This is a genomic window from Novosphingobium profundi, from assembly GCF_020524485.1.
GTDB lineage: Bacteria > Pseudomonadota > Alphaproteobacteria > Sphingomonadales > Sphingomonadaceae > Novosphingobium > Novosphingobium profundi_A.
The window spans coordinates 801,089-858,759 of record NZ_JAIVLF010000001.1 but is presented as its reverse complement, the minus strand read 5'-3'; the positions used below and the strand labels follow the sequence as shown (position 1 = coordinate 858,759).

Genomic DNA, 57,671 nt, shown 5'->3' with positions numbered 1-57,671 from the left:
CCTTCACCGCACCGATAGGGCAAGCCAGGACGAACTGGCCCAGGGCGTCCTGGTGCCCGGCGAGCTGGAGATCCTGCAACTGAGCGATGATCCCAGCTTCCCCGAAGAGGGACACATACGCATCGACATGGGAGGCGGCGATGTCTGAAACCCGCGACTGCATCTGCGCGGCCTGCACCGGCGATACCCCATCGGGTGAACCACCGCGCCCGGCCGTTGCCGACCCGCTCCATTTCGCGCACGGCTCCATCCGGGCGCGTCTTCTTGCTCGCATCGCATCGACCCAGCTGACCGGGACGCGCCCGCTGGCTGGCCTCACCACGCGCGATCCCGCAGACCCCACCATCGCTCTCATCGACAGTTGGGCGGGCGCGCTCCATGTGCTCGCCTGGAACACCCGCCGCCTGCACGAGGACGGCAATTTCCACCAGTCCCGCGATCCCGACGCGATGGCCGCGCACGCCGCGATGCTGGGCTACGAACCCCGCCCGGTCCTTGCCGCGCAGACCGTCCAGAGCTTCACCGTCGACGAGTTCTCCGGCCTCGAAGGCCCCTTCCAGGTTCCGGCCGGAACCAGCGTCGCGTCTGTGCCCGAGGGGGAAGAGGCCCCACAGATCTTCACCACCGACGAGGCTCTCGAAGCCCGGCGCGCCTGGAACCGCATCCAGCCGATGCGCCGGGCGGCGCCTCCCCGCTTCGACCTCTCCAGCCGGGTAGCGCTTGTCGAAGGCAATGCTGCGGGCGTGCAGGTGGGCGACAGCCTGCTGCTGGCCGACGGCACCGGGGAGCGGAGCAGCGTCCTCCTGGCCCGCGTCACGCAGATCGAGCCCGTCGCAGGCGGCGAGGTGCCGTCCCTGCGCACGCGCCTTACCCTCACCGCGCCGCGCCGCCTCCATTCGGTGCCCGCCGAAGCCAGCCCCGGCGAGGCCCAGGTCATTGTCCTTGGCCGCCGTGCAGGTATCTTCGGAGCTGCCGCCCCGGACTATGCCCTCCTCCATCCGCAGGACGAACCGACGCTGAAGGCACGGCGCATGAACGCGCCTGCCGCACCGGCCGGGCAGGAGTGGCCGAACTTCGTCATCGCCGCTCCGCCCGAGCGCGACACGGAGGCCGGGCGCATCGATCTCGACGCGGCCTATCCCGATGCGCTGCCCGGGCGCGTCGTGCTGTTCGATGCAGGCAGCACGCGCGCCCGCGACAGCCGTAAAGGCACAGCCCCGCAGATGCAGCTTGGCGCGATCACGGCCAGCGAGGAGCTGGCGCGCAGCGACTACGCACTCGCGCAAAGGGTCACGCGCATCACTCTGGATGGGCTCGACCTTTCGGGCGTCCTGCCCGGCGGCGCCAGCCTCAACGGCCGGGTTCGCCAAAGCAGCGTGCTGATGGAAACGCAAAGGCTCCCTCTTGTCGTCCCCTGGCGCGAGGAGCCGCTTCCCCGCCCCGGTGAGGATGACCGCCTGCTCCTTCAGGGCGAGCATCCCCTGCCCCCCGGCCGCCTGGTGATCGTTACCGGAGACGATGCCCAGACAGGAGAACCCCGCGCGCAGGTGGCCCGCGTGAAGTCCGCCGAGATCATCGCGCCGGGACAGACCCGGGTGATCTTCGAGGCTCCGCTGGGCGGTCGTGTCCAGGCCTCCAGCCTCGGCCTTCACGCCAATTGCGTCACCGCCTCCAACGCGCAGCTTGCCGCAGGCGGGCAGTGGGAGATCCTGGGTTCGGGCACGCGCGGGGTTGATCGGCCCGCCTTCCCCTTGGCGCAGGCGCCGCTTGCCTACCTCTCCGCCGCCAACACGCGCGGCTATGCTCCGGCCATCGAGCTGCGCGTCGACGGGCGGCGCTACAGCTGGTGCGCAAGCCTCTACGGGGTCGATCCCGCCGAGACGGTCTACACCCTCGAGGCCCTCCCCGGCGGCGGAACGCAGGTGCGCTTCGCCGGGCCCCTGCCAAGCGGGCTCAACAACGTCCTTGCCTTCTACCGCCATGGAGGAGGCGCACGTGGCAACATGGCCGCAGGCCGGATCACCACGATTCTCTCCCCCGTGGTCGGCATCGCGGCCAGTTCCAACCCGGTGCCCGCCGAGGGCGGCATGGAGGCCGAGACCCTCGAGGATATCCGCCGCGCCGCGCCGCGCAGCACCGCCGCGCTCGGCCGGGTGGTCTCGCGCCACGATTACGAGGCCTTCGCAAGGGGCTTTCGCGGCGTCGGCAAGGCGCTCGCCACCCAGCTTGTCGACGGGATCACCCCCTTCATCTGGCTGACGCTGGCGACCAGCGAGATGCAGCCCCCCACCCCGGGCGGGGACCTGGAAACCGACCTCGCCCGGGCCCTTACCGACGCCGCGCCGCCCGGACAGATACTGCGGATCGCAGGCTTTGCGCCTGAGCCCGTCACGCTGGTCGCGGCCTTGCGGATCGACACCCGGACCTGGCGGCGCAGCGATATCGAGCAGACCCTGCGCGCGCATCTTGCCAACAGGTTCGGCCCCGCCGCGATGGACTTCGGCCAGCCCTTGCGCGCAAGCGCGATCCTCGCCGCGATCCACGAAGTGACCGGCATCGCCGCGGCCCGCATCGAAACGCTCGACAGCCCGTCGGCCGTCCCAGGCCTTACCGACATCCCCGCGCGCCTGCCGCACCGCGATCCGGCACGCGGCGAGATCGTCACGGCGAGCCTGCTCTTCCTCACCCCCGAAACGATCCGCTTCACGGAGATGGCGTCATGACCCCCCGCTCCAGCGCCAGCGCCATCGAGGCTGCCCTGCAGGACCTCTTCGGCCTGCTGCCCGCCCATCTGCGCAGCACCGATGCCACCAACGGGCGAGCGCTGGAGGCGCTGTTCCAGATCCTGGCCGAAGGCGATGCCGAGATCGATGCCACGATCACCGCGCTCTTCGACAACCAGTTCATCGAGACCGCCGATCCCAAAACCCTGGGCCACTTCGCCGCGCTCACCGACACGCCGCGCCTGACGCCGCTGCCCCACAGGAGCGGGCTGTCCGAACGGGCCTTCATTGCCAACGCGGTGCGCACCAACCGCGGCAAGGGCACCGCGCGCACGCTGGAGCAGCTTGCCGCCGATGTCACCGGGTTCGGGGCCGTCGCGGTCGAGTACTTCCAGCGCCTCGCCAAGCTCCAGCACGCGCTCGATTTCGACCTGCCGCGTCCTGGCACTGCGCGCCTGACGCCCGGCGAGACGGCCGCGCGGGCCGGACGCGCCTTCGATCGCCTCCCCCGCGTGAGCGAGGTGCGCGCCATCGACACCGCGGCAGGCCGCTGGGGCCTTGGCAATGTCGGCGTTCACGTCGTGCGTTTTGCCACGGCCACCTGGCCCGCCCCTGCCGGCCCCCAGATCTCGCCCGAACGCCTGGCCGCCGTACCCGAAGCTGGTGCCTGGGCTCCGGGCGGAACGGCACAGGTCGGTTACTTCCAGCTTGCCGCACAGAACGAGGAACGGCTGTGCCTGTTCAACCCCGACCGGCGCGACATGGGCCGCTTCGCGCGTCCGGACATGACCGACCTGCCCGACCGGCTGCGCCGCCTTCCCCTGCATCTCGAAACCGAGGCGCGGCGCCACGCCGCCCTCGAAGGTCGCCCTTTCACCCCAGCCGAAGAACCCTGGTTCGGAAGCGATGGCGATCCCTTCACGATCTACCTGCGCCGCGAGGGCGAAACCCATTTCACCCCCGTCCCGCCGCCCGAGATCCGGATCGCCAACCTGGAGGCCGCACCCTCCCCTGCCGGGTACCGCCCCCCCGCCACGCGGCCCCACAGCTGGGTCACCCCCGGCGATCCCGCGCCGCTGGCCCACAGCGCGGACCATGCCATCGCCTGCGCCTTCGATCCCGTGACGGGCCGCCTCATCGTCGCCGAGCCCGAGCCAGGCCAGCCCGAAGTCGCCGAAGTGCGCATTGCCCACAGCAGCGGTCGCGGCGCGCTGGCCTGGGGCGGGCCGTACGAGCGCGGCGCTGCCGACGTCCCCTTCGAACTGGTCGATACCGCGCACGAGACACACTTCATCCGCATCGTCGACAGGCTCGCGGTGCCCGCAGGTCCCCCTGCGGCGCGGCGCCGCAGCGTGCCCACGCTGGAACAGGCGCTCGCCGAATGGGCCGCCCACGGCGCGGGCCACACCGGCTGGATCGTCCTCACCCGCTGCGACCGGGAACGGCCAGGCGGCGGCGCAAGCGGCTTCGAGATCGAGCTCCATCCCGAACGCACGCTCAGCATCGTCGCGGCCCAATGGCGCGAGCACGTCGAAGTGCCAGGAGGGCCGCCCTTCGATCCGGCCCGCGCCGGCTTCCTGCTGCGCCGCGAACGCTGCGCGATCCTGGAGGCCCCCGTCGTCCTGTCCGCCGCCTCCGCGCCGCAAGATGGGGAGCGCGCCGGAAGCTGCCTGTTCGACGGGCTGGAGCTGACCGGCGGCCTCGCCCTACGCAAGGACGCCTTCACCCGTCTCGACCTTCGCCACTGCACCGTGCGCAATCCGGGCGGAGCCGCCATCAGCACCAGCGCCCCGCTTGTCGGCACACAGATCGCCGTCACCCATTCGCGCCTCGGAGCCTGCCGCCTCGATTTCGGGAGCCAAAGCGCGCAGGGCCAGCTTGCGTTAGCGGACAGCCTGCTCTTTGCCGACGGGGCCTCCGAGCCGGTCCTTGCCGCGCGCAGCTGCGCCGTCGAGATGCACGGCGTCACCGTTCTGGGCGAGGCGCATGTGCGCAGCCTCGAGGCCACCAACGCGCTTTTCACACAGCCCGTTCACTGCACGCGCCGCCAAGCCGGGTGCCTGCGCTACAGCCACGTCCCGCCGGGTTCCACGACACCGCGACGGTTCCGCTGCCAGCCCGATCTCGCGCTCGCCCGGCGCGCCGAGGCGAAGGGCGCTCCCCTCACCGCGACCGAACGCGACGCCGAAATCCTGGGCGCCCGCCCCTTGTTCCTCGACACCGAAGCCGATGCCCCGGGCCTCGCCATGCTTCATGCCCTGTGCCCGGACGCGGTGGCGCTGGGCGGCGAAGGCGAAGCCGAGATGGGCGCCTTTTCGCGCACCGCATCGCGCCTGCGGCTGCGCAACATGGCCGCGCTCTTCGATCGCTCCGTGCCCTTTGCCACCCGCGCCGCCCTTCTCGACGACACCCAGTCCCGCCTCTCAGCCGAACAAGGACACAGGCCATGACCCAGCGCAGCGACAGCACGCGCACCACCATCCCCACTGGCGAGGCCCGCCCCTTGCGCGACGTGCGCCTCAACCAGGGGCAGGTGCTGCTCGACACCGACCTCAACGAGCAGGGCCGGTTGCTGCTGAAGCGGATCGAGACGGAAACCCAGGACACCCTGGGCGCTCCGGGACGTTTGGTGATCGCACAAGGAAGCTCGGCCTTTGCGCTGGCGGCCAGTGGGGCCCCCTCGTCCCCTGCAGACATCACCATCGGAGCGGGCCACGGCTGGCTCGGCGGCTGGCAGCTCGACAATCCGCACGAGGTCACTCTCGCCAGCCAGCCACATCCCGTGGAGGAAGCCGATTTCGGCAGTGGCGGCGCGCTCGCGATCAAGGCTCTGGTGCGCTACCTTGATCCGGTCGAGGAGCCTGCACTTGCCGATACCGCGCTCGGCAATGCGCAGGCCTCGGGCCGCACGCTGGTCGACTGGCAGGTCTTCCCCCTCCCGCTTGACGAGGACAGCGCGACAAGCTGCATGGCCGTTGCAGAAAGCTCGGCATGGCAGGCGATCACCGCCCCCTCCAACGGAACACTCGCCTTCCGGGTCAAGGCAAGCGCGGCCAGTCTCGATCCCTGCTCGCTGACGCCCGAGGGCGGATATGCACGGCTGGAGAACCTGCTCTACCGCATCGAAGTCCACGCAGGCGAAGCCGATGCCGCGGTGCCGGAGGTCGATGGCCCGCGTTTCGGCCTCGAGGGCCTTCGCATCACGTTCTCCCGGCGCAACGCCAGCCTCCTGGCCCGCGTCACCAAAGTTTCGGGAACCGAGATCTCGGTCAGCCCCGCCGCCCGCGATCCGCGCAGCTGGTTTGCGCCGGGCCAGTACGCCGAGATCGTCTCGCGCCACGACGACCTCGACACCCGTACCGCCAGTGTCCCGCAGCGCCTCTTCCGCATCGCCGCGACCAGCGACACGCGCGTGACCCTGGAAGCGACACCCGCCCAGCTCGCGGCGAGTGGCATCACCGCGGATGGCGATTGGTACCTGCGGCTGTGGGACGCCTTCCCCGACGGTTCGGGGACCCGGACCATCGCGCTTGATGCGGGCGGCCTCTCACAAGTGATCGATCTGGGCGATGGCCTGGCCGTGCAACTGGGCGGCGGCAGCGCGGCCCGGCTGCGGCGCGGGGACTTCTGGACCTGTGCAGCCCGCGCCGACGGGACGATCGAATGGCCGACGTCCGCCTCCGGCCAGTTCGAGAGGGTCACGCCGCAAGGCCCGGAAACCCGATACGCGCTTCTGGGCACCTACGCGCTTGCCGATAGCGCGCTCCTTCTCGACGATTGCCGGGTCGCTTTCGCGCCGCTCACCGAACAGATCCAGGTGCTGGCGCTGGGCGGCGACGGGCAGTCGGTGCGCGCCGATACGCACACCAACGCCCGGGTCGCCCTGCCCTCGGACCTGCGCGTTGGCGTCGTGCGCGGTACCACCCCGCTCGCCGGACAGACCATTCGCTTTCGCGTGATCGCTGGCGGCGGCGAACTGGGCGCGGGCAGCCAGATCCTCGACGTGCTGACCGACGCCGAAGGGGTAGCCCACGCCGCCTGGTCCCTTGGCCCCGACGCACCGGCGCAAGAGGTCGAAGCGGTGCGCATCGATGCACAGGGCAATGCCACAAACGCGCCCATCCGCTTCACCGGCTTTCTCGCCCGCGCGGACCAGACCGCCTTCGATCCGGCCAACACGCCCGCGCTTGCCGGGGCCTTCGACGTCCAGCAGGCCATCGAACGGCTCGCAGGCCAGGGCCAGATCGGCTGCAGCACCTACGTGATCCAGGAAGGCAGCGACTGGGTCTCCGTGCTCGAGGCGATCAAGGAGGGGGAAGATGCCAGCATCTGCTTCCAGCGCGGCACGTTCGCAGCCACCAAACCGGTGCGCCTTGCCGGCAAGGGACACCTCACGCTCCATGGCGCAGGTCCGGGAACCCTGATCCGTGTCGAGGGCAGCGAAACCGCGCTGGAATTCGTTGATTGCGCCTCGGTCGAGTTGTCCGGCCTGCACATCGCCGCCCCCACATCCGGTGACAGGATTGCGCAGGACAAACACCGTGGCGGAGCCCTCACCCTGACCGGATGCCCCGACGTGAAGGTCTCCGACGCCGTGCTCACCTGCGGCGCGAGCAGTTCGCCCCAGCGCTGTGGCCTGCGCATTGCGGGCCAGCCCTTGCGCGATTTCTCTGCCCGGATCAGCGGGTGCACCTTTCGCACCGGCTACATGCAGGACGCGCTCCTGGTGAGCGATTGCGAGCGCGTAACCATCCAGGACAACACCTTCGAGCCCCTGGCCCGGCCGCAGCGCTTCGACTTCGCGCACCTCGCAAGAGACCCGCGCTGGAGCGCCATCGCCGCGCGCGCCCTCATCCGTGCGCTGGAGGAATCGATGCCCCAGGCCTCCGGGAACGGACCCGTGGTAAAAGGCCAGCGCTACACCGTGCGCCTCACCAGCACGGTCCCCCAGGCCGAGTGGGACGCCCTGGTCGAAGCCGATCCCCCCAGCGCGCGCGACGAACGCACAGAAACGGCCTTTGCCGGCTATGTCGAACGCCTGCTTGGCAAGGCCCTTGCACAGCCCACGCTGCTCCCCAGCTTCGAGGGGAACCTGCGCACGCTCACCGCCTCACTGGGACCACGCAGCGCCCCGCAACTGGACGAGACGATCCGCCGCAACATGCTGGCAAGCGCGATTGCCGTGGCCCGCCCGCTCGCCCCCCCTCAGGTGCCAGGCCTGCACGCCGTCTGGCTGAGCGCCAACGGCCAGTCCGTCCGCTTCGAATCGCCGCTTGCGCCAAGCGATTGGCAACTCGCCCTGAAGGCCAGCGGCGAGAGCAGCGCGATCAAGGACCATGCGAGCTTTCGCAAGGTCCTCCACCGCATTGCCCGGAGGCTCATCGCCGATGCCGCCTTTGCCGAGCGGATCGCCTCGCTACGACCCTGGCGCGCGGCCTACGCCGCCGCCCTCCCTTCGGTTGCGAACCAGGCGATTGCCTGCGTCGGACAGGCTCTGGGCAAGGTGTCGATCGCAAACAATTCCATCGCCGACTTCCAGACCGGCATCCGCGTGGCGACGAGCCACGGCACCTGGACCCGGCTCTACCGCCGCGGCGGCCGACACGCCCGCCTGGCAGCCCGGATGGTCGATGTTGTCGGCAACGAACTGCGTCTGCGCCCGCCAGGCCCCAGGACCGAGCTTCTGTTCGGCATGTTTTTCGGCAATGCCGATACCCTTCGCATTCACGGCAACGACGTGCACTACGCCGACGACCGGATCGAGGAGGGCAAGCGCGATGTGCTCGACTACAAGGAGGGCATTCGCCTGTTCGGCCATTTCGGGCGCATGGTGAACGTGAAGGACAACCACGTGACCATCGCCCCGCGCGCGATCCGGATGACCTGGGACACGACCCAAGGCGTTCCCGAAACCCATTGGCCCTACAACTGGGTCTTCGCCGACAACATGGGCAGCGTCCTCAACGACCACCCGTGCGTCTACCTGGAAGTCCCCGAGCTACGCCACGTTGAACTGCGCAACAACCTGTACCCGAACAACCAGTCGTGACCCTGGAACGCCGAACCGAGAGGGCATGGGAGAGACGCTGAAGCTGGAAACGAAAAAGGCCCGGAGCAATCCGGGCCTTTTTCGGTTTGGCTTCACCTGCGAAAAGGTGAATGGTGCCCAGAAGAGGACTCGAACCTCCACGCCGTTGCCAGCGCCGCCACCTGAAGACGGTGCGTCTACCAATTCCGCCATCTGGGCACGGAGGCGAGGGGACCAAGTTGCCGTCCTCGCCGGGTAGGAGGGCGCCTCTAAGGGGCGGTGCGATTCGTGTCAACAGGGGTTTGAAAGGAAAATGCATTTTTTGTATCCTCGCGCTTCGAACCTGCCGGATTTGTGCGGCTTTGCAGGACCTTTGCGAGGTGCACTTTCCTGCAAGCCGCGGAAACAACTGGCCGGTTGCCGAGTTCCCGTGCTTGTGGCAGGGGCTTTGGCGATGTGCTGCAAAGCGGGACTCGTCGCTCCGCCCGGCACCAAGGCCTTGAGGATAGAACGCAGATGAGCATGAGCCCCACCGATACGCTTTACGGCAAGATCGTCACCATCCTTGGCGGCAGCGGCTTTGTCGGCAAGCATCTCGCGCAGGAACTGCTGGAGCGCGGCGCACGCGTGCGCATCGCCAGCCGCAACCCTGAAAAGGCCTTCTCGATCAAGGCGCTGGGTGATCTTGGCACAGTCCAGTTCGCACGCTGCGACGTCACCAAGCCCGACTCGCTTGCCGCCGTCCTCACCGGCTCGGATGCCGTGGTGAACCTGGTCGGCGCCTTCAAGGGCAAGCTCGACGACATCCAGGGCGAAGGCGTGGGCGCCATTGCAGCCGCGGCCAAGGCCAGCGGCGCGGCCTCGTTCGTCCATGTCTCGGCGATTGGCGCCGATGCAGGCTCGGACGTTGCCTATGCGCGCACCAAGGCTGAAGGCGAAGCTGCGGCCCTCGCCGCCTTCCCCGAGGCCACCATCGTGCGCCCGGCGGTGATCTTCGCCCCCGACGACCAGTTCGTGATGATGTTCGGCCGCATGATGAGCACACTGCCGGTGCTGCCGATCTTCGCCCCCGAAGCCAAGCTGCAGCCCGTCTTTGTCGACGACGTCGCGGCGGCCATTGCCAACGCGGCGGGCAATCCCTTCGCGTTTGGCGGCAAGACTTTCGAACTCGCTGGCCCCGAAGTCGTCACCATGCGCGGCCTCAACGCCCGCATCGCTCGCGCCGAGAACCGCGAGCCCGGCTTCATCGAGCTTTCGGATGGCCTGGGCGGCCTCATCGCAGCCCTGCCCTTCACCCCGATCAGCTCCGACCAGTACAAGCTGCTCAAGGCAGGCAGCGTGGCCAGCGGCGCAGCGCCGGGCCTTGAGGACCTGGGCGTCACACCGCGCCCGATGGGCCTCTTCCTCGAGCGCTGGATGACCCAGTTCCGCAAGCACGGCCGCTTCGGCGCGAAGCACCCCAGCGCGGCCTGATTAGCCTGATTTAAGAAGGATAGTTCCGAGGGCCATCGCCCTCGGGCTCCCCAAAACGGGCGACCTCACCTTCCACGCGCCACCATGGCTGAGGAGGGTGAGGTCGCCCGTTTTGGGGTCAAGGGGCAATGGCCCCTTGGTAAATTCCCTTCTTCTGCCGCCTTCTTTCGGAACGCGCAGCGCGCGTCAGATATCGACTTCGCCGTAATGGCTGGGCGGCTGAATCACTTCCATGCGCTCGCTCAGCAGGGGCCGGAAACTGGGACGTGATTTCATGACAAGATACCAGCCGCGCGCCTGCTCGTGGCTCGACCAGTCAAGCCCGCCCAGGTAATCCGCGACCGAAATCTGCGCGGCCGCGGCAAGGTCGGCCAGCGTCATCGTCGAACCCGCCAGCCAGGGACGGTTGTCGATCAGGTAATCGATGTAGTCGAGATAGTCGTGCGCCAGGCGCATGGCATCGCGCAGCAAGCGCGCATCGGGTGACTGGCGCAGGACGAGGCGCTTCTTCATCTTCTCGTGCAGCAGGGGCGCTGTCACATCGAGGAAGAAGTTTTCGTCGAACATCGCGATCAGGCGGCGGATCTCGGCGCGCTGCTGGCTGGTGCCGCTGATGAGCGCGCCGCGCTCCACCGTCTCCTCGAAGTATTCACAGATCGCGCGGCTGTCGGCGAGGACGATGTTCTTCGCTGTCTCGTGCACCACCGGGGTGCGCCCGGCCGGGTTCATCTGGAACAGGCGGTCCTCGCCCTCCCAGGGGCGCGTGGTCTGGAGTTCGTAGGCGATGCCCTTCTCGGCCATGAGCAGGCGAACCTTGCGGCTGAAGGGGCAGAGGGGAAACTGGAAGATGTGCCACATGATGGTGCAATCCTTGCCCGTCGCGCCCCAAGGCGTCCAGCCGGAAGGGGACGCAGCGCGCCGGGAATGGAGTGGATAACTCAGGCCGCGCGCGAAAGAAGGAAGATTGCGTGCTCGGCCAGGAAGTTGGCCGCGGCCGTGCGGCAGGAAGTATCGCCCGAGAGGAACCAGTTGCCCTCGATGGTGATGCCCCTGTCCTTCAGCAACCTGCGGAAATCCTGGATGGTGACGTGGTGGATGTTGGGCGTCTGGTACCACACGACCGGCAGCATGCGGGTAATCGGCATGCGTCCACGCAGCAGGAGCGAGAGACGCACCCGCCAGAAGGCGAAATTGGGAAAGCTGACGAAGGCTTTCTCGCCGATGCGCAGCAGTTCGTCGAGCACGAGGTCGGGGCGCATGGTCGTCTGCAGGGTCTGCGAGAGGATCGCGTAGTCGACCGACTTGTCAGGGTAGAACACGGTGTCCCGGTCGGCATCGCCCTGGATCACCGAGAGGCCCCGCGCGACGCAGGCCCCCACGTTGGCGGGCACGAGTTCCATGCCGCGCGTATCGCAGTGCTTTTCGTCGCGCAGCGCGGCCAGCAGCGTGCCATCCCCGCAACCCACGTCGAGCACGCTCGATCCAGCCGCGACGTTCTCGGCGATGACGGCAAGGTCGGGGCGAAGCGCGGTCATGGCGTGTCTTCCAGCATCTGCTTCAGGGTAGGTGAGAGCCGCTCCATCAGGCGATCGGGGCGGCTCGGCGCGGCAAAGCCGAGCGGGGCGTACACCTCGTGCGCGTCCCAGGTGGCGAGCGCGAAGCGGCGCACATCGGCGTAGTCGGGATGGTCGAGAAACCAGCGCACGAGCGAACGGCCGAGGCCCTGCCCGCGCGCATCCTCGTCCACCCAGACATCGGCCAGCCAGGCAAAGCTGGCGCGGTCGCTGATGGCGCGGGCAAAGCCGACCTGCTGCCCGTCCTCGGTGCGGTAGGCCCCGAGGCAATGCGATCCTGCGATCTGACGCTCGACCTTTTCCCGCGCGATGCCCGCAGACCAGTAGCTGGAGGCCAGCCAGCCGTGGATGCGCGCCACGTCGAGGCGCGATGGGTCATCGCTAAGGTCAATCATCCCAGGAACCCGGCCACCACGCGGTCGAGAGCGGGGACATCGAGCAGGAAGGAGTCGTGCCCGTAGGGGGCCGAGAGCTCGACGAAGCTGACAGGTTTTCCGGCCGCGTTCAGGGCCTGGACCACGGTGCGCGAAGCGGACGTGGGATAGAGCCAGTCGGTATCGAAGCTGACAAGGCAGAAGCGCGCCTTGGAGCGCCGGAACGCGTTGGCAAGGCGCCCGCCATGCTCCTCGGCGAGGTCGAAGTAATCCATCGCGCGGGTGATGTAGAGGTAGGAATTCGCATCGAAGCGGTTGGAGAACGAGATCCCCTGGTAGCGCAGGTACGATTCGATCTGGAAATCGGCATCGAAGCCGAAGGTCTTTTCCGAGCGATCCTGAAGGCGGCGGCCGAACTTCTTGGTCAGCCCTTCCTCGGACAGATAGGTGATGTGTGCGGCCATGCGGGCGACGGCAAGGCCCTTCTCCGGGCTATCCTCGAACCCATAGTAGTCGCCCTCGCGCCAGGAATTGTCGGCCATGATGGCCTGGCGCCCCAGCTCGTGGAAGCCGATGTTCTGCGCGGAATGGCGCGCGGTCGAGGCGAGGACGAGGACCGCGCGGGCACGCTCGGGAAAGTTGGCGGCGAGCGAGAGCGTCTGCATGCCCCCCATCGAGCCTCCGACAACCGCGTGGAGCGTGTCGATCCCCAGCGAATCGAGCAGCGCCACGTGGCCGCGCACCATGTCGCGGATGGTAATGACCGGAAAGCGCATGGCCCAGGGATCGCCATCGGGCGCCAGGCTGGCCGGGCCGGTCGAGCCCATGCACGAGCCGATCACGTTGGCGCAGATGATGAAATAGCGGTCGGTATCGATGGGCTTGCCCGGGCCCACCATGCGCACCCACCAGCCCGGCTTACCGGTCAGGGGATGGTCCGAGACAACGTGGTGATCGCCCGTCAGCGCGTGGCAGATCAGGATCGCGTTGTCCTTGGCCGCGTTGAGGCGGCCGTGAGTCTCGTAGGCGATTTCCACGCCGGGCAGCGTCTGGCCGCTGTCGAGCGTGAGTGGCTCATCGAGTGTGAGCACCTGGGTGGGATCGATGGTGTGTGCTGTAGCCATGGAAACTTTGTTTGACAGGGCTACAGCTTCCCGGATTAGACACCCGCTGTCAAACTTTGCGTACCGCACCTGCGAAGCCCCTGCAGGAAGCTGATTTTCTGCGGAAAAATGCGAACATTTGACCCGAAACAGGGTTCGGACTGCGAACAGAGTTGAAACTTCTCTCATCTTTCTCGCACCTGCACCGCGCACAGCGCAGGGCTTGTCGAAATGACAGGTGCAATCGCGCCATGGCTGGGGTAAAGGCGCGCGCACTATGAGCGAAACCACGACGTCCAAGCCCGCCCCTGCCCCCAAGCCGTGGATCAAGGCGATCCATGCCTATGTCCCGGGCAAGTCGGCCGGAGCCGATGGCAAGCCGCTGATCAAGCTCTCGGCGAACGAGAACCCGCTGGGCACGAGCGAGGCCGCCCTCGCCGCCCGCCAGGAGACGGTACCGCCCTCGCTCTACCCCGATCCCGACAGCCGCGCGCTGCGCGAGGCGATTGCCGCGCGCCATGGCCTTGAGGCTGCGCGCGTCGTCATGGGCACCGGCTCGGACGAGATCCTGAACCTTGCAGCCCAAGGCTATGCCGGGCCGGGCGATGAGGTCATCTACGTACGCTATGGCTTTGCGGTCTACGACATCGCGGCACGTCGCTGCGGCGCGGTGCCCGTCGTCGCGCCCGATGCGGACTACGGCACCGACGTCGATGCCCTGCTCGGCCTCGTCACCGAGAAGACCCGCGTGGTCTTCCTTGCCAATCCGAACAACCCGACCGGCTCGTACCTGCCCAAGGGCGAGATCGCGCGCCTGCACGCCGCGCTTCCCTCCGACGTGCTGCTGGTGATCGACCAGGCCTATGGCGAATACGTCCCCGCCGAGGATGAGGACGGCGCTTTTGCGCTTGCCGCCACGCACGAGAACGTCCTTGTCACGCGCACCTTCTCCAAGATCTTCGGTCTTGCCGGGGAGCGCGTGGGCTGGGGCACCGGGGCACCTGCCATCATCGACACGCTGAACCGCATCCGCGGCCCCTTCAACGTCTCGGTCACCGCGCAGGCGAGCGCTCTCGCTGCGCTTGGCGACACCGCGTTCATCGAGCGCAGCTTCACGCACAATCTGGAGGAGCGCGCGCGCTTCGTCGGCAAGCTGGAGGCTCTGGGCAATCACGGCCTGCGTCCGCTGCCGAGCCAGGCCAACTTCGTCCTCGTCCTGTTCGAGGGCTCGCTCAGCGCCGAGGCGGCCTACAACGGCCTTGCCGAGCGCGGCTACATCGTGCGCTGGCTGCCGGGCCAGGGCCTGCCCCAGGCGCTGCGCTTCACCATCGGCAAGCGCGTGGACATGGACGCCATGGCCGAGGCGCTCGCCGAAATAGCGGAGGCGGCCGGATGACCTTTTCGCAGATCGCGATCATCGGGCTGGGCCTGCAGGGGGGCTCGATCGGCCTCGCCATCCAGGAATACCTGCCCGAAGCGCGCGTCACCGGCTACGATCTCGATCCCGTCACGCGCGCCCGGGCGGCCGAGCGCAGCTTGTGCCACACGGTATGCGAGAGCGCCGAGGAAGCGGTGGCCGAGGCCGAACTCGTCATCTTCTGCGTGCCGCCGGGCGCCATCGGCAAGGCGGCCAGGCCCTTGCGCGAGGCGATCCCGCCCGAATGCCTCGTCAGCGATGTAGGCTCGTCCAAGAAGCGTATCGCCGCGGACCTGGCGCAGGCCCTGCCCGATCACATCGTGATCCCCGCGCACCCCGTTGCGGGTACCGAGAATTCCGGCCCCGACGCCGGTTTCGCCTCGCTGTTCCAGGGCCGCTGGTGCATCGTCACCCCGCCCGAACACACCGATCTCCTGAAGCTTACCACGCTGGTCGAATTCTGGGAGACGCTGGGCGCCAACGTGGAACTGATGTCGCCCGAGCACCACGATCTCGTGCTTGCCGTCACCAGCCACCTGCCCCACCTCATCGCCTATACCATCGTGGGCACGGCCTCGGACCTGGAGGACGTGACGCAAAGCGAGGTCATCAAGTACTCGGCGGGTGGCTTCCGCGACTTCACGCGTATCGCCGCCTCGGACCCGACGATGTGGCGCGACGTCTTCCTGTCCAACAAGGAAGCGGTGCTGACCATGCTCCAGCGCTTCACCGAGGACCTGACCGCGCTCCAGCGCGCGATCCGGGTGGGCGATGGCGAGGCCCTGTTCGACCAGTTCACCCGCACCCGCGCCATCCGCCGCTCAATCATCGAGGAAGGCCAGGACGACTCGCGCCCCGACTTCGGACGCAGCGACCACGTGAAGAAGACAAAGAAAAGCTGACCGGCTGCGGAGCCATCGCGCCCCTCGCGCATTGAGCGGTGAGAAATCCGCTGCGGCGCGAGGGGCCCCATGGCAATTGCGATCGAGACCGAGCTTCACTACGCGCTGTCCGGCACGGCCGACATCCTCCTCCAGATCGAGGCGGCGATGATCCCCGAACAGTTGGTGCGCGCGCCGTATATCGAGCTTCCTCCCAGCGACCATTTCGCCCGCGTGCCGGGTCAGGCCAGCATCGGCGAGCGGATCTGGCTGCGCACCGACCAGCCGCTCCACGTGCGCTACACCGCCGAGGTCGAGGTCCACCGCCTCGTCACCGAGATCGAGCCCCTGCCCGCAACGCCGCCGCATATGCTGCCGGGCGAGACGGTCGACTACCTCATGGCCTCGCGCTTTTGCCCGGCCGACACCTTCCAGGATTTTGTCGAGGAGACTTTTCCGGGCACACAGGGCGGCGCGCGCGTCGCCGCCATTCGCGACTGGATTGCCGCGACGCTGTCCTACGAACCGGGCGCGAGCGATGCCCAGACCACGGCTGCCGACACATTCCACGCCGGCAAGGGCGTGTGCCGCGACTATGCGCACCTGATGATCGCGCTCACCCGGGCGAGCGCCATCCCCGCGCGCTTTGCCAGCGTCTACGGACCCGACGTCGATCCGCCCGATTTCCACGCGGTCGCCGAAGTCTTCCTCAACGGGTGCTGGCACCTGGTCGACAGCACGGGAATGGCCAAGGCCAGCGAAATGGCCAAGATCGGCATCGGGCGCGATGCCGCCGATGCCTCGTTTCTCACCAGTTACGGCCAGCTCGAACTTGTCCGCCAGAGCGTGGCCGTGCGCCGGATCACAGACGCGGGAGCGTAACCCCGCGCTGGCCCATGTACTTGCCCGCGCGGTCCGCGTAGCTGGTCTCGCACGGCTCGTTGCCCTTGAGGAACAGGAACTGGCAGGCGCCCTCGTTCGCGTAGATGCGCGCGGGCAGCGGCGTCGTGTTCGAGAATTCGAGCGTGACGTGCCCTTCCCAGCCCGGTTCCAGCGGAGTGACGTTCACGATGATGCCGCAGCGCGCATAGGTGCTCTTGCCAAGGCAGATGACCAGCACGTCCTTGGGCACGCGGAAGTACTCAACCGTACGCGCGAGCGCAAAGGAGTTGGGTGGGATCACGCAGACGTCGGTCTCGCGGTCGACGAAGGAATTACTGGCGAAATCCTTGGGGTCGACGATCGCGGAATCGACGTTGGTGAAGATCTTGAACTCGGGCGCCACGCGCGCGTCGTAGCCATAGGACGAAAGCCCGTAGGAGATGCAGCCATCGCGGCGCTGGGCCTCCACGAACGGCTCGATCATGCCGTTTTCGCGGGCCTGCTGCCGAATCCACTTGTCGCTCAGAATTGCCATGCGCGCGTGCATGCCCAAGGCCGCGGCAAGGAGCAAGCAGAACTGGTGCATGGCTCCCCATCCACAGCCGATTTGTCCTTTGGGCCACCATGTATTGCCATCCTCCCCCGCCTCGCCCATGCCGGAGGGGATCGGGGCCATCATCGTGTAGGCATGTCCCGGCTGAGAGACGCGCCGCGCTCTTGCTTACACGGCAGGACCTCAATTGCGCATGGCCCTTTCCCAATCCACCGCCACGGCTCCCACCGACACCGGCCCCATCGACACCAGCAACGACGTGCTGCTGGGCACCGCCTTCGTGCCCGAGGGCGTGGAGATGCGCCTCGTCCAGCACGGCGATGCCTTCACCATCCTGCTCGAAGACACCGAGCTGATGAGTACCGAGGCCAATGCCTCGGAAGAGGCGCTGGCCGTGATGACCTGCGACATGCTTTCGGGCCGTCCGGGCGTGCAGATGCTGATCGGTGGCTATGGCATGGGCTTCACCCTGCGCGCCGCGCTCTCGGCCCTGCCCGCAGATGCTGGCGTGTGCGTGGCCGAGATCGTGCCCGAGATCATCACTTGGGCGCGCGGGCCCATGCACGAACTCACCGACGGCTGCCTCGACGATCCGCGCGTGATGGTCGTGGAAGATGACGTCGCCATGCTGATCGGCGCCGCGCGCGAGGGTTACGATGCGATCCTGCTCGACGTCGACAACGGCCCCGAAGGCCTCACCCGCTGGCAGAATGACGGGCTCTATTCGCCCGAGGGCCTCGCAGGCTCGCTGCGCGCCCTGCGCCCGGGCGGTATCCTCGCGGTCTGGTCGGCCTGGTTCGATCCTGCCTTCACCACGCGTCTGGAGGAGGCTGGCTTTGCCGTGACCGCCCGCACCGTCGGCTCGCGTCCCAGCGGCACGTCCTACCCACATACCCTGTGGTTCGCCCGCAAGCCTGCGGCGTAAGTCATAAGAGCAAGTCCGAGGGCCACCGCCCTCGGCCTCCCCGAACCGCCCACCTCACCTTCCTTGCGCCACCTCTGGCGAGACTCGTGAGGTATCCCGTTTCGGGGTCAAGGGGCGATGGCCCCTTGGTCCTTCTTCTTCCAACTTCGTCCTTTTGACTTTGAAGCGTCACCAATCCATTCGCCCCCAATCGGCGAATGCTTATTCCCTGCTTAACACTCCGCTGATACAGCCCGTCTCATGACGCAGCCCGCCCGCATTCTCGTCGTCTTCGGCACACGCCCCGAGGCGATCAAGCTGTTCCCCGTCATCCACGCGCTGAAGGCCGACCCGCGCTTCGAATGCGTGGTCTGTGTCTCGGCCCAGCATCGCCAGATGCTCGACCAGGTCCTGGAAATCGCCGGGATCGTGCCCGACCACGATCTTGACGTGATGCAGCCCGACCAGAGCCTCGATGCGCTGACCGCCCGGCTCCTGACCGGGCTCGGTGCGGTCATGGACACGGTGCGGCCTGCCCGGGTCATCGTGCAGGGCGATACGGCGACCGCGATGGCGGGCGGCCTTGCGGCCTACTACCGCCAGATCCCGGTCGACCATGTCGAGGCGGGGCTGCGCTCCTACAACATCTACCACCCCTGGCCCGAAGAGGTGAACCGCAAGATCATCGGGTCGCTGGCCAGCCTGCACTTTGCGCCCACCACCACCGCGCAAGGTGCGCTGGTGAAGGAGAACGTCGATCCCGCGCGCGTCCACGTGACCGGCAACACCGTGATCGATGCGCTGCACTGGGTCACCGCTGAGATCGCCGCACGCCCCGAACTGGCGCAAGGCCTTGCCGAGCTGGAAGAGCGCTTTTCCGGCAAGCGGATCATCGGTGTCACCAGCCACCGGCGCGAGAATTTCGGCGAGGGCATGGAAGGCATCGCCACCGCCATTCGCGAAATCGCCGCCAGGCCCGACACCGCCGTCATTTTTCCGGTCCACCTCAACCCCAACGTGCGCGCGGTGATGAACGCCCGGCTCGCGGGCCTTGCCAACGTCGCGCTGATCGAACCGCTCGACTATCCGCACTTTGCCCGCCTGCTCACCCTGGCCGAAATCATGCTGACGGATTCGGGCGGCGTGCAGGAGGAAGCCCCCGCCCTTGGCAAACCGGTCCTCGTCATGCGCGAGACGACCGAGCGGCCCGAGGGCGTTGCGGCGGGAACGGCCAAACTGGTCGGAACGGCGCCGGCGCGCATCGTTTCCGAAATCTCAACCCTGCTCGACGATAGGGGATCGTACGAGGCCATGGCGCGCGCGCACAATCCGTTCGGGGACGGGACCGCCGCACGCCAAATCCTGGAGCACATTGCACATGAAGTCGGAAACTAAGCCCAGCGTCTGCGTCGTCGGCCTTGGCTACATCGGCCTTCCCACCGCCGCGGTGATCGCGCGCGCGGGCTGCAAGGTGCTGGGCCTCGATGTCTCGCAAAGCGTGGTCGACACGATCAACCGGGGCGAAATCCACATCGAGGAAGTCGATCTCGACGGCCTGGTCCAGGGCGTGGTCGCGCGCGGGCTCCTCTCCGCCTCGACTGAGGTTACGCCCGCCGATGTCTTCGTGATCGCGGTGCCCACCCCCTTCCACAAGGACGGTGCGGACGGGGGCAAGCACGCGCCCGATGTCTCCTATGTCCTGGAAGCCGGACGCACCATCGCGCCTGTCCTCAAGCACGGCGACACGGTCATCCTGGAATCGACCTCTCCTGTGGGGACAACCGAGGAGCTGCGCGATCTCATCGCCAAGGCCCGTCCCGATCTCAAGATCCCGGGCCTCACGCACGAGACACCCGACATTTCCATCGCCTACTGCCCCGAGCGCGTCCTCCCCGGGCGCATCCTGGAGGAACTGACCAACAACGACCGCTCGATCGGCGGCATCACCCCGCGCTGCGCGCGCAAGGCGCTCGCCTTCTACAAGCGCTTCGTACGCGGCGAATGCGTCACCACCGACGCGCGCTCGGCCGAGATGACCAAGCTTGTCGAGAACGCCTACCGCGACGTCAACATCGCCTTTGCCAACGAGCTTTCGATCGTTTCGGACGCGATGGGGCTGGATGTCTGGGAAGTGATCCGTCTTGCCAACCGCCACCCGCGCGTCAACATCCTGACGCCGGGGCCGGGCGTGGGCGGGCACTGCATCGCGGTCGACCCCTGGTTTATCGTCCACGGCGCGCCCGAGGAAACGCCGCTCATCCGCACCGCCCGCGGGGTCAACGACCACAAGATGCACCATGTCATCGCCAAGGCCGAGGGCCTGATCGAGGCACACCCGGATGCGAAGGTCGCGTGCCTGGGCCTTGCCTTCAAGGCGAACATCGACGATTTTCGCGAGAGCCCGGCGCGCTTCATCACCAGCCGCCTTGTCCGCAAGTTCGGCCCGCGCATCCACGTGGTCGAGCCTTATGCGGAGGAACTCCCGATCGAGTTCACCGACACCGGCGTCGCACAGATCGACATCGACGAGGCGCTGGAAACCTGCGACATCTTCGTGGTCCTGGTCGACCACGACGTGTTCAAGGTCGTGCCACTGGCCGAACGGGCCGAAAAGCTCGTCTACGACACGCGTGGCATCTGGCCCGACCAGCCGCGCGCGGTGCGCGAGGAGGCCGCCAGGCTCAAGCTTGCGCTCTAGGATTTCGACTAAATTCTGCGTCCGTTAACTTGTTACTGCCCTATTCATCCAAAATGGGTTAGATTTATATTTGCAGGACTAAGGTAAAAGCCCTAGTCACCGGCAACCTTGCAAAAAATTAATCGGGGCGTTGCATGGACCAGGCACAAGACAAGATCGCTCGCGCACATGGCTTGCTTCGCGAAGCCCTCATCCTGCTCGACGAACGCGAGTTCCTCGTGGAGGCCGCTTTCGTCCAGTCCGCGCTCGACCGCATGAGCGAGACGATTACCGCCCTGCATCCCGATCTTGCCATCTCCCCCGAAGGCTCAGTCGAGCGTCTGCCCGGGCGCTGACACGCCGCACCGACCTTAAGGAAAAGGCGCGCTGCGGAGCTGTCTGCGGCGCGCCTTTTTGTGTGCAAGCGGGGAGGGTGCGGCGCGGATAAGGCCCACGCCGCACGCCTTGGATCAGGACGGATCGATGCCCGAAGGCTTTTCCTTGCCCTTGGCGATGCGGAACACCGTGCCCGAGAGCAACGCCACCGCCAGAAGGTTGGGCAGCGCCATTGAAGCGTTCGAGATGTCGCCCATGCGCCAGACCAGCTCGAGCGGCTGCGCCGCGCCGATCACCACGCCCACGCAGTAGATCACCCGCCAGAGCATGTGCAGGATCTTCTCGCCGCGCGCGCTCGAACCCGGGACCAGATCGTAGAGGAAGGTGATCGTGCGCTCGCCGTAATAGCTGAAGGTCAGCATGGTCGAGAACACGAACATGATCAGCGCAATCGAGGCAACCACCGAGCCCAGCGGGACACCGGCGATGAGGGTCGGGAACGCGGCTGCAAAGGCGCCCGAAGTCATCGCAAAGCCGGTGAGATCCGACTGCCAGGCGTGCGCCACGGCCTGTCCGCCAGCGGTGAAATCGCCCTCCACGGTCAGGATCACCAGCGCGGTCATGGTGCAGATCACGATGGTGTCGAGGAAAGTGCCCATCATCGCCATGCGGCCCTGGACTTCCGGGTCGCGGGTCTGCGCAACGGCGTGCGCCATCGGGGTGGTGCCCTGTCCGGCCTCGTTCGAGAAGAGGCCGCGGGCAACGCCAGCGCGCAGCGCGATGAGGACGCCAGCCCCGGCAAAGCCGCCCATCGCCGACTGCGGCGAGAAGGCGCCGTTGAAGATGCGGGCGAAGGATTCGGGAATGTCCTGCGCATCGAGAATGAGCGCGATCAGCGCCATCACGAAGTAGGCCAGGCCCATGAACGGCACGACCTTTTCGGCCACTGCGCCAATCGACTTGATGCCGCCGACGATGACCACGAAGACCAGCACGGCCGCGATCAGGCCGCCCAGCCACTCCTCGATGCCGAACAGCTCGTTCATCGAATCGGCCAGTGCATTCGACTGGATGACATTGCCGGTGATGATGGTGGAGCACAGCGCCCCGATACAGAAGATCACCGCCAGCCAGGTCCAGCCCGGCCCGAGGCCGCGCACGATGTAGGTCATCGGACCGCCGCGCCAGCTGCCGTCCGGACCACGTTCACGGTAACGGATGGCAAGCGAGCCCTCGGCAAAGGCCAGCGCCATGCCGATGAGCGCGGTCACCCACATCCAGAAGATCGCGCCGGGACCACCCAGCGCCAGTGCCGTCGCGACACCGGCCATGTTGCCCGTGCCAACCTGGCCCGAAAGCGCAGTGGACAGCGCGGCGAACGGGCTGATCTCGCCGGTTTCGCCCTTCTGGCTCTTGGCAAAGAGCCCGGCAAAGGCACTGCCCAGCTTGCGCAGCGGATAGAAGCGCAGGCCAATCATCATGTAGAGGCCAATGCCCAGGAGCACGATCACCATGGGCGGGAACGGGAGCACTTCCTCCCCGTTCCAGGTGCCACCCCAGATGAAATCCGAGATGTTGGTGATGCGGTCGATCAGGCTCGGCTCACCGGGCGCCTGCCCTGCCGCGGCCAGAACGGTCAACGAATCCATTCGTGCTAGTCTCCAGTCTGCAACCCCCTGTGCGCAGCGCCCACGCGCCTGCGCACCCCCGCCGGATATCGAGCGAGAACCGGGCGAATGTGCAAGGACATCTCCGCTTGCGCAACCGTCCAGCAGCGCAAAGCGGCAATTTGCGTGACTTTCGAAAGTTTATGAAGGTTTGAAGACACGCCCGCGCACGATTCCCCATGCGCAGCGCGCATAAACCGAATTTTCCGTCGCAGCCGCGCAGGCAGGATCGCCCGCGCCGCTCAGATTCCGGCGTACCAGGCGTAGTCGCCCACGTCTTCCCAGTACCCACCCTTGCCCCCGTAGATGCCCTGGAGGCTGTCCACAGCAACGATCCGGGTCACGAACTTGGCGTGCTTGTACCCCAGCTGGCGCTCGACCCGCAGGCGCAAGGGCGCTCCGTGCGCCTCTTCAAGCGGGGCGCCGTTCATCTGCCAGGCGAGGATCGTCTGGGGATGGAAGGCATCGGCCAGATCAATCGATTCGTAGTAGGGGCGTCCGTGATAGAGGTCCGCGCAATGGAAGACGATGTAGCGCGCCTTCTCGGACACCCCGGCGAGCCGGAGCAGGCCACCAAGCTGGGGGCCCTGCCACTGGCCGATCGCGCTCCACCCCTCGACACAGTCGTGCCGGGTGATCTGGCTTCGCTGGGGCAGGTCCTGAAGCGCGGCGAGCGAGAGATCGAGCGGGCGAGCCACCAGACCTTCGACGCGCAAGGTCCAGCCCGCAAAGCCCTCGCCCAACTGGCGGCGGTAGGCGGCATCGGCCACGCCCCGACTGCCGTTGGCACGAAAACGCGGCGAGAGGTCGGCGCGGGTGTACTCGCGCGCCAGCGCCTCGCCGCCAAGGGTGCGCTGGCTCCAGCGGTGCAGATCCTCGGCACGGGTGAGGACATCCTTGGCCGCGTCCGCGCGCCACAGGTCATCGCACCCGGACAGGGCAAGGCCGCCTGCCGCCACGACGCCCCCACGAAGAAGGCCCCGGCGCGAGAGGGCAAGACCGCCATGGGGGCGCAGGATCCGGCTCACGAGGCTTCCTCCTCAAGTCGCATCCGTCCGGTCACGATGGCCCGCAGATGCTTGAGAGGGCCTGCCAGCACCACCATGGCCATGTGAACAGCAAAGAAGAGAACAAGGCCGAAAGCGAAGAGAAAGTGCAGCGAGCGCGCGGTCTGGCGCCCGCCCACAAGCTGCGTCAGGAACGGCGCCCAGGCGTCCGTGCCCGGCGACATGGCAAGCCCCGTTGCGATCATCCCCGGCAACAGGATGAAGAGCACACCGGCATAGGCGAGCTTCTGCAGGACCGAGTAATGCCGCGCCGCCTCTCCCTTGGGAAAGCGCAGCCGCGCGTGGGCCTTCACGTCCTGCCAGAGCGTGCGCGGATGCCATTCGCGGCGCGTGATATGAATATCGCGCCTCAGATGGCCGTTCACCAGCGACCAGAGGAGATAGCCGAGCAGCCCCAGCGCGAGCACCCAGGCAAAGGCCAGGTGCCAGATCCGCGCGAGCGCCAGGCTGTAGCGCGAGGGCAGCGTCATCCAGTAGGGAAAGGCGCGGCGTTGCTGGCGCCCGTCCTGATCCTCCCACAATCCCAGCACGCCGGTAGTCTCGACGCGGGAGTTGGCGATCTGCACGAAACCGAACTCGCGGGTGCCCATCCGCGCCGAGGACACCTTGAGCCAGGGCGCGTCGTAGTTCGCACCGTATTCGCCCCAGTAGAGGCGCGGGTGCGCGTTGAAGATCATCAGGCCGCTCATCAGGAGAACGAGCAGGGTCAGCGCGTTGAGCGCGTGCCACAACCGCGTGGAGAGGCGGTGACGCAGGATTACCTCGCCGCCATCTTGCCCGCTCTCCTGTGTCTGGGTGCCTGCCACGCTTGCTCCTTCGTATCCCTGTTATGCGCCGATCAGATGAACGGCGACTTGCCGGTGGTGCGGGCGGCGGCGGTGCTCGGCAAGGTAGATGCCCTGCCAGGTACCCAGCGCGAGACGGCCTTGCACGATAGGGATCTGCAGGTTCACGCCAGTCAGAATGGCGCGCAGGTGCGCGGGCATGTCATCGGGCCCCTCGTCGTCATGGCGGTAGTGGGGGCCTTCGGGTGCGAGGCGCTCCAGCCAGTCGACGATGTCCGGGCGCACTTCGGGCGCCGCGTTTTCCTGGATCAGCAGCGAGGCTGAGGTGTGGCGGCACAGCAGCGTGAGCAAGCCCTGCTCCACCTGCGCGCCGCGCGCCCAGTCCGCCACTTCGCGGGTGATCTCGACAAGACCGCACCCGGCGGTTGCAAAAGTCAGAATGTCGCTTGCCTGTTTCATGATCTGCCCTGTGTGCCTGCGCCCGCCCGCGCCTGCAAGCACCCCGCTTCGTGCATTTTTGACCAGTCGGCGGAACCATTTGCGGTCTCCATGTGTCTAACCCCAAGAGCCGGAGCCGCTGCGTTCCGAAGTTTTCGCGCAAGCTCTGGGGGGCATTCACCTTGATGGAAGGCAATCGGGCCTCACGCCCGGCACGGTCGGTCGAACAGGCCTCGCGCATCGCGGGGTTTTTCCGCATGGGCGATTGCCTTGGAAAGCAATTTCGCTATCGCAGCATCGTGCCCTACGCCTGCAAGTCCCCCTTCCCCCGCCCTTCCCTTGCTCCTGCCGCTCTTGCGCTGACCTGCGCGCTGGCCCTGTCCGCCTGCGCGGGCACCACCGAGCGCACCACGCCCGCCTCCACGCTGGCGCCGATGCCCGCCGCCGCGCGCGAACCGACAGAGCTCTACTGGTGGCGCAGCGCGGGCGATCCGCTGCTCGCCGAACTGGTCGAGACGGGCCTTGCGCAGAACCGCGACCTTACCTGCCAGGCGCTCTCGCTGCGCCGCGCCAACGAGCGCGCACGTTCGCACGCACGCCGCATCGACACGCGCATCGGGCGCCTGTTCGACACCCGCGGCACCGATGTCGACGCCGCCGAGGAAGCCGCCCGCGCCTTCACCTATGCCGACCGGCGCGCCGACCTCGCCGCACGGATCGCCCGCAGCTACATCGCGACGCGCGAATTGCAGGAAATGCTGGACGCGCGCGAAGAAACTCTCACCGCCACCCGCGACAACGCCGAGATCGCCGCCTTCCGCGAGAAAGCGGGCCTCGTCTCGGGCGTCGATACGGGCCTTGCCGGGACCGCACTGGCGGCCAGCAACGATGACATCGGCACGCTCCAGACCCGCTACGAGGACAGCCGCCATGCGCTCGCGCAGCTGGTCGGCCTCAGCGACGCAGCGCTGGAAGCCAAGCTCGGCGAAACTGGACAGGTGCCCGACATTGGCGCGCTCCCGCCCGAAGAGACCACACCGGAGGACATTGCGCGGCGCGCGGACCTGCTCGCGCTCGAACGCCGCCTCATCGCGCATCTGATCGAAAGCAAGGTAAGCGACGAGGACCTCGCCGCCGCGCTGGCCGATCTGAAGGACCCTGCTGCGCTTCCCGAAGCCGACACCGCAACACCTGCGCGCGCCGTGGTCCGCCAGTGGCGCGAAGCGCGCGACGCCGCGCTCGACGAACTCGCCACCAGCCGCAACCGCATGGCGCTCTCGACCGAACGGCAGACCAAGCTGGACGCGGCCATGAGCCGGGCCCGAGACACGGTCGAGGACGCGCGCCTGGCCTATCGCACCGGCACCGGCACCATGGCCACGCTCTATGTCGCTGAGGACGCCATGCGCAAGCTGGGCGACGCGCGCATTTCCGCGCGCTCGGCCCGCGCACAGGCGACCATCGGCAACTGGGATGCACAAGGGTTAGGCTGGTCAGAGGCCGACCTCGATCCCCCGGCCCCACCCGCCGACGGCCCGGAGGTGCTGGTCTGTGAGTAATCCCGAAACGCCTGGTACCGAGAGCACGGACAGCTCGCTCGACACCTTCCTGGGCGCAGCGCCCCGCCGGGGCCGCCGCCAGCTCATCAGCTTTGTCGTCCTCGTCCTTGCCGTCATCGCGATTGCCACGCTCTTCGTGCGCTTCGTGGCGGGCAACGATGATCCCTACTACATCGCCAGCATCACAAGCGGCGACTTCGTGCCGCGCCTTTCCGAAGCGGGCATGGTCCACGGCGCCGAGGAACTGCCGATCCGCGCGCGCCTCGACGGACGCCTCGCCGATCTGCCGGTCAAATCCGGTGATACGGTAAAGTACGGACAGGTCCTTGCCCGCATCGAAGCCCCCGGCGGCGATGAGACGCTCGCCGCCCACGAGGCGCGCCTGGCCTCGGCGCAGGCCGATGTCGCGGCAGCCGAAGTCTCCGTCTCGGAGGCATCGACACGTCTGGCCCGCTTCGAGCGGGTCTGGCGCGAATCCGACCACCGTGTGCCCTCCACCAACGAAATGGAAGGCGCCCGCGCCGACGCCCGCCGCGCCCGCGAGGGCCTTGCCGCCGCGCAAGGGCGCCGCGATGCCGCGCAAAGCGACGTCGAGGCCGAGAAGGAGCGCGCCCGTGGCCGCGTGATCCGCGCGCCGTTCGACGGCAAGGTCGTCGTCCACGATCTCAGCCAGGGCCAGGGCGTGCTGCAGGACATGCTTCTCTTCACGCTGGTCCACCCGGGCAGCCAGCTGACCTTGCGCGTGCCGCTTGCCAGCAAGGCGGCGATGGCGCTGGAGCCGGGCGCCGAAGCCAGCGTGCGGCTCGAAGCCCAGCCCGATGCCGCCCATACCGCCGTCCTCGACCGGATCGAGGATGCGAGCGGCCAGCGCGTGGCGCACTTCCGTCTGACCGGCGAAACCCAAGGCGTCGAGCCGGGCATGGCCGCGCGCGTCGAGGTGGCACTGGCCCCGCGCAGCAACGTCCTGCTCGTTCCCGACGCCGCGCTGGAGTTCCGCCCGGACAACGCGGGCGAGGCGATGGACGGACGCGATTCGATCTACCTCGTGGGAGAGGATGGCAACCCGCGCCGCGTTTTCGTGACCGTGGGGGGCAGCGACGGCGGGCGCACCGAGGTGTTCTCGTCGCAGCTTGAGGCCGGTGACGATGTCATCATCGGCTGGCGCGAGGCGCCCCAGGCGCCCGCCGCAACAGGGACCTGACGCAAGCCATGAAACCGGGGGCACCAGACCGGAGTTCACGAGCCTTATGCTGACCAAATCCTCTTCCAAGACTCCTGCCCGCCTCCCGCTCAATCGCCGCGAGGCAGGCGGCCTGCTGCTGGGGCTGGCCACGGTCCTTGCCGGGGGTGCCTTTCCGCGCGCCGCGCTGGCCGCAGCCGAGCCCGCCGCCATGCTGGGCGATCCCGAGCCGTTCTCGTGGGAAATTCTTGTAAAGCGTGCCCGCGCGCTTGCCAGGGCCGCCTATCAGACGCCGGAAGTCTCGCCCCGCGCGGCGCAGGACTTCGACACCCTGGCGCGCCTTACCTACGGCGATGCCCATGCCGTGGCCGACGTCGTGCGCTTCTTTCCGACCGCGACCGCCGTCTCCCCCTATGCGGTGGGCATCGACATCGTGCGCGATGGTCTGGCCCGGCCCGTGGTCGACAATTCCAGCCTCTTCGTCGGCGAAGAAGAGGCCGACATCGCGGGCTTTCGGGTGATGGCCGCCGATGGCCACGCCGATTGGCTCTCCTTCATGGGCGCCAGCTATTTCCGCACCTCGGGTTCACGCGACCAGTTCGGTATCTCCGCGCGCGGCCTTGCCATCGACACCGGTCTGGCCTCGGGCGAGGAATTTCCCCGCTTCACCCACTTCTGGATCGAGCAGGCGGGCGCCGACCACTTCGTGATCCATGCCCTTCTCGACAGCCCTTCGGTCGCAGGTGCCTACCGCATCGACACGCGCGGGGGCGGCGATGCGGGCGTGGTCCAGGACGTGAAGGCGCAGTTGTTCGTCCGCAAGGACGTGCAGCAGCTGGGCATCGCGCCGATGTCGAGCATGTTCTGGTTCGACCAGGCCAGCCGCTCCTATCCGCGCCCGCCGCGCGGGCCCGACTGGCGCCCGGAAGTCCACGACAGCGACGGCCTGCTGATCCGCGCGGGCAACGGCGAGCAGGTCTGGCGTCCGCTGGAAAACGCGCTCCACCCGATCACCTTCAGCTTTACCGCCGATGATCCGTCCGCCTTTGGCCTGCTTCAGCGCGACCAGACCTTCGACCATTACCAGGACGATGGCTCCTGGTACGACAAGCGCCCCTCGCTCTGGATCGAGCCGACCTCGGACTGGGGCAAGGGCGCGGTGCGGCTCTATGAAATGCCCACCGACAACGAGAACCAGGACAATGTCGCGGCCTTCTGGACCCCGGCGAAGCCCGTGCGCAAGGGCGACGAGATGGCCTTCGGCTATCGTCTGACCTGGACCTCGGACGATCCCAGCCAGAGCGCCATCGCCCGGTGCGTCAACGACTGGCAGGGCAAGGCCGGTCTGGCCGATGGCCCGGCGATTGCGGGCGCGCGCAAGTTCGTGTTCGACTTTAGAGGGCCCTCGCTGGCCGGGCTCGACCGTTCGAGCGGGGTCGAGGTTGTCGCCGAAGCGCCGCCCGAGGCAATCCTCGCGCGCGAGGTCCACCCGGTGGTCGGCCAGGAGAACACCTGGCGCGTCAAGCTCGACGTGCGCATGAGCGACGCGCAAGGACGGGGGAACCCGATGGACCTGCGCCTGTTCCTGAGGCAGGGCGAGAACGCCCTGTCCGAAACCGTGATAAAGACCTTGAACGTATGACCATGGCCCCGCCGCCCGCGCAGCCCCCGCGTCCGCTTCCCGAGGAAGCGCCGCTGGAGATGCCGATCCAGCGCCTCGATGGCCCGCCGCCGGGCTCCATCGAGGTGAAGACGCAGCCGCCGGGCATGGCGATGAAGCGCCTCCTCCTGATCACGCTCACCGCCGTGATCGGCCTTGCCGCGTCGAGCGAGCTGCGCTTTGCCTTCTCGCGCGACGGGCTCGATGCCTTCGAGGTTGCGCTTCTGGTCTTCTTCATTCCGCTGTTCACCTGGATCGCCTTCGGCTTCGTGAGTTCGACGGTGGGTTTCCTCAAGCTCATCTCGGGCGAGCACCCCGGCTTCACCGCGATCCCCAGCCCCGCGCAGTCTCTCTCCAAACGTACCGCGGTGCTGATGCCCGTCTACAACGAGAGCGTGGAAGAGGTCTTCGCGCGCGTGCGCGCCATGGCCCGCTCCATCGAGAAGGCGGGCGGCGCGCCGTGGATCGACTTCTTCGTGCTGTCCGATTCCAACGAGCTGTCCGGAAAGCGGGAATACGCCGAGTGGCTGGAGGTCGCCGCCGAGGCGCCGATCAACGTCTACTACCGCCGCCGCGAGAAGAACATCGCGCGCAAGCCCGGCAACATCGCCGAATGGGTGCGCCGCTTCGGCGGGGCCTACGAGTGCATGCTGGTGCTCGACGCGGATTCGATGATGAGCGGGGATTCGATTGTGGGCATGGCCTCCATCATGGAGGAGCGCCCCTCCATCGGCCTCCTTCAGACGGTCCCCATGATCATCAACGCGCGCACGCTGTTCCAGCGCTGGATGCAGTTCGCGAGCGAGGCCTACGGCCCCATCGCGTCGGCGGGCCTGCTGTGGTGGTCAGGTTCGGAATCGAACTTCTGGGGCCACAACGCCATCGTGCGCACGCGCGCCTTTGCGGAGAGCTGCGGGCTTCCCGAACTGGCGGGCAAGGGTCCCTTCGGCGGGCACATTCTCAGCCACGACATGCTCGAATCCGCGCTGCTGCGCCGCCGCGGCTGGGCGGTCCACATGGTGATGATCGGCGGCTCCTACGAGGAGTTCCCCCCCACCGTCGTCGACATGGCGATCCGCGACCGGCGCTGGATGCAGGGCAACCTGCAGCACCTTCAGCTCCTCGCCAGTTCGGGGCTCACCTGGACGCACCGTCTGCACCTGCTGGTGGGCGCTTCGGCCTACCTGACCTCGCCCGGCTGGCTGCTGCTGCTCATTGTCACCATTGCGCAGACGGCAGGTCAAATGGGCGCCGGGTTCGTCGGCACCGCGCCGCCCAGCGTGCTGTGGCTGACCGTTGTGCTGCTGTTCGGGCCCAAGGCGATGGGTCTTGTCTGGATGCTTTCCGATGCCAAGCGCCGCGCGGCCTTTGGCGGAACGGGCACGATCCTGCGTTCGGTGGCGGCCGAAGTCCCGCTCGCTGTCCTTTTCGCGCCGATCACCATGGTCACCCAGACCAAGGCGCTGATGGGCCTGCTCTTCGGTATCTCGGCAGGCTGGTCGACGCAGGCGCGCGAGGCGCGGCGCATCTCGGTGCGCGAGATCATCCCCGACCTTCGCGAGCACCTCGCGCTTGGCCTCCTGTTCGCCGCGACCGCCTTCCTCGATCCGGTCACCGCGATCTGGCTCTCCCCGCTGACTTTGGGCCTGCTTGCCTCGCCCTGGTTCATCAGCCTGACCTCGCATTCCTCGCAAGGTGCGCTGGAAAAGCCCACCCGGCTCTTCAAGGTCCCCGATCCCACCATCGACGACCAGGCCGAGAAGCGCGCGCATCCCGTGCCCGCCGCTGCGCACACCAGCCCGGAAACCAGCCACGCCCCATAACGAACACCCGGGACCGCCCTTGCAGGCAATCCCGGGTGTTCTCCTTTCGGTTGGCGCGACCCGACCGGTTGGCCCATCCTTATCCCGCCGCGCAGGACTGCGGCGGGAACAGGGAGGAGTGTCAGAAGGCGTCTGCCTCCAATTCCATCATCGAGCTCTTACCCGACTTGATCGCGAGGAACGCCGCCGTTGCCTGGGGCAGCAGGCGGTCGAAGAAGAAGCGCGCGGTCGTGATCTTGGCCTTGTAGAAGGCCGCATCCTCGGCGCCTTCAGCAAGCTTGGCGCGCGCGAGGAGCGCGGCCTTGGCGAAGGTATAGCCCATCGCGACAAGACCGATCAGGCGCAGGTAGTCGGTGGCCGCGGCAGCGGCCTCCTCGGGGTCCTTCATGCCCTTCTGGGCAATCGTGCCGGTCGAAAGCTGGAGCGCGCCGAAGGCCTTTTCCAGCCCCTCGATCATCTTGCCGAAGTCTGCATCCTCCTTGTTCGCCTCGACGAAAGCGGCAACCGGGTGGAAGAAGGAACGCAGATAACGGCCCATGTGCGCGGGCATCTTGCGCCCGACAAGGTCGAGCGCCTGGATGCCGTTGGTGCCCTCGTAGATCATCGCGATGCGCGCATCGCGGGCGAACTGCTCAACCCCGCTCTCCGCGATATAGCCGTGCCCGCCATAGACCTGGACGGCGAGATGCGCCGCCTCGTGGCCAAGGTCGGTGAAGAGCGCCTTCACGACCGGGGTCATCAGCGCGATGAAGTCCTGCGCGCGGGCCTTGACCTCAGGATCGCTCGAATGGCGCTCGGCATCGAGCGCGCGGGCGACCCAGGCGCCAATCGCACGGCTGCCCTCGTTGTAGGCGCGCATCGTCATCAGCATGCGGCGCACGTCGGGGTGGACGATGATCGGATCGGCCGGGCCATCGGGGTTCTTGACGCCCGAGAGCGAGCGGCCCTGCACACGGTCCTTCGCATACCACACCGCCGACTGGTAGGCCGCCTCGCCCACGCCCAGCCCCTGGATGCCGACCGAGACGCGCTCGGTGTTCATCATCGTGAACATGGCTTCCATGCCCTTGTGCGGCTTGCCCACGAGCCAGCCCACGCTGTCCTCGAAATTGAGCTGGCAGGTGGCCGAGGCCTTGAGGCCCATCTTGTGTTCGATGGCCTGGACCGAGACGCCGTTGGCCGCGCCCGGCGTGCCATCGTCCTTGGGCAGGTACTTGGGCACCAGGAACAGGCTGATCCCCTTCACGCCCGGAGGGGCATCGGGCATGCGCGCCAGGACCAGGTGGACGATGTTTTCGGTCAGGTCATGCTCGCCCGCCGAGATGAAGATCTTCGCGCCGGTGAGCTTGTACGAACCGTCATCCTGCGGCACGGCCTTGGTGCGCAACATCCCAAGGTCCGTGCCGCAGTGGGGTTCGGTCAGGCACATGGTGCCCGACCATTCCCCGGAAACCATCTTCGGCAGGTAGGCCTGCTTCAATTCGTCGCTGGCATAGCCCTCGATCGCGGTTGTCGCGCCGTGGGTCAGGCCAGGGTAAAGGCTGAAGGAAAGGTTGGCCGAGCAGATCATCTCCTCGGTCAGCTTGTTGACCGCTTCGGGAAGTCCCTGCCCGCCCCATTCGGGATCCGAGGCAAGCGCACACCAGCCGCCCTCGCGGAACATGTCGTAGGCTTCCTTGAACCCCTTGGGCGTGCGTACGACGCCATTTTCCAGCGTGCAGCCTTCGATGTCGCCGCTGCGGTTCAGGGGCAGAAGCACTTCCTGCGCGACCTTGGCCGCCTCTTCCAGAATGGCGCCGGTAAGGTCGGGCGTGAATTCGGACAGCGCCTCCAGATCGCCGAACCCGTCGTCGGCGTGAAGCTCGTTCAGCACGAACGCCATGTCGCGCAAGGGGGCCTCGTATACCTGCATCTCAACTCTCCTCGCGGGGGACACGCAGCGCGCGTCCCCCTGTTATTTTCACTCAGTTGCGCAGCGGCTTGCCGGTCTCGAGCATATGCTCGACGCGGGCGATCGAACGCGGCTCGCGCACCAGTTTCATGAAGGCGTCGCGCTCCAGCTTCAGCAGTTCCTGCTCGCTTACGGTGTCGACCAGATCGGCCTCGCCGCCGGTCAGGACCTCGGCCAGGGCGTCCGAGACGACGAGGTCGTACTCGGTCGCAAGGCCACGCTTGTGGAAGCCTTCTGCCGCCATCGAGAGGCCGACCCGGCCGCTGTCGCCGGGGAGCCGGAACTCGGGAGCCTCGGGCGGGGTGTACCCCTCCACCAACGACAGAGCCTTCTGCTTGGCATCGTAGAGCAGACGGTCGCGGTTCATGGTGATCCCGTCATCGGGGCGCAGGAAGAGCATTTCCTTGGCCTGCGCGGCCGACTTGGAGACAGTGGCGGTCGAGACGGTCTCGAAGACCTTGGCGACGGGTGGCATCGGCCCCCTGGGCATCTTTGCCGCGTTGCGTGCGCGCAGGAGCATCTCGCCGTTGCCGCCCCAGCCGGGCACCAGCCCGACACCGCATTCGACGAGGCCGGTGTAGAGCTCGGCATGGGCCTGCACGGCATCGCAGTGGAGCAGGATCTCGCAGCCCCCGCCCAGCGCCATGCCCGCTGGCGCGCCGACGACCGGGAACGGGGCGTACTTCAGGCCCTTGTAGGCCATCTGCCCGCCCGCGACGAGCTTCTCGATCTCCGAATAGGCCGCGATGTTCACCGCGAACATGGCAAGGCCCAGGTTCGCCCCTGCCGAGAAGTTGTCGGCATCGGTGTAGACCACGAGCGCCTTGTACTTCTCCTGGACGAGCGGCAGCGCCTTGGTGATGAGCTTCATCACCTCGCCATCCAAAGCGTTCATCTTGCCCGTGAATTCGAGCGCGACGACGCCATCGCCGATGTCCCAGAGCGCGGCCGAGGCGTTCTTGAGGATCGGCTGGGAGGCCAGCTTCACGTCGGCAAGCCGCAGCACGCCATCGGGGCGCACAATATCGTGGTATTCGCCGTCAAGGCCAAGGAACTGGCGCACGCCGTTCTCGACACGGTAGAACGAGCGATCCCCCGCCACCTTCAGGATCTCGGGAACCGGCTGGCCGTCCTCCTCCAGGCGCTTGGCGAGATAGGCCGCGCCCAGCACGTCGATCATCTCGAAGGGGCCCTGCTTCCAGTTGTAGCCCAGCTTCATCGCATCATCGATGGCGACCACGTCATCCGCCGCCTCGGGCACGAGGCTCGCCGCGTAGGCCAGCGTTCCGCCCAGGATCGCCCATGCATACTGCCCGATCTCGCCCTTGGTCTCGACCAGCTTGCGCAGGTTGCCCTTGGCCGCAGCGCCGCGCGGGCCTGCTGGACAGGTAACCGCGTGGTACTCGCCCGAGGCAAGGTCGATGACCTCCTTCTGGCGGCCCTTCTCCTTGTTGAGGCGGTAGAACCCGCCCTTGCCCTTGCGACCGGTGTAGCCGTCCGCGATCATCTTCTGGATGAGCGGAATGTCGCGCGCGATGGCCTGGTAGGGGTCGTCCTTGGCCAGCGTCGAGGTGAGGCTGGCCTGAAGATGCGGCATGAGGTCGATGCCGACCAGATCGACAAGGCCGAAGATGCCGGTCTTGGGAACGCCCATGGGCTTGCCCGCCACCGCGTCGGCCAGCTCCACCGAGATCCCCATGTCGAACGCGGCGTTGAGGCCAAGCTGGATCCACAAGGTGCCGATGCGGTTCGCAATGAAGCCGGGGGTGTCTTTGGCCGCAACCACCGTTTTGCCCAACTTCACGTCGGCAAATTCCTCGACCTTGGCGGCCACATCGGGTGCCGTGGCCGGGCCGGTCACGATCTCCATGAGGCGCATGTAGCGCGGCGGGTTGAAGAAGTGGGTGATGAGGAAGTCGGCCTTGAAGGCCTCCGAGCGTCCCTCGACAAGGTTCGCAAGGGGAATCGTCGAGGTGTTCGACGAGACCGCCGTACCCGGCTTCTTTAGCGCCTCAAGCTTTTCGTAAAGGCCCTGCTTGATGTCGAGCCGCTCGATCACCGCCTCGATGATCCAGTCGCAGTCCGCGACCTTCTCAAGGTCGTCCTCGATATTGCCGGTCTCGACCAACTTGGCCGCCGATTTCGACATGAAGGGGGCGGGCTCGGTCTTGAGCATCTTGGCGACCGCGCCTTGCGCGATGGCGTTGCGGTTGGTCGCATCCTTGGGGACGATGTCGAGCAGGAGCACGGGGACACCGGCGTTGGCAACCTGGGCTGCAATCCCTGCGCCCATGGTGCCAGCCCCGATCACGCAGACTTTCTGGATGGGCTGGGTCATTCCACCGCCTCCAGAACCGTGGCGATGCCCTGGCCGCCGCCGATGCACTGGCTGGCGAGCGCGTACTTTCCCCCCTCGCGCTTCAGCAGCGAGGCCGCCTTGCCGACAATGCGCGCGCCGGTTGCGCCGAGCGGATGGCCGATGGCAATGGCGCCCCCGTCGATATTGGTTTTCGCGGTATCGAGGCCCAGGTCCTTGATGCAGGCGATGGCCTGCGAGGCGAAGGCCTCATTCAGTTCGACCACGTCGAGGTCCGCTGCCGTGATCCCGGCGCGCTCCATCGCCTTCTGGCTGGAGAGGATGGGCCCAAGCCCCATCGTTTCGGGCGCGCAGCCCGAAATCGCGACCGACTTGATGCGGGCCAGGATCGGGAGGCCATGCGCCCTGGCATAACTTTCCGTGGTGACGAGCACCGCGCTCGCGCCATCGGTCAGCGGCGAGGAGGTGCCCGCCGTCACCGAACCCTTGGCGTCGAACGCGGGCTTGAGCCCGGCCAGATCCTCGGCGGTGGTGCCGCCGCGAATGGTGCCGTCCTGCTCGACCAGACCATCCCTGGTCTCGATGGGCACGATCTCGTCGACGAACTTGCCCGCATCGCGCGCGGCGCTCGCACGCTTCTGGCTTTCCACGGCAAGCGCTTCCTGCTCGGCGCGCGGGATCTGGTACTTGGTCGCGACGTTCTCAGCCGTCTCGCCCATGCCCATGTAGGCGGCCGACTTTTCGGCGAGCGCACGGTTGGGCATCGGGTTGAAGCCCATCATCGGCACGCGGCTCATCGATTCGATCCCGGCGCAGATGAAGGCCTCGCCCGCACCCACGGCGATCTGGCCCATGGCGATGTGGATCGCGCTCATCGAGGAGCCGCAGAAACGGTTGACGGTCATCCCGCCGACCGAGAGCGGCAGGTCCGAAAGGAGGCCGATCAGGCGCGCGACGTTGAGGCCCTGTTCGCCTTCGGGAAAGGCGCAACCCACGATGAGATCCTCGATGTCGGCGGCTTCCACGCCGGTCTTCGCGATCAGGCCGCGCACGACCTGCGCCGCCAGGTCATCGGGACGAACGCGCGCCAGCGCGCCCTTGTTGGCCAGGTGAAAGGGGGAGCGGGCGTACCCCGCAATGACGACGCTATCCATGCATTCTCTCCACAGGCGAACCCGGTTCGTTCGAATCCCTCTTGCGGCGATTCCGTCAACGTCCGGATCTGAATCTTGTCGATGTCTTCCCTAAGGGTGCAATTCTTTCCCTATACGTCAAGCAAAATGTGCGCTATCAAATCCTCAACACGGCAGGCCGTGGCCCGGTTCCCAACCCGGGTCACGGTCGAGACCGTGGGAAGAGAGAGGATGAAAGATTGCGCATGCACACCAGCAAATCCGCGCTTCTTGCGCTTGCTGCCGGGCTTGGCCTGGCCGCACCTGCGCAGGCGGCCAGCGCCGATTCGGCGCTCGGCACCTGGCGCACCCCATCGAAGAACGGCACCATCGAGATCTCGCGCTGCGGCGCCTCGATCTGCGGCCGCCTCGTCAGCTCGGACAACCTGAAGAAGAACCCGAACCTGCGCGACGTCAACAACAAGGACGAAGCCAAGCGGGACCGCAAGCTGATGGGCCTGCAGATCATCGGCGGCTTCGAGAAGGACGGCGACAAGTGGGAAAAGGGCTCGATCTACAACCCCGAAGACGGGGGCACCTACAAGGCCACGATCTCGCTTGAAGGACCCGACACGCTCAAGCTCAAGGGCTGCATCGTGTGGCCCTTGTGCAAGACCCAGACCTGGACGCGGATCGACTAGGCCCCTTCACGCGTTAACGTACCACGACAACAAAATATCCTTCTTGGGAGAGAAGACACATGACACGAATGACAGGGCGGGTCGCCCTTTGCACGGCGGTATCGCTGGGCGCCCTGGGCGCAGCACACACGGCCCATGCGCAAGGTTTCTATCTTCAGGAGCAGTCGGTGCGCGCACAGGGCCGCGCGTTTTCAGGCGAAGCGGCCGATACGGGCGTCGAATCCATCTGGTGGAACCCGGCTTCCATTGCCGGGATGGAAGGGGGCGAAGCTTCGCTCCACGCGAGCGCCATCCTGCCGCGCGGCAAGGTGCGCGATGAGAACACGCTGATCGTGCGCCCGGGCACCGCGCCAGCCCCTGTTGGCGGCGATCCGGTCGCCAAGGACCCGATCAACACCGGCGTCCTGCCCTCCGGCGCGATTGCCTATGGCTTTGGCAAGGTCGCCTTCGGCCTTGCGGTCAGCGCCCCCTACAACTTCACCACCGATTATTCGGAAGACAGCTGGGCGCGCTACACCGCCGACAAGACCGAGCTGCGCACCATCGACATCCAGCCGACCATCGCGGTCGAACTGGCCCCGGGCATTCATCTGGGCGCGGGCCTCAACGTCCAGCACGCCAAGGCCGAACTCTCGAACTACCTGCCCAACCTCTCCGCCGCGCTGCCCGATGGGCACCAGCGCCTCAAGGGCGATGGCTGGAACACGGGCTGGTCGGTCGGCGCGCAGATGCACCGCGGCCCCGTCTCGCTTGGCCTCGCCTACAAGTCGGCGATCAAGCACAAGCTCGACGGTACGCTTACCAATTCGGGATTGCTGGGGCCGCTCGCTGGCCAGAACATGGAAGTGGCGACCAGCGCGACCTTCTCCACGCCCTGGCAGGCGATCGGTTCGGTCCGTTACCGTGCGACGCCCGATCTCACGCTCAACTTCCAGGCGGTGCGCGTGGGCTGGAGCGAGTTCGATTCGATTGATCTGGGCGCGCCCATCAACACCTCGATCCCCGAAGGCTACCGCGACATCTGGAGCCTTGCGGGTGGCTTCGACTACGCTCTCGACCCCAAGCTCACGGTACGCGGCGGCGTCCAGTACGGACAGACGCCCACGCGCGATGGCCACCGCGACGCGCGCGTGCCCGACAGCGACCGCCTGAACTTCTCGGCCGGTGCCAGCTACGCGGCCACGCGCAACCTGACGGTGGACTTCGCCGCCTCGTACATCAGCTTCGAGGACGCGCCGATCGACCGCACCACGGCCTCTTACGCGGGAACACCCGCGCAGACGCCGATCCTGGTGGACGGCACCTTGACCGATGCCTCCGCCCTCGTCTTCTCTCTTGGCGCAAGGATGACCTTCTGATGACACGCGCGGCGCAGATGGGCGGCATGGACCGCCTGGCACAGACTTCCTCCCTCCCCGCGGCGGACGAGATGCCCCCCATCGCGCCGCGCCTGCTGACCGACCTGCTCGACCACGCTGTCGAGGTCCACGGGGACTGGCACGCCGTGGACTTCATGGGCCGCAAGTGGACCTACGAGGAGATCGGCGAACGCGCGCAGCGTGCGGCGCGCGGTTTTCAGGATCTGGGCGTCGTCAAGGGCACGCGGGTCGGCCTGTGCCTGCCCAACACGCCCTATTACGTAATCCTCTATTTCGCGATCCTGCGCGTGGGCGGCGTGGTGGTGAACTTCAACCCGCTCTACACCGAGCGCGAGATGGCGCACCTTGTCGAGGATTCGGGCTGCGAGATTCTGGTTACCGCCGACCTCCAGGTCTCCATGCCCAAGGTCGCCGACCTGCTCGGCAAGCACCAGTTGAAGCGCGTCGTCGTATGCTCCTTTGCCGACGCCCTCCCTTCGCTCAAGCGCGGCGCATTCCTGCTTTTCAAGCGCGGCGACATCGTGCCCTTCCCCGAACATGACCTGCGCTTCATCGCCTACGACGATCTTGTCGCGCGCCGCGTCGCGCCCGATCCGGTCGCCCGCGATCCCGATGACCTCGCCGTCCTGCAGTACACCGGCGGCACCACCGGCGTGCCCAAGGGCGCGATGCTCACCCACGCGAACCTCACCGCCAATTCGGCGCAGATGCTTGCCCACGTGGGCCACATGCCCGAGACGCAGGAGCGCACGCTGGGCGTCCTTCCACTCTTCCACGTCTTCGCGCTGACGACCGTCCTCAACTACTCGATCGACACCGCGGCCGAGATGATCCTCCTGCCGCGCTTCGAGATGAAGTCCTTCCTCAAGACCGCGCTGCGCACCAAGCCGACGCAGTTCTTCGGGGTGCCCACGCTCTACACCGCATTGAACGGCGAGGAGACCCACGGTGCCTTTTCCAGCGTGCGGGTGTGCATTTCGGGCGGCGCGCCGCTGCCGCTGGAAGTGCGCCACACGTTCGAGGAACGCACCGGCGTGCGCGTGGTGGAAGGCTATGGCCTTTCCGAAGCCAGCCCGATCATCACCTGCAACCCGCTCGAGGGGGAGGTCAAGGACAACTCGTGCGGGCCCGCCTTCCCCGGCACGACCATCGAAATCCGCGATCCCGACAATCTGGAGCGCCTGTGCGCAGTCGGCGAAAAGGGCGAAGTCTGCGCGCGCGGCCCCCAGGTCATGTCCGGTTACTGGAACCGCCCGGAGGAAAGCGAAAAGACCTTCACCCACGGCGCGCTGCGCACCGGTGACATCGGCTATGTCGATGAGGAGGGCTATCTCTTCCTTGTCGACCGCATCAAGGACGTGATCCTGTGCGGGGGCTACAACGTCTACCCGCGCATCATCGAGGAGGCGATCTACGAGCACCCGATGGTGAACGAGGCCGCCGTGATCGGTATTCCCCATCCCTATCGCGGGCAGGCCCCCAAGGCCTTCGTCGCGCTGCACCCCGGTGATACGCTTTCGGACGAGGAACTGTTGGAATTCCTGCGCGAACGGCTTAACAAGATCGAGATGCCCTCCGCGATCGAATTTCGAGACTCCCTGCCCAAGACCCTTGTCGGCAAGCTTTCCAAGAAAGAGCTCGTCGCCGAGGAAAAGGCGCGCCGCGGCGAAACCGGGGAAGCGGCGTGAACGCGCTGGAGCCGGAGCCCGACGGCGATCCGGCCCCTGACATGCTCGGCATCCAGGAGGCGGCCAGCCAACTGGGCGTCACCATGCGCACCTTGCGCTTCTACGAGGACAAGGGCCTGATCGCGCCCCAGCGCGCAGGCACCATGCGCATCTATTCGCGGCGCGAGATCGGCCGCATGCAGCTGATCCTGCGCGGCAAGCGGCTGGGCTTCACGATTCGCGAGATCAAGGAATTCCTCGACCTCTACGAAGTCGATCCCGAACACGTCGAGCAGATGCGCAACCTGCGCCAGAAGGTACAGGAGCGCATCAAGGACCTGCGCAAGCAGAAGAAGGCGATCGAACAGACACTGGGCGAACTCGTCACGATCGAAGCCGAAGCCAGCGACTGGATTGCCAGGGCCCGGCCGGACACGGAGACAGGCGATGCTGGATAACCCCTCGTCCCTTGCCGTGGCGGCGCTGCGTGACCTGCTCACCATCGAGCGGCTCGACACCGACCTCTACCGCGTTCCGGCCAGCGACACAGAGCCGGGCCGGGTCTTCGGCGGCCAGGTCGTCGCCCAGGCCCTGCGCGCCGCCGCCCACAGCGTGGAAGACGGCCGCCAGTGCCATTCGCTCCACGCCTACTTCCTGCGCGCAGGGGACGTGCGCAAGCCCATCATCTACCGCACCTTGCGCGATTATGACGGCGGCAGCTTCACGCACCGCCGCGTCGTCGCGATCCAGGACGGGCGCCCAATCCTGAACCTTGCCAGTTCCTTCCACCGCGCCGAGGCCGGTTTCGCGCATGCCCAGACCATGCCGGACCTGCCCGCGCCTGAGGACTGCCCCGATCTGGTGACGGCCCTCGCTGCCAGCGGACAGGCAATCTCGTCGGGTTCGCTGGTCAAGCTCGCCGCCTTCGAGGTGCGTGTCGCGCCGGAAGTCAGCGGCTCGGGTGAGGACGAGGCCCTGCCCGCGCAGCACTACTGGGTGCGCATGGCCAGCCCCATGCAGGCCGACCCGGCGCTGCAGCGCGTGCTGCTGGCCTACATCAGTGACTTCGCGCTCCTGCGCACGACCTCGCTGCCGCACCCCACGCAGTTCTTCTCGCCGCGCCTCCAGGCCGCGAGCCTGGACCACGCCATGTGGTTCCACACCGATCCCGATGTCGATGACTGGCTGCTCTACACCATGGACAGCCCCTGGGCCGGACACGCGCGCGGCTATGCGCGCGGCGCCCTGTTCGACCGCAAGGGCACGCTTGTCGCCAGCGCCACGCAGGAAGGTCTCATCCGCCCGGTCGAGGGGTGAAGTCCCTGCAGCGGCACGACTAATCTGCGCCAGGCTACCGCCGCCCCCACATATCGCTCCAGATTGGTCCTAGGTCCAATTGCGAGGATCGCCGCCCGCTTCCTAGGCTCTCCCCACGAATTCGATCCAGGGAGAGATCAAGGATCATGCGCAGATGCTCCGCGATCGCGGCGAGCCTGTGGTGCGCGAACTTCGCCACCGCAGCCCTTGCCCAGACTTATGGCGACGAGGCCCCGACCATCGTCGTCACCGCGCCGGGCGGGCGGTTCGATCTCGACGATGCCATCCAGCTCGACGCGGACGACATTACCCGCAACGGTACGCCGGATCTTCTGGGCGCGCTCACCCGCACCCTGCCCGGCGCCAGCCTGCAGGACGCGCAGGGCAATCCCTGGCAGCCCAATCTTGTCTACCGCGGCTTCGTCGCCTCCCCGCTCCAGGGCCAGGCGCAAGGGATCGCGGTCTACTTGGACGGCGCCCGCTTCAACCAGCCCTTCGGCGATACGGTCGGCTTCGACCTCATCCCGGACGCCGCGATCCGCAGCGTCACACTCGCCGACCCCAGCCCCGCCTACGGCCTCAACGCGCTGGGCGGCACGATGGTGCTGCAGACCGCAACCGGACGCACCGATCCGGGCATGGACGCCTCGCTTGCCGCCGGCCGCTTTGGCGAACGCACGGTCAGCCTCTCGGCCGGGGGCAGCACCGGCGCCTTCAGCTATTTCGGCGCCTTCCAGTCGCGGCGTGAGCGTGGCTGGCGCGATTTCAGCCCATCCGATCTCGTCAACGGTTACGCGGACCTGGGCCTTGATGGCGAGGATGCGGGCGTCCATGTGAAATTCATCGCGGCCGACACGGACCTCACCGGCAACGGCGTGGCACCGGTCGAACTGCTTGCCGCACGCCGCCGCTCGGTTTTCAGCTGGCCGGACAATTCGCAAAGCCGCTATGGCCGGATCAGCGTCCACCCCTGGGTCGCGCTCGGCGCCGAAACCCGCATCGAAGCCACGGCCTATCGCCAGCGCCTCAAGGTCTCGACCCTCAACGGCGATGTCGCCGACATCGAGCGGTGCGAGGACGACGAGGCCCTGCTCTGCCTCGAAGCGGCAGGAGGCGATGACGACGACGAAGATGATGGCGGCGAAGCAAGCTGGGTCCTGACCGACCCTACCGGTCAACCGATCCCCGCCGTCCCGGGCGTCGATGGCTACGGTGTCCTCAACAAGGGCAATGTCCATACCCGCTCGATGGGTGTCCTCGCCCAGATCATCGACGAGCGCGCCTTGTGGACAGGCGAGAACCACCTCGCGCTCGGCTTCAGCTACGACACCAGCACCAGCACCTTTGGCGCGGACACCACCCTCGGCACGCTGACCGAGGATCGCAGCGTCGAGGGATTGGGCGTCCAGATCGTACAGGAAGACGGCGCCATCGCACCCGTGCGCCTTACCGCCACGACCCGCTACTGGGGCCTGTTCCTTGCCGACAGCCTGCCGCTTACCGACACCTTGCGGGCCGAGATCGGCCTTCGCTACAACCGCGCCCGGATCGAGCTGATCGACGGTATCGGCACCGCACTCAACGGCACGCACCACTTCTCCCGCCTCAACCCGGGGATCGAGTTCGACTGGCGCGTGGCCCCCACCCTCACCCTGCGCGCGGGCTACACCGAGACCAACCGCACCCCCACCCCGGCCGAACTCTCCTGCGCGGACGAAGACGCGCCCTGCAGCCTCACCAACTTCTTCGTCGCCGACCCGCCCTTGAAGCAGGTCGTCGCCAAGACCATCGAGGTGGGCGCGGCGGGCCAGATCGCGCAGGGCGGATGGACCCTCGACTGGCTGGCGAGCGGCTGGCGCACCACCAACACCGACGACATCCAGTACGTCGCCTCGGAGGTGCGCGGCCGGGCCTACTTCCGCAACATGGGCTCGACCCGCCGCCAGGGCCTGGAACTGACGCTGAAGGCGCAGAACGGCGGCTGGCGCATCGCAGCCGGGTATGCCTTTACCGACGCGACCTTCCGCCAGGCCCTCGCCGTATCCAGCCCCTCGCATCCCCTCGCCGACGAAGACGGCCAGATCGAGGTACTTCCCGGAGATCGCCTCCCCGGCATCGCGCGTCACGGCGCCACGCTCAGCGCCGACTACGAAGGCGCATTGGGCAGCCGGACCTTCTCGATAGGCGGCGATGTCCTTGCCCGTTCGGGTCAGGGACTGGTGGGCGACGAGGCCAACCTCACCCCGCGTGTCCCCGGCTATGTCCTGGTCCACCTGCGCGCCAGCCTGGAACTGGTCCCGGGCCTCTCGCTCTTTGCCCACGTGCGCAACCTGCTTGACCGCGACTACGCGACCTTCGGCACGTTCAGCGAAGTCGACGAGGTCGACCTTGCCGAAGCCCCGGATGCCTCGGACCCGCGCGCCTATGGCCCCGGCGCGCCCCGCCGCTGGACCCTGGGCCTGCGCGCCCGTTTCTGACGCCCACGCCCTGCCGCGCGGCCTGGGCATCCCATGTATTGAATCGCCCGCATCGGGTCCCCACGTCCTAACTCACGATACGAATGGGAATGGATATGGCCGGTGGATGGTCGCGCGATGGCGCGGTGCAGGATCAGATTGATGACACGGTAAGCGACGCGGTGCGCGGCGCCCGCGCCCGGATGCCCGCTGGCGAGGGGCTCGAATACTGCGAAGAATGCGGCGAGGCCATTCCTCCCCGTCGGCGCGAAGCCCTGCCGGGCGTGCGCACCTGCGTCGCCTGCCAGGGACAACGCGACAAGACGATCGCCCATTCCCGCATCAACCGGCGCGGCAGCAAGGACAGCCAATTGCGCTGATCCCGCTGCCTAGGCGCCCACGGGACCGACCTGCGCCGCGCGATGGCAGGCCTCGGCACCACCCGTTGCCAGATCGAGCGCCTGCACGACCCGTGTTGGAATAGCCGCCACGAACAGCTATGCGGCGAGCATGACGGCATCCGATCTCGAACACCTGCTGATAACCCGCCTCGTCCGGCAAAATGGCGGCACCACCCAGACCTGGCGCCGAGCCGTCGGCAAGGTCATCGTGCGCGACAGGAAGACACACCCGCATTGCAACTGGGATGTCAGGCCTGGTGGCACCGACACCCAACGCGCCGCCATCGAACGCCTACTCGACGAGGTGCGGCTTGAATGCGCCTTCGTGGAAGCCGACTAAACGCCGCACAGGACTGCGCCGCCAGCTAGAAAGAGAGGCCGCTAGGCGCCCTTGTCGGTCGTTGGATGGCGAATTTGGCGCTCTTGTCAGCGGTCAGTCCGCTATACCTTGCCGGCCGGATCGACCAGCGGGCAAGATTAAGGCATGCGGGCTTGAGTTTTGGTCCTCATCGGATGCTCAGTGTTCCGCGTGATAAAGGCATCGACTTCACGAAGTTGTTCAGGGAAAGCTTCTGCCTCGGGAAAGCTGCGATAGCTCCAGAAACGAAAACCGGCTGCCCATAACCTACGAGCCTTTTCCCATTGGTCATCTTCGCGCTTTGCTGGTGAGCGAAAGGTGCGCCCCATCAAAGCAAGCGCCTTGCCGCATTCTGGACAAGTATGCTCACGCCCGCCGGAGCGCTTCCAAGCCTTTCGGCAATCAAAGCAAGCATGCGCGATCAGATAATCTGGGCCGCGATGGTAAGGCACGGCATCCGGCCCAGGCACCTTCCTGTTGCCGATAGAGCGGCGAACTTCCATGCGGTGTTGCTTTTCGTCGGGACGAACCATTCCTATGGTTTGGACTTATCGACCCAGCTTCGCAATGGTACGCGCGCGACCAGCCCGAATTGCGCCCTGGTCGGTCATTACAGGTCAGATTTTTCGCGCCAAGGAGTACTCTAGCCGGTTCATCGGCGTATAGGACGTGGCCCTCTACGGTTCTCCCAGCTTTCCGGGTCGAACCAACTGCAGATCAAATCAGGTCGTGCTCGGTGCAGCGCCTCGAACTCTTTTCGCGGAGCATTAAGCGCGGTCGACAGAATTTTGAGGTTCCTTATGGACTGTAAAGTGAGGAGGTTTTGATCGCCGAGTTTTGTACTCGTTAGGAAAAGCGCTTCCAGTGAAAAGCCGGAAAGAGGTGTGAGGCTTGGAATCAACTTTGAAGTGTCCATGCTTCCTTCAATACCCAGCACCGTGAGTTGCGAAGCAAGAGGGCCGAGCCACTCGAGGTCTGTCATATGCTTCGCATTTTCGATGAACAGACGCTCGAGCTTCGGAAGAGCGAGAAGCGGCGTAAAATCGACAATGTTGCGCGGGGAATTTATCTTCAGGATGCGGAGCTCGGACAATGTGGTCAGTGGGGTGAGATCAAACGCAGTCACAGCGTAGCCGAGTTCAAGGTAATTGAGATTGCCCAGAGCCGAGATCTCTTCAAGAAATTCCTGATTGACGTTCTGAGCTTCGAGCACACTGAGTCCGGTTCGGTGCCCGATGCCGCGATGGGAATTCTTTTGGCGACGGAGCCGAGCACAATCGACGCCGTAGGGTATATCTTCGCCAGTGTCATAGAATATACAATCTGGCCGCAGGGTATGAAGCCAAACGCGATAGTAATCATCGTAATTCAATTCTGTGTTCGGCATAAATCTTCAATACCTTACCACTTCTTGTCAACGCAACGGGGCGTGTGCGGGCAGTCAGAATCGCGCCCTTGTTGGTCGTTCAAGGGCCGATCTGGCGCGCCAGGGAGCGGCTCGTCCGCTTTCCCTTGCGGACCAGATCGACCCGCAGCTCAGATGGGTGGTTAGCGGACATCACAATGCACGTTGGGGATCAGGCGGATCGACGTCATCTGATCCACCTGAAATTCTGATCCGAATGCGCGTAGATGACCATATCCGAAGCCGAAAAGCGTTCCCAAGCCAAGAAATTCAGAAACCTTCCGCCGCCCAACGAACTTCACGTGATAAGCCGCGACAGGATACCGCCCATACTTGCTGATGAACTCACCGGACTTTCGGTTGCTACTGACCATTCTGCCCTCCGCTGTAGTGTCAGATGGATAGTATGCCAGCCAAGGTGCTCGGTCGAAATGCGGCCCACAGGCGTCCGCAACCGTTTGATTTTCGAAGAAGCTCGATCCTTCAAAAAGGTCGATCCAAGTTCCTTCAATCACGCGTGTTCGTTGAACGTACGAAATCGTCCCGATCCAAGCACAAATGACCAGTGCACCGGCGGCGAGTAGCAATGACAGTCTGCGGTACAGCATCGCTTGAGAAGTAGCCGAATGTTCAACGACGGCAATGGGGCGTGTGCCGAAATTCTGCGACGCGCCCGTGTCGGTCGCTTGATGGGCGATCTGGCGCGCCAGAAAGCCGTCTGTCCGGTTAGGCTTGTCGATCTGAGCGGCCATCAGCCGGTATGGGTGGGAAGAGGACATAAAAGGTGTTGCTGACCAATCGTCAGCTAACGCCCCAAGCCTGCCCCTCGTCATCCCAGCTTTCGCTGGGATGACGGCATTTGGAAACGTCCGTTTTCTACCCAAATCAGACGTTAAAAATACGACGCCACTTTCAGGAAAGCGGACATCTTCGTTGCGGCTTCCTTCTAAGCCACGCCAGCCGCATGCAGACATGATCGCAGCGTACCCGCAGCGGTTCTGGGAAGGGCTGAGCTTACCCTAAAACCCCGTGAGAACGCCTGGATAAGGAAGAGGCTTCGACACCGCGACTGCGGCTTCATTGGCTTTTGCCTTGGCAATCCGCAGCGCGTCATTAGCGGCATTGATTGCATCCGCATCGTCGCCAGCTGTCGCCGCGGTGAGCGCCCGCCCTTTAGCTTCCACATCGAGCATTGCTGTTAGATATGCAGTGTCATTGGCGGTAAACTCAGGGCTTGGCGCAAGCGCTTCTTTCACCCCTGTGCCTGCAGCTTCGGCTTGCCCCTTGATGGCAGACGCGATGGCCTGCCCAAATTTGCTCGCGCTTCTCACGACAACAAACCGCATTTGCACGTTGGTAGCACCGATGGCTTTACCGCCTGGAGTCATATCCGCGTCGATCTTTCTCGCCACGGCCAACGCCTTTTCAGTTTCCAAAAGCTTCTCGATTGCGGCCCGCTTTTTTGCTTCGGCGTCAGCTCCGGTCGCACGCTGCGCTTCGGCAAGTTCGGTAGCTGCTTGGAGCCGTTCCGCTTCGCGCGTTCGCACGGCAAGGATCTCCGTATTGTAGCGTTCCACGGTGCTTTGAACGGTTCCCGCAGTTGGTCTAGGCGGAAGCCATACACTAGCCGAATTAGCCAAGTCCCGTGGCCCAAGGGGGGGGCCCGGTTCCATCTGCGGCAACTGTATACGTGCTCCAGCAAAGGCCGTCCCAATCGTTGGTTTTTCGGCATCAAAAGCGGGTGTAGCCAATGTGACATGGAGTTCAGTCGACTTTTTTCCACGCCGCGGCGCGCCGCTTAGCGCTTCTCGGTACCAGAGTAGATAGGGCCTAATGACAAGGCCTTCAGGTTCCTGGAATAGAACAGCTTCGATATAAAGCTTGGGCGATCTCTCAATGCCGAGATTTTTGACCCGATTGGTAATCCTCAGAATCTCATTTCGACTCCCATCTGACTCTGGATCCTGGAAGGCGGCCCCACCCTGAAGCTGAAAAGGCGAGAGCTGGACTAGACTTTCAACGAAATCGCCCGATGTCACTGAACCTCCGCTATTCCGGCCACGAGATTTGGGCGGATCGGATGGAACAAACAAAACGAGACATTTTGCTCTGGGTTGGAAGACGGCTTGGCGCCACGTGAAATCCGGAAACTCGACGCCGTCATCATTGCTTGAAATTTCGATCTGCTGTTTCTCGATGGTGCCCGAAAAGAAGCCAGCGTCAGCTTCAGCGACAAACCCTCGCTCCTTTGAGGCTTCGTCGAGTGCGTTGCCAAGGGTGGTCACGCCAGACTTCACGAGGTCACCCGCAAATCCGGCAAACAGGGTCGTCAATAGGCCGCCAAGAAACTCAGTGCTCCTAGCCCTGTCCAAATCGAGATTTCCTTCGAGCGTCAGCGGGCAGGTTGGAGCTAACACCTCGCCTTTCGCGCCATAGGAAGCCTGCGTTACGCGAAGCTCGGCCGGACTGATTGTTTCGGCACGCTGCGCGTACACGGTGCTCGGAAAGCAAACAGCAAGAGCCGTGAACCCAAACGCTTTCGAGATTAGGTTGCGAACCGTCGCCATGTCAGTTCTCCACTGTTATCTGTTCTGCACTCAGCGCCATCGTCGTGTCGGTGATATCGTAGTTCGAGGGACAACTTCCGCCATTGTTCCTGCTGCCGCTAACAAGGCCGTATACGACCAGATTCTCGCTCGAAGCGTCAGCATTGAAGATGGGAGCGCCGGAAAATCCCCGGATAGTCTGGCAAGCTATCTGCAGGCAGCCCGAAGCCGACATCAGCGCTTGGCACATGCCGGGCTTCTGGAATCGCAAGTGCCTGAAATGAGCAGGAGTAGCGCGGCCAAGCTGTGTGTCACCCCCGAAAGGATAATATTTGACGATATTTACCTCGCGTGGCGAAGGGAGTTTTTCCAATCGGATTTCCGGAAAATCGAAACCCTCGGCATCATCTAACCGAAACACCACCCAGTCCTTCTGGACCTCATCGGTGGGCCTGGGATTGCCATTCACGAAGGAAACCAACTGACCTTGGAAACTCCCATCAGCGGCAGATACAGTAAATTTTTTACCTGAGGCATCGTCTAGACAATGGCTCGCGGTGATGAAGAAGCTAGGACGATAGAACAGTCCGCTGCATCGAATGATGCCGTCAGCCGCAAAGAGGCCAACCGCGCTCAGAATAGCAAGCGATGAAGTTTTGCGTGCCGTCTGCCTGGGGTCATCGGCTCCCTCTCCTAGACGCGGCGCGAAACTGCCAAGGCAATGGAGGTCAAACCGCGAGGAAACCTGGGAAGAGGGTGTGCCAGATTTGTAGTAACGGCGGAAAGTCCGCGCGGCAGGCGCGCATTCTGGATATACTGTACCGGCCTTTAAAAGACCGACCGCCGCTCCCTGCAGCGCATTTCCTTCTCGGCAGAGAATTTGCGCGAATGTGCCGGTACGTTGACAATGGTCCAAGATCAGTTCCTGACCATGTTGCTTGATTTGCTTGCCGGTCACTTGCAGATCGACTGGCATAATATATGGATCGACCATCTGAGGAATGAAGTCATCGACCGGAAGGTCGGGTCCATCGCCATCGTAAACGAATATCGGGCGCCCATCATCGCCGGTCTGAATATCGATCACGATACGATCCGGCAGCTGCATTTGTTGGATTTGCTCGAGTGCGACCGCATCTGGGCCTTGTAATTGCGGCCTCGCGCCGAGCGCATGCTCTTGTGCTTCTGCAGCATTTAATAGAAGCACGGTTGCAACAGCCGCTCCAATAGCACTCGTCCTGAATACCATTGCCCACCCCCCTCGAGACAAATACCCAATCATTGATCGAGCACTTCATACAGTAAAACTATTAAATATATTTTCAATTTGTTTTTCAAAAAAACTATGGGTGCATGATTATAGATCAATATATCCAATAATTTTTGGCGAATCGCAGGGGGCATTCCGGTGCATACCTAGGAGCAGTATCGTTTCGGAAACACCAGTTTCGACAGCCCCTCCTTTTTTGACGTGCATCAAGCAATTTCCGCTTCCCAATTTAAATGACCAATACCAGACAGTCCGCAATCGGCCCAAGAAAGACGAGGCCATCGTTCATGGAAGGGCATGGAAGGACAGGATTGCGCTCGACAGTTCTGGGAGCCCGAGGGCGATGGCCCTCGGATTCCATGTCTTTCCGGCGGACTTGAACCCAGATCCGGGTGGCGCGGCCGCAGGTAATCGCCCCACCGCGCGGCGCGATAGGGTTTTCCTACACCCCGGCGCCTGCGCTATGGTCGCGTCAGGCTATCGCGTCGATGGTCACGGGCAAGGAGAGAGGTGCGTGTCGCCCAACAAGGCAGGTCGGGATTGCGGGGCGCAGTGGGACGACTTTACAGCGGGTGACAGGTGACACGGCTTTCCCTCTGGACCGTGTCAACTGTGTCAACCTTCGTGTCACCCTCGCGCGGCGAGAGGGACATCCGCGGCCGCAGCGCAGGAGGATCTTCCAACCTGGCACCCCGAAGCTCCTTCAGTTGCGCGCGAAGTTCACAGGCATCCGTTTCGTCCCACCGGACAACTTCGCCTCGGCATGAGCGCTGTCATCCTGTTCACTGCATGAAAGCGCGCGGCGCCGGGTCTTCGTCCGGGTAGGTTTGCCCTTATGCTTGGCGGGCCTTGAGCCTTTTGCGAGGCGTATTTCGGGAGGGTCGAACTACCATGCCAACTGCGCGCCGCACGTTCGTGCGCCCAAACGTCAAACCGGCCCTTGCTCTTGCTGCAGCTCTGGCGCTTGCCCCCATGCCCCTGGCCGCGAGCGCGCCGGAAGAGGCGCCGGAGAAGGCGCCCCCGGCGGCCAACCCGGCGCGCCAGATCACAGGCTATCCTGCGCTTTACGGGATTGCCGGCGCCAAGGAGCGTAGAGGGCTTCCCCTGGCAGATGCCGCCACCCGCACGGCCGCCGCCACGCGCTATTGCGCGGCCATCGACTACGCCGCGCGCACCGATTCCGATACGCTGCTGGTCTGGCGGAACGGGCAACTCGAACTCGCCCACGATTTTGCCCCGCACACCGCAAACGCGCGCAGCTGGTCCGCCTCGATGGCCAAGACGCTTACCGCCGTGGCTCTTGGCATCGCCATCGAGGAAGGGGCGATCGCCTCTGTCGACACCCCGGTTTCCGAGGTCCTGACCGAGTGGGACGATGCGGCCCACCGTGCGATCACCTATCGACACCTGCTCGAGATGACGAGCGGACTGGAACACCCCGCGCCGGGAAGCGCAGGAGCAAGCGCGCTCGTCGGCGGCGAGGACGCGGTGGGCGCTGCGCTCGTGCTGCCGGTGGTCAACGCGCCGGGCTCCACCTTCGACTACCATACCGTCAACGTCACCTTGACGATCGAGGCGATCCACCGGGCGAGCGGGGAGCCCTTTGCCCGCTTCGTCTCCACCCGTCTGTGGCACCCCCTCGGCGCGGCCGACGCGCTGATCGCGGGCGATGCCAGCGGGCACGCCACGCCCTCCATCTACGCCCGGGCCCGCGACTGGATGCGCCTTGGCCTTCTCATCAAGACGCGGGGAATGTGGCACGGCAAGCGCCTCGTTCCCTCCCGCTGGATCGACGCGATGACCAGGCCGAGCCCGCGCAACGCCAACTATGGCTGGCTGACCTGGCTTGGCTCTCCCGAAGGCAAGGGGCGCTCCTACGGCCCCTATGTCGCATTCCAGGCCCGCCATTCAGCTCCCTTTGTCGCCAGGGACATGGTCTATCTCGACGGATTTGGCGGCCAGCGCGTCTACATCTCGCGCGAGGCGGATACGGTCATCGTGCGCACCGGCGGGATGTACGTGAACTGGGACGATGCGGCCCTGCCCAATGCGGTTCTTGGCTCTGGCCCGACCTGCCCGGAAAATACGGCAGCACAAAATAAAGATATATCCAATTTATAATAAATATAACCAAAATAGACACGATTACTCATTATTAGCCACAATAAATCTTGCCGATAACGATTCATTATGCAAAATTTAAGCAAGATAATGAACGCAATGCAGAAAGACGTTGGTCGTGTCCTCATCTGCCGTAAACAGCCGACTTCACGTCCTCAATTGCATCCGCCGTCACAAGGCCATCTCGCGTGTTGAGCTTGTCACGGAAAGCGGACTTTCGGCAGGGTCCATCTCGAACATTACCCGCGAACTCGTCGACCATGGTATCGTGCGCGAGATCCGCGAACCCGCCGAAGGCCGGGGGCGCCCGCGCCTCGCGCTCTCGATCAATTCCGAAGCCGCGACCATGGCCGGCATGCTGCTCTATCCCTCCGGCTGCCTGCACGTGCAGATCACCAATCTCATGGGGGATATCCTCGAAGAGGCAGACTATCCCCTGCCCCCCGCGCTGGCCGGAGGCGCGCTGGCCGACACCCTCGCTGAATGCCTGCGCAGCACGGTGGCGAACTTGCGCTGGGACCTGCCGCGCCCGCATGCCGCCGGGGTCGGCTTCTTCGGAACGGTCCAGGCCGCCGCCGGCATCCTGCACTGGCTGCCCCCTGCGATCCCGCAGGCCGTGCCGATACAGGACATGCTGGAGCGCCGCCTCGGCATCCCCGTATTCATCGACAACCAGGCCAACGTGATCGCCCGTGCGGAATGCTGGCGCACCCCGGAAGAGGGCATCGGCCTTCGCCATTTCCTGCAGGTCGGCCTCGATCTCAGTCTCGCGACCACGCGCGACGGGGCCGTGCTCGTGGGCGGGCGCGGGGTGAACCCGGAATTCGGCCACGTGAAGACCAGCCTGGCCGAAGGGCTCCCGTGCTGGTGCGGTGGCAGCGGCTGCCTGGGCACGGTGGCCTCGGTTGGCGGCATTGCGCTTCGCGATGCGGCAATGGCCGCGCCCTCCCACGACGAGGTCCATGCGCTTGCAGCTCACTTCCCCGAGATCGCGGAGCGCGCACGGGCCGGAGAAAACAAGGCGCGCGCCCTGTTCGAGGATGCCGGTACGGCGCTCGGGCTCTCGCTTGCCAACCTCGTCAACCTATCCAATCCCGACGCGGTCCGGGTCATCGTCGAGGAACCGGCCTGGATCGAGCTGGCCGGTCCGGCCCTCACCCACGCCTTTTCCCAGAACCTGCTCAGCTTCCTTGGTGAAGACTTCCCCCTCACCCTGTGCCAGGACGACCGCTCGACCCATGGCCTGGGCGCCATCGCGCTGGTGGCCGAACGCCTGTTCCAGGACGAGCCCCTGCCCGACTGGAACTGAGCGCCCTTCCTCGACAACTCAGCAGTAGTCGAGCGTCAGACTGGTCGTGCGCTTGAGCTGCTGCATGATGACGAAGGTGCGCATGTTGTCGATGAGATCACCGTCGAAGAGCTTGGCGTTCACGAACTCGCTGTAGGATGCCAGATCGCGGGTGTGGACCTTGAGCATGAAGTCGATCTCGCCGGTCGTATAGTCGCACGAGACCACTTCGGGCAGCGCCTCCACCCGCTCGCGAAAGGCGCTGACGATCTCGGTCGACTGCGAACGCAGCCGCACCGAGACATAGGCCGAGATGCCCAGGTTCAGCTTCTCGGGATCGAGGATCGCCGCGGTGCGCTGGATGTACCCTTCCTCGCGCAGGCGCTGGAGGCGGCGCGAGCACTGCGAGGGTGAGAGGTGGATACGGGTACTCAGTTCGCTGGGGCCCAGCTCCCCGTTCAACTGCAGGATTTCCAGGATACGCCGATCGAAGGAATCGAGCCGGTCCTTGGCCATGGTTACTCCCCCCTTCCAGATCAGGGCGCACGGGCCACAGGACGTGTGACGCGAACGCTGCGAATGCGCACAGCATGCACGGAAACACAACCTTACGGCGATCTGTTGCAGATTTCCAGAAAAACGCGCGTAATAGACAAACCCAGCGCACGCGCCTCCCGATAGAAGCACGCTCTCCACCCCGCTTCACCAACAACCGGAATGTGACGTGCTCTTCGACCGCTTCGACCTGCAACCCGACGATCCCCTGCTCGCCCTCATCGGCGAAGTGCGCGCCGATCCGCGCCGCCACCGCCTCGACCTTTCGGTCGGCGTCTACCGCGATGAAGAGGGGCAGACACCCGTCATGGAGGCGGTGAAAGCCGCCGAGGCGCAGCTTGTCGCAGGCCAGGCCAGCAAGGCCTATCTCGGACCAGCCGGTGATGTGCAATTCTGCGCGCGCATCGCCGATCTCGTGCTGGGCACGCGCTCCGGCTGCCAGGTCGCGGGCCTGCAGAGCGTGGGCGGGACCGGCGCGCTGCGCCTCGCCGCGCGTCTGCTGGCGGTAAATCCCCGCCCCCACGGCTCCGGGCCGGCGACGATCTGGCTGGCGAAGCCGACCTGGGGCAACCACGTGCCCGTCTTCGAAGGAGCCGGCCTTCGCATCCGCACCTTCGCGCATACCGATGCCATGGGCACTGCGCTCGACTTCGCAGCGTGGTTGGAGATGGTGGAGCGCGCGGAGCCGGGCGATGCCGTCCTCCTCCAGGGCTGCGGCCACAACCCCACAGGGATCGACTTCACGGCCCAGCAGTGGGCCACGCTCGCCACGCGCATGGCCGACAAGGGCCTCTTCCCCCTCGTCGATCTGGCCTACCAGGGCTTCGGCCTCGGGCTGGAAGAGGACGCCGCCGGGGTGCGCGCGCTCGTCGAACGCGTGCCCGAGGCGCTGATTGCGGTCTCGTGCAACAAGACCTTCGGGCTCTACCGCGACCGGGTCGGCGCGCTGCTGATGACCGGCTTGCAGGCCGCCCCGCTCGCCAAGGCCATGGCCATGGCCAAGGCTCTGGCGCGCGGCGAATACTCGATGCCGCCCGACCACGGCGCGGCCGTCGTGCGCACGGTCCTGGAAAGCGCGGACCTGACCGCCCTGTGGACGCGCGAACTGGACGCCATGCGCACGCGCTTGATCCAGACCCGCAAGGCTATCGCCGCACATCCCCTGGCGAGCGATCTCGGCCTTACCGGACTGGCCGATCAGAAGGGCATGTTCTGCCTGCTCGGCGCCGGTCACCGCGTCGTTCAGCGCCTCAAGGACGAGAGCGCGATCTATGTCGCCCCCGATGGCCGCGTGAACCTTGCCGGACTGCCGCTTGCGCGCGTCGACGATTTCCTCGCGGGGCTCGCCTCTGCGTCCCGCGCGCCGCAGCCCGAGATGGCGCTGTGAGCCGCCCACTGCGCACCTGCATTTTCGGTGGCGGCGCGGTCGGCTCGCTTGTCGCCGCGCGCCTCCAGAGCGCGGGCAAGGCCCCAACCGTGATCGCGCGGGGGCGCCGCCTCGAGCAGTTGGAACGCCAGGGCATCACCTTTGCCGATCCGGCCCTGCCGCCCATCCCCGTCACCGCGCTCGACGCGCAAACCGCGGCGATGGAGGGGGGCTGGGACGTCGTGTTCCTTGCCCTCAAGGCGCAGGCCATTGCCGCCTCGCTGGAGGAGATCCGACCGCTCATCGGCCCCGCCACGCGCGTCGTCCCGCTCGTGAACGGCGTACCCTGGTGGTATTTCCAGCCCGAGACGGTACGCGCCGTGCGCAGTGTCGATCCGGCAGGCGCGCTGGTGGACGCCTTCGATCCCGCGCGCATCATCGGCGCGGTAGTCTACGTGGGCTGCGCGCTCGACAGCGTGAGCGGCGATCTCACCTCGAACGGGCGTGAGCGCCTTGTCCTGGGCAGCATCGCGGATGCGCACGCAAAGACCGAAGCGCTTCTTGCCGCCCTGTTCGAGGGCTGTGCGATCACCATCCAGCCGACCCGCGAAATCCGCCGCGAGGTCTGGTCCAAAGTCGCGCTCAACCTCGCCAGCAACCCGCTCTCGGTGGTCGCCAACGCGACCGTGGGCGAACAGTTCACCTCGCCCCACCTGGCCCGCATCACGATCCCGATGCTGGAGGAGTGCATTGCGCTCGCCCGCGCGCTCGGCGTGGAGCCCAGCCTGACGCTCGACGAGATGGTCGCCATCGGGCGGCGGATGGGGGCCTATTACACCTCGATGGCGCAGGACTATGCGCGCGGAGCAGAACTGGAGATGGGCGCGATTGCCCATTCCGCACTGGAACTCGCAGCCGAGGAAGGCGTGGCGATGGACACCACCCGGACCGTTGCCGACATCTGCGGCTTCCTCTCCGAACGCGAACTCGCCCGCACCTAAGCCGCTCCGGCAGCGACATAAAAAGGTCCGCAGGAAGCGCGCTTCCTGCGGACCTTTTCGTATCAGATCACTTCGAATCTCACTGCTGCGCGGCGGGAACCGCGGGCGGCGGCGGCGGCGTCTCGTCGGTCGCGCCCAGCTGCTTCCAGTTGAGCACCGCGTTGTAGAGCATGCGGAACTCGCCCCAGTTCTGCCAGCGCCAGACCGGGTTGGTCGCGAACATCAGGATGCGCCCCTCGCCCGAGGGCACGTTGATGATCGCCGCGTTGTCCTTGAGCTTGTCCCCGTCGCGGATGAAACCGCTCAGGATGCTGTCCTTGCCGCCCGGATAGGTCATCAGGACGTCGCCCTTGAGGCGCTCGGGCACGTAGTAGGTCGTGCTCTGGGCCCAGCGCAGCGGCAATTCACCTTCGGCCAGTTCGCCGCCCTGCACCTTGCCGCCCTTCAGTTCCCCAGCATAGCCGTAGAAGATGGGGCTTTGGGGCTTCACCACCTTGCCCTTCACGATCGGGCCGGGCGCGTAGAAGTTTGCGGGCGGGGCCTTGGTCGCGATCTCGCTGACAAAGCCATACTCGATCGGCACCTCGCTGGCGCGCCCCGTGGTGATGAGCGTACCGCCTGCATCCACGAACTTCTTGAGTTCGGCAAGGCCCTCCAGCCCCATGCCGCCACGGATATCGGGCGAGGAACCGTAGTCGCCCGAGAAGCGGTACTGGTCGGTCTTGGTGTAGGGCAGCGGCTTGCCGGTCATCGGGATGTCAAAGACGATGTCCTTGGTCGAGCGGCCCTGCTGGGGCAGGATGATGACGTCGTAATCGGCCCGCAGGTTGCCCTGGCGCACGCGCTCCTTGAACAGGAGGTCGTAGTCGATTTCCTGCTGGTCGAGCCCGTAGCGCAGCCAGCCCACATCCTGCGTCGACCCCCAGGTGCTGAAGACGCCGAGACGGGGCAATTCGCTGGCGTGGGTCTGCGCCTTGTCCGCCGCGCTGCCGATCCCCACCGCGTCGAGCGCGAGGCTCTCGACCAGCGGCTTCAAGGTGTCATAGGCGGTGCCCGGCACGAGGAAGGAGCCTGCCGGAATGGTGGTGCCGCCTGACTTGAAGGCATCCTCGACGATCTCGACACCGTCCACGTCCGCCAACCTGTAGCGCAGCGTCGCCATGCCCACCGCGCCCGTGTCGAGCACGGCATAGGTCTTCGCGCCCGATCCGGTGATCGAGCCGCGCGGGGTGTAGCTGTCCACCGCGCGCGTGGGCACCGAGAGGATGTCCTCGTCCGCGCTCTCCACGATCCTGGCGTGCGCCATCAGGCCCATGGTCCAGGCCGCATCGTCGTAGGTGCCCACGTTCTCGTCGG

Annotated in this window: 47 protein-coding genes and 1 tRNA gene (2 of these 48 running past the window's edge); 28 read left to right on the top strand and 20 right to left on the bottom strand. The window is 65.9% G+C overall.

Annotated features, from left to right (window positions below; genetic code table 11):
• The 4 genes in view from LC060_RS03690 to LC060_RS03675 are tightly spaced (each overlapping or abutting the next) and all read left to right on the top strand, a layout consistent with a single transcriptional unit that may run on beyond the window.
• On the top strand, window positions 1-148 hold the final stretch of the coding sequence (locus LC060_RS03690) for a hypothetical protein (RefSeq protein ID WP_226632795.1). 2,348 nt of this gene lie to the left of the window's left edge; 148 of the gene's 2,496 nt are visible here — the last part of the coding sequence; the start codon falls outside the window, past its left edge; its stop codon occupies window positions 146-148.
• Window positions 141-2,723, top strand: coding sequence for a baseplate J/gp47 family protein (locus LC060_RS03685; protein ID WP_226632794.1), 2,583 nt, complete (start codon window positions 141-143; stop codon window positions 2,721-2,723). The genes LC060_RS03690 and LC060_RS03685 overlap by 8 nt, the downstream gene beginning before the upstream one ends.
• On the top strand, window positions 2,720-5,173 hold the full coding sequence (locus LC060_RS03680) for a YmfQ family protein (RefSeq protein WP_226632793.1): 2,454 nt from the start codon (window positions 2,720-2,722) through the stop codon (window positions 5,171-5,173). The genes LC060_RS03685 and LC060_RS03680 overlap by 4 nt, the downstream gene beginning before the upstream one ends.
• On the top strand, window positions 5,170-8,772 hold the full coding sequence (locus LC060_RS03675) for a DUF6519 domain-containing protein (RefSeq protein WP_226632792.1): 3,603 nt from the start codon (window positions 5,170-5,172) through the stop codon (window positions 8,770-8,772). The genes LC060_RS03680 and LC060_RS03675 overlap by 4 nt, the downstream gene beginning before the upstream one ends.
• Window positions 8,773-8,883: 111 nt before the next feature.
• Here LC060_RS03675 and LC060_RS03670 read toward each other — a convergent pair.
• Window positions 8,884-8,970: transfer RNA gene (locus LC060_RS03670), tRNA-Leu, on the bottom strand.
• 297 nt (window positions 8,971-9,267) lie between these two features.
• Between LC060_RS03670 and LC060_RS03665 the strand changes: the two genes are divergently transcribed.
• On the top strand, window positions 9,268-10,224 hold the full coding sequence (locus tag LC060_RS03665) for an SDR family NAD(P)-dependent oxidoreductase (RefSeq protein WP_226632791.1): 957 nt from the start codon (window positions 9,268-9,270) through the stop codon (window positions 10,222-10,224).
• Between the two features lie 186 nt (window positions 10,225-10,410).
• Here the strand turns inward: LC060_RS03665 and LC060_RS03660 are convergent, their stop codons facing one another.
• The 4 genes from LC060_RS03660 to metX form a co-directional block, all read right to left on the bottom strand.
• Window positions 10,411-11,082: a glutathione S-transferase family protein gene (locus LC060_RS03660; RefSeq protein WP_213500896.1), complete on the bottom strand. Its 672-nt coding sequence runs from the start codon at window positions 11,080-11,082 to the stop codon at window positions 10,411-10,413.
• Window positions 11,083-11,162: 80 nt separating this feature from the next.
• Window positions 11,163-11,759 carry a methionine biosynthesis protein MetW gene (gene metW, locus LC060_RS03655; protein ID WP_226632790.1) on the bottom strand — a complete coding sequence of 199 codons (597 nt, stop codon included), beginning with the start codon at window positions 11,757-11,759 and terminating at the stop codon, window positions 11,163-11,165.
• Window positions 11,756-12,193 carry a GNAT family N-acetyltransferase gene (locus LC060_RS03650; RefSeq protein ID WP_226632789.1) on the bottom strand — a complete coding sequence of 146 codons (438 nt, stop codon included), beginning with the start codon at window positions 12,191-12,193 and terminating at the stop codon, window positions 11,756-11,758. The genes metW and LC060_RS03650 overlap by 4 nt, the downstream gene beginning before the upstream one ends.
• Window positions 12,190-13,296: a homoserine O-acetyltransferase MetX gene (gene metX / locus LC060_RS03645; RefSeq protein WP_226632787.1), complete on the bottom strand. Its 1,107-nt coding sequence runs from the start codon at window positions 13,294-13,296 to the stop codon at window positions 12,190-12,192. Before metX ends, LC060_RS03650 begins: the two co-directional genes overlap by 4 nt.
• A gap of 256 nt (window positions 13,297-13,552) precedes the next feature.
• Here metX and hisC point away from each other — a divergent pair, with 256 nt between their 5' ends.
• The 3 genes from hisC to LC060_RS03630 all read left to right on the top strand — a co-directional run bounded on the left by hisC (window position 13,553) and on the right by LC060_RS03630 (window position 16,455).
• Window positions 13,553-14,671, top strand: a complete 1,119-nt coding sequence (gene hisC / locus LC060_RS03640) for a histidinol-phosphate transaminase (protein ID WP_226632785.1) — start codon at window positions 13,553-13,555, stop codon at window positions 14,669-14,671.
• Window positions 14,668-15,594 carry a prephenate/arogenate dehydrogenase family protein gene (locus LC060_RS03635; protein WP_226632783.1) on the top strand — a complete coding sequence of 309 codons (927 nt, stop codon included), beginning with the start codon at window positions 14,668-14,670 and terminating at the stop codon, window positions 15,592-15,594. The genes hisC and LC060_RS03635 overlap by 4 nt, the downstream gene beginning before the upstream one ends.
• 69 nt (window positions 15,595-15,663) lie before the next feature.
• Window positions 15,664-16,455: a transglutaminase-like domain-containing protein gene (locus LC060_RS03630; protein WP_226632782.1), complete on the top strand. Its 792-nt coding sequence runs from the start codon at window positions 15,664-15,666 to the stop codon at window positions 16,453-16,455.
• Here LC060_RS03630 and dcd read toward each other — a convergent pair.
• Entirely contained in the window at window positions 16,436-16,990 is a 555-nt protein-coding gene (gene dcd, locus LC060_RS03625) for a dCTP deaminase (protein ID WP_226633614.1), read from the bottom strand. The genes LC060_RS03630 and dcd overlap by 20 nt on opposite strands.
• A 316-nt stretch (window positions 16,991-17,306) precedes the next feature.
• Between dcd and LC060_RS03620 the strand changes: the two genes are divergently transcribed.
• The 4 genes from LC060_RS03620 (at window position 17,307) to LC060_RS03605 (ending at window position 20,945) form a co-directional block, all read left to right on the top strand.
• Window positions 17,307-17,933 (top strand): spermidine synthase, encoded by a 627-nt coding sequence (locus tag LC060_RS03620; protein ID WP_226633612.1) that lies wholly within the window; start codon window positions 17,307-17,309, stop codon window positions 17,931-17,933.
• Between the two features lie 240 nt (window positions 17,934-18,173).
• The gene (gene wecB, locus LC060_RS03615; RefSeq protein ID WP_226632780.1) at window positions 18,174-19,307 is read left to right on the top strand and encodes a non-hydrolyzing UDP-N-acetylglucosamine 2-epimerase; all 1,134 of its coding nucleotides are present in this window, start codon (window positions 18,174-18,176) and stop codon (window positions 19,305-19,307) included.
• Entirely contained in the window at window positions 19,291-20,610 is a 1,320-nt protein-coding gene (wecC, locus tag LC060_RS03610; protein WP_226632778.1) for a UDP-N-acetyl-D-mannosamine dehydrogenase, read from the top strand. The genes wecB and wecC overlap by 17 nt, the downstream gene beginning before the upstream one ends.
• 134 nt (window positions 20,611-20,744) lie before the next feature.
• Complete coding sequence (locus LC060_RS03605) at window positions 20,745-20,945, top strand: hypothetical protein (protein ID WP_226632776.1); 201 nt, start codon at window positions 20,745-20,747, stop codon at window positions 20,943-20,945.
• Window positions 20,946-21,059: 114 nt separating this feature from the next.
• Here LC060_RS03605 and LC060_RS03600 read toward each other — a convergent pair whose 3' ends face one another.
• The 4 genes from LC060_RS03600 to LC060_RS03585 form a co-directional block, all read right to left on the bottom strand.
• Window positions 21,060-22,574, bottom strand: a complete 1,515-nt coding sequence (locus LC060_RS03600) for an alanine/glycine:cation symporter family protein (protein ID WP_226632774.1) — start codon at window positions 22,572-22,574, stop codon at window positions 21,060-21,062.
• A gap of 260 nt (window positions 22,575-22,834) precedes the next feature.
• Entirely contained in the window at window positions 22,835-23,620 is a 786-nt protein-coding gene (locus tag LC060_RS03595) for a molybdopterin-dependent oxidoreductase (RefSeq protein WP_413465084.1), read from the bottom strand.
• Window positions 23,617-24,465, bottom strand: a complete 849-nt coding sequence (locus LC060_RS03590; protein ID WP_226632773.1) for a cytochrome b/b6 domain-containing protein — start codon at window positions 24,463-24,465, stop codon at window positions 23,617-23,619. Before LC060_RS03590 ends, LC060_RS03595 begins: the two co-directional genes overlap by 4 nt.
• Before the next feature lie 21 nt (window positions 24,466-24,486).
• Window positions 24,487-24,903, bottom strand: a complete 417-nt coding sequence (locus LC060_RS03585) for a secondary thiamine-phosphate synthase enzyme YjbQ (RefSeq protein WP_226632772.1) — start codon at window positions 24,901-24,903, stop codon at window positions 24,487-24,489.
• Between the two features lie 164 nt (window positions 24,904-25,067).
• Between LC060_RS03585 and LC060_RS03580 the strand changes: the two genes are divergently transcribed.
• Genes LC060_RS03580 through mdoH form a run of 4 tightly spaced genes read left to right on the top strand, consistent with a single transcriptional unit; the run spans window position 25,068 to window position 31,104 of the window.
• On the top strand, window positions 25,068-26,441 hold the full coding sequence (locus LC060_RS03580; protein ID WP_226632771.1) for a TolC family protein: 1,374 nt from the start codon (window positions 25,068-25,070) through the stop codon (window positions 26,439-26,441).
• On the top strand, window positions 26,434-27,642 hold the full coding sequence (locus LC060_RS03575) for an efflux RND transporter periplasmic adaptor subunit (RefSeq protein ID WP_226632770.1): 1,209 nt from the start codon (window positions 26,434-26,436) through the stop codon (window positions 27,640-27,642). Before LC060_RS03580 ends, LC060_RS03575 begins: the two co-directional genes overlap by 8 nt.
• 46 nt (window positions 27,643-27,688) lie before the next feature.
• Window positions 27,689-29,263, top strand: coding sequence for a glucan biosynthesis protein (locus LC060_RS03570; protein ID WP_226632769.1), 1,575 nt, complete (start codon window positions 27,689-27,691; stop codon window positions 29,261-29,263).
• Entirely contained in the window at window positions 29,260-31,104 is a 1,845-nt protein-coding gene (mdoH, locus tag LC060_RS03565; protein WP_226632768.1) for a glucans biosynthesis glucosyltransferase MdoH, read from the top strand. Before LC060_RS03570 ends, mdoH begins: the two co-directional genes overlap by 4 nt.
• 121 nt (window positions 31,105-31,225) lie before the next feature.
• Here mdoH and LC060_RS03560 read toward each other — a convergent pair whose 3' ends face one another.
• Genes LC060_RS03560 through LC060_RS03550 form a run of 3 tightly spaced genes read right to left on the bottom strand, consistent with a single transcriptional unit; the run spans window position 31,226 to window position 36,526 of the window.
• Window positions 31,226-33,016, bottom strand: coding sequence for an acyl-CoA dehydrogenase C-terminal domain-containing protein (locus tag LC060_RS03560; RefSeq protein ID WP_226632766.1), 1,791 nt, complete (start codon window positions 33,014-33,016; stop codon window positions 31,226-31,228).
• 52 nt (window positions 33,017-33,068) lie between these two features.
• The gene (locus LC060_RS03555; protein ID WP_226632765.1) at window positions 33,069-35,393 is read right to left on the bottom strand and encodes a 3-hydroxyacyl-CoA dehydrogenase/enoyl-CoA hydratase family protein; all 2,325 of its coding nucleotides are present in this window, start codon (window positions 35,391-35,393) and stop codon (window positions 33,069-33,071) included.
• Window positions 35,390-36,526: a thiolase family protein gene (locus LC060_RS03550; protein ID WP_226632763.1), complete on the bottom strand. Its 1,137-nt coding sequence runs from the start codon at window positions 36,524-36,526 to the stop codon at window positions 35,390-35,392. Before LC060_RS03550 ends, LC060_RS03555 begins: the two co-directional genes overlap by 4 nt.
• A gap of 224 nt (window positions 36,527-36,750) precedes the next feature.
• Here LC060_RS03550 and LC060_RS03545 point away from each other — a divergent pair, with 224 nt between their 5' ends.
• The 8 genes from LC060_RS03545 (at window position 36,751) to LC060_RS03510 (ending at window position 44,745) form a co-directional block, all read left to right on the top strand.
• Entirely contained in the window at window positions 36,751-37,185 is a 435-nt protein-coding gene (locus LC060_RS03545) for a DUF2147 domain-containing protein (protein ID WP_226632761.1), read from the top strand.
• A 59-nt stretch (window positions 37,186-37,244) separates the two neighbouring features.
• Entirely contained in the window at window positions 37,245-38,543 is a 1,299-nt protein-coding gene (locus tag LC060_RS03540; RefSeq protein WP_226632760.1) for an OmpP1/FadL family transporter, read from the top strand.
• Complete coding sequence (locus LC060_RS03535; protein WP_226632758.1) at window positions 38,543-40,252, top strand: long-chain-fatty-acid--CoA ligase; 1,710 nt, start codon at window positions 38,543-38,545, stop codon at window positions 40,250-40,252. The genes LC060_RS03540 and LC060_RS03535 overlap by 1 nt, the downstream gene beginning before the upstream one ends.
• 41 nt (window positions 40,253-40,293) lie before the next feature.
• The gene (locus LC060_RS03530; RefSeq protein ID WP_226633609.1) at window positions 40,294-40,689 is read left to right on the top strand and encodes a MerR family transcriptional regulator; all 396 of its coding nucleotides are present in this window, start codon (window positions 40,294-40,296) and stop codon (window positions 40,687-40,689) included.
• Window positions 40,679-41,548, top strand: coding sequence for an acyl-CoA thioesterase II (locus tag LC060_RS03525; RefSeq protein ID WP_319005400.1), 870 nt, complete (start codon window positions 40,679-40,681; stop codon window positions 41,546-41,548). Before LC060_RS03530 ends, LC060_RS03525 begins: the two co-directional genes overlap by 11 nt.
• A gap of 146 nt (window positions 41,549-41,694) precedes the next feature.
• On the top strand, window positions 41,695-44,025 hold the full coding sequence (locus LC060_RS03520) for a TonB-dependent receptor (RefSeq protein WP_226632756.1): 2,331 nt from the start codon (window positions 41,695-41,697) through the stop codon (window positions 44,023-44,025).
• Between the two features lie 95 nt (window positions 44,026-44,120).
• Window positions 44,121-44,384, top strand: a complete 264-nt coding sequence (locus tag LC060_RS03515) for a DksA/TraR family C4-type zinc finger protein (protein WP_226633606.1) — start codon at window positions 44,121-44,123, stop codon at window positions 44,382-44,384.
• Window positions 44,385-44,514: 130 nt separating this feature from the next.
• A complete protein-coding gene (locus tag LC060_RS03510; protein WP_226632754.1) occupies window positions 44,515-44,745 on the top strand; it encodes a hypothetical protein in 231 nt (76 codons plus the stop codon).
• Between the two features lie 137 nt (window positions 44,746-44,882).
• Here the strand turns inward: LC060_RS03510 and LC060_RS03505 are convergent, their stop codons facing one another.
• The 5 genes from LC060_RS03505 to LC060_RS03485 form a co-directional block, all read right to left on the bottom strand.
• Entirely contained in the window at window positions 44,883-45,266 is a 384-nt protein-coding gene (locus tag LC060_RS03505) for a hypothetical protein (protein WP_226632752.1), read from the bottom strand.
• A 149-nt stretch (window positions 45,267-45,415) separates the two neighbouring features.
• On the bottom strand, window positions 45,416-46,150 hold the full coding sequence (locus LC060_RS03500) for a hypothetical protein (RefSeq protein ID WP_226632751.1): 735 nt from the start codon (window positions 46,148-46,150) through the stop codon (window positions 45,416-45,418).
• A gap of 161 nt (window positions 46,151-46,311) precedes the next feature.
• A complete protein-coding gene (locus tag LC060_RS03495) occupies window positions 46,312-47,142 on the bottom strand; it encodes a hypothetical protein (RefSeq protein WP_226632750.1) in 831 nt (276 codons plus the stop codon).
• 45 nt (window positions 47,143-47,187) lie between these two features.
• Window positions 47,188-48,735, bottom strand: coding sequence for a hypothetical protein (locus LC060_RS03490; RefSeq protein ID WP_226632749.1), 1,548 nt, complete (start codon window positions 48,733-48,735; stop codon window positions 47,188-47,190).
• A 1-nt stretch (window position 48,736) separates the two neighbouring features.
• Entirely contained in the window at window positions 48,737-49,963 is a 1,227-nt protein-coding gene (locus tag LC060_RS03485; RefSeq protein ID WP_226632748.1) for a trypsin-like serine peptidase, read from the bottom strand.
• A gap of 912 nt (window positions 49,964-50,875) precedes the next feature.
• Between LC060_RS03485 and LC060_RS03480 the strand changes: the two genes are divergently transcribed.
• Both LC060_RS03480 and LC060_RS03475 read left to right on the top strand, forming a co-directional pair.
• The gene (locus LC060_RS03480; protein ID WP_226632747.1) at window positions 50,876-52,105 is read left to right on the top strand and encodes a serine hydrolase domain-containing protein; all 1,230 of its coding nucleotides are present in this window, start codon (window positions 50,876-50,878) and stop codon (window positions 52,103-52,105) included.
• Window positions 52,106-52,223: 118 nt separating this feature from the next.
• Entirely contained in the window at window positions 52,224-53,414 is a 1,191-nt protein-coding gene (locus LC060_RS03475; RefSeq protein ID WP_226632746.1) for an ROK family transcriptional regulator, read from the top strand.
• An 18-nt stretch (window positions 53,415-53,432) separates the two neighbouring features.
• Here LC060_RS03475 and LC060_RS03470 read toward each other — a convergent pair whose 3' ends face one another.
• A complete protein-coding gene (locus LC060_RS03470) occupies window positions 53,433-53,909 on the bottom strand; it encodes an Lrp/AsnC family transcriptional regulator (RefSeq protein ID WP_226632745.1) in 477 nt (158 codons plus the stop codon).
• A gap of 208 nt (window positions 53,910-54,117) precedes the next feature.
• On the opposite strand from LC060_RS03470, the gene LC060_RS03465 reads away from it, so the two are divergent.
• Window positions 54,118-55,335 carry an aromatic amino acid transaminase gene (locus LC060_RS03465; RefSeq protein WP_226632743.1) on the top strand — a complete coding sequence of 406 codons (1,218 nt, stop codon included), beginning with the start codon at window positions 54,118-54,120 and terminating at the stop codon, window positions 55,333-55,335.
• Window positions 55,332-56,315 carry a ketopantoate reductase family protein gene (locus LC060_RS03460; protein WP_226632742.1) on the top strand — a complete coding sequence of 328 codons (984 nt, stop codon included), beginning with the start codon at window positions 55,332-55,334 and terminating at the stop codon, window positions 56,313-56,315. The genes LC060_RS03465 and LC060_RS03460 overlap by 4 nt, the downstream gene beginning before the upstream one ends.
• A gap of 79 nt (window positions 56,316-56,394) precedes the next feature.
• On the opposite strand, the gene LC060_RS03455 is transcribed toward LC060_RS03460, so the two are convergent.
• Window positions 56,395-57,671: the final stretch of a M14 family zinc carboxypeptidase gene (locus LC060_RS03455; protein WP_226632740.1), read on the bottom strand. The gene runs 1,537 nt beyond the window's last position; only the last 1,277 of its 2,814 coding nucleotides appear in the window; its start codon lies beyond the right edge, outside the window; it ends in the stop codon at window positions 56,395-56,397.

Excerpts from the sequence above, each read along its gene's own strand:
- LC060_RS03535 (WP_226632758.1), top strand. The coding sequence starts at position 38,543 with ATGACACGCGCGGCGCAGATGGGCGGCATGGACCGCCTGGCACAGACT.
- LC060_RS03570 (WP_226632769.1), top strand. The coding sequence starts at position 27,689 with ATGCTGACCAAATCCTCTTCCAAGACTCCTGCCCGCCTCCCGCTCAAT.
- LC060_RS03650 (WP_226632789.1), bottom strand. The coding sequence starts at position 12,193 with ATGATTGACCTTAGCGATGACCCATCGCGCCTCGACGTGGCGCGCATC.
- LC060_RS03660 (WP_213500896.1), bottom strand. The coding sequence starts at position 11,082 with ATGTGGCACATCTTCCAGTTTCCCCTCTGCCCCTTCAGCCGCAAGGTT.
- LC060_RS03540 (WP_226632760.1), top strand. The coding sequence starts at position 37,245 with ATGACACGAATGACAGGGCGGGTCGCCCTTTGCACGGCGGTATCGCTG.
- LC060_RS03620 (WP_226633612.1), top strand. The coding sequence starts at position 17,307 with ATGCGCCTCGTCCAGCACGGCGATGCCTTCACCATCCTGCTCGAAGAC.
- mdoH (WP_226632768.1), top strand. The coding sequence starts at position 29,260 with ATGACCATGGCCCCGCCGCCCGCGCAGCCCCCGCGTCCGCTTCCCGAG.
- LC060_RS03630 (WP_226632782.1), top strand. The coding sequence starts at position 15,664 with ATGGCAATTGCGATCGAGACCGAGCTTCACTACGCGCTGTCCGGCACG.
- LC060_RS03675 (WP_226632792.1), top strand. The coding sequence starts at position 5,170 with ATGACCCAGCGCAGCGACAGCACGCGCACCACCATCCCCACTGGCGAG.
- LC060_RS03600 (WP_226632774.1), bottom strand. The coding sequence starts at position 22,574 with ATGGATTCGTTGACCGTTCTGGCCGCGGCAGGGCAGGCGCCCGGTGAG.
- LC060_RS03560 (WP_226632766.1), bottom strand. The coding sequence starts at position 33,016 with ATGCAGGTATACGAGGCCCCCTTGCGCGACATGGCGTTCGTGCTGAAC.
- LC060_RS03545 (WP_226632761.1), top strand. The coding sequence starts at position 36,751 with ATGCACACCAGCAAATCCGCGCTTCTTGCGCTTGCTGCCGGGCTTGGC.
- LC060_RS03480 (WP_226632747.1), top strand. The coding sequence starts at position 50,876 with ATGCCAACTGCGCGCCGCACGTTCGTGCGCCCAAACGTCAAACCGGCC.
- LC060_RS03685 (WP_226632794.1), top strand. The coding sequence starts at position 141 with ATGTCTGAAACCCGCGACTGCATCTGCGCGGCCTGCACCGGCGATACC.
- metX (WP_226632787.1), bottom strand. The coding sequence starts at position 13,296 with ATGGCTACAGCACACACCATCGATCCCACCCAGGTGCTCACACTCGAT.
- LC060_RS03585 (WP_226632772.1), bottom strand. The coding sequence starts at position 24,903 with ATGAAACAGGCAAGCGACATTCTGACTTTTGCAACCGCCGGGTGCGGT.
- wecB (WP_226632780.1), top strand. The coding sequence starts at position 18,174 with ATGACGCAGCCCGCCCGCATTCTCGTCGTCTTCGGCACACGCCCCGAG.
- LC060_RS03580 (WP_226632771.1), top strand. The coding sequence starts at position 25,068 with ATGGAAGGCAATCGGGCCTCACGCCCGGCACGGTCGGTCGAACAGGCC.
- LC060_RS03635 (WP_226632783.1), top strand. The coding sequence starts at position 14,668 with ATGACCTTTTCGCAGATCGCGATCATCGGGCTGGGCCTGCAGGGGGGC.
- LC060_RS03515 (WP_226633606.1), top strand. The coding sequence starts at position 44,121 with ATGGCCGGTGGATGGTCGCGCGATGGCGCGGTGCAGGATCAGATTGAT.
- LC060_RS03555 (WP_226632765.1), bottom strand. The coding sequence starts at position 35,393 with ATGACCCAGCCCATCCAGAAAGTCTGCGTGATCGGGGCTGGCACCATG.
- LC060_RS03520 (WP_226632756.1), top strand. The coding sequence starts at position 41,695 with ATGCGCAGATGCTCCGCGATCGCGGCGAGCCTGTGGTGCGCGAACTTC.
- LC060_RS03665 (WP_226632791.1), top strand. The coding sequence starts at position 9,268 with ATGAGCATGAGCCCCACCGATACGCTTTACGGCAAGATCGTCACCATC.
- LC060_RS03505 (WP_226632752.1), bottom strand. The coding sequence starts at position 45,266 with ATGGAAGTTCGCCGCTCTATCGGCAACAGGAAGGTGCCTGGGCCGGAT.
- metW (WP_226632790.1), bottom strand. The coding sequence starts at position 11,759 with ATGACCGCGCTTCGCCCCGACCTTGCCGTCATCGCCGAGAACGTCGCG.
- LC060_RS03485 (WP_226632748.1), bottom strand. The coding sequence starts at position 49,963 with ATGGTATTCAGGACGAGTGCTATTGGAGCGGCTGTTGCAACCGTGCTT.
- LC060_RS03680 (WP_226632793.1), top strand. The coding sequence starts at position 2,720 with ATGACCCCCCGCTCCAGCGCCAGCGCCATCGAGGCTGCCCTGCAGGAC.
- LC060_RS03510 (WP_226632754.1), top strand. The coding sequence starts at position 44,515 with ATGACGGCATCCGATCTCGAACACCTGCTGATAACCCGCCTCGTCCGG.
- LC060_RS03550 (WP_226632763.1), bottom strand. The coding sequence starts at position 36,526 with ATGGATAGCGTCGTCATTGCGGGGTACGCCCGCTCCCCCTTTCACCTG.
- LC060_RS03490 (WP_226632749.1), bottom strand. The coding sequence starts at position 48,735 with ATGGCGACGGTTCGCAACCTAATCTCGAAAGCGTTTGGGTTCACGGCT.
- dcd (WP_226633614.1), bottom strand. The coding sequence starts at position 16,990 with ATGGCAATTCTGAGCGACAAGTGGATTCGGCAGCAGGCCCGCGAAAAC.
- LC060_RS03605 (WP_226632776.1), top strand. The coding sequence starts at position 20,745 with ATGGACCAGGCACAAGACAAGATCGCTCGCGCACATGGCTTGCTTCGC.
- LC060_RS03500 (WP_226632751.1), bottom strand. The coding sequence starts at position 46,150 with ATGCCGAACACAGAATTGAATTACGATGATTACTATCGCGTTTGGCTT.
- LC060_RS03530 (WP_226633609.1), top strand. The coding sequence starts at position 40,294 with ATGCTCGGCATCCAGGAGGCGGCCAGCCAACTGGGCGTCACCATGCGC.
- wecC (WP_226632778.1), top strand. The coding sequence starts at position 19,291 with ATGAAGTCGGAAACTAAGCCCAGCGTCTGCGTCGTCGGCCTTGGCTAC.
- LC060_RS03525 (WP_319005400.1), top strand. The coding sequence starts at position 40,679 with ATGCTGGATAACCCCTCGTCCCTTGCCGTGGCGGCGCTGCGTGACCTG.
- hisC (WP_226632785.1), top strand. The coding sequence starts at position 13,553 with ATGAGCGAAACCACGACGTCCAAGCCCGCCCCTGCCCCCAAGCCGTGG.
- LC060_RS03470 (WP_226632745.1), bottom strand. The coding sequence starts at position 53,909 with ATGGCCAAGGACCGGCTCGATTCCTTCGATCGGCGTATCCTGGAAATC.
- LC060_RS03495 (WP_226632750.1), bottom strand. The coding sequence starts at position 47,142 with ATGTCTGCATGCGGCTGGCGTGGCTTAGAAGGAAGCCGCAACGAAGAT.